Below are 57,671 nucleotides of genomic sequence, written 5' to 3'. Positions count from 1 at the left end.
TTGTTCGTCAAGAGATCGACAATGCCGGTGCTATTGAAACCCTGATGCCCGTTGTTCAACCATTTGAACTGTGGGAAGAAACAGGACGCTCTGAAAAAATGGGCCCCGAGCTACTTCGCTTTACTGACCGCCATGTTCGTCCGTTTGTACTTAGCCCAACCGCTGAGGAAGTCATCACTAGCTTGGTTCGTAATGAGGTAAGCTCTTATAAACAACTGCCTCTGAATCTGTACCAAATCCAGACTAAGTTCCGTGATGAACGTCGCCCTCGTTTTGGGGTGATGCGTGCTCGTGAATTCTGCATGATGGATGCTTACAGCTTCGATATCGACAAAGCTGGATTAGAAAAATCTTACCAAGCCATGCACCAAGCTTACTGTAAAGCTTTCGACCGCATGGGCCTTGATTACCGCCCAGTATTAGCCGATACCGGCGCTATCGGTGGTAATGGCTCACACGAATTCCACGTATTGGCAGAAAGCGGTGAAGATATTATTGCCTTCTCAACCGAGTCGGATTATGCCGCGAACATTGAAAAAGCAGAGGCAGTTGCCCCTGAGGTTGAACGTGCAGCACCAACTCAAACAATGACGCTGGTTGATACACCGAATGCAAAAACCATCGCAGAATTGGTTGAGCAACATGGCCTGCCTATCGAAAAAACCGTTAAAACGCTGTTTGTGAAAGCGTCGGATGACATTGAAGCCCCCATCATCGCGCTAATCATCCGGGGCGATCATGAACTGAACGAAATTAAAGCAGAAAATCTTCCAGAAGTGGCTTCACCGCTTGAAATGGCAAATGAAGAAGAAATCCGCGCTCTGATTGGTGCAGGCCCAGGTTCGCTTGGTCCTGTTGGCCTAAAATTACCCTTTATCGTCGATCGTAGCGTCGCGGTGATGAGCGATTTTGGCGCTGGCGCAAACATAGATGGCAAACACTACTTTGGTATCAACTGGGGGCGTGATGTTGAACTGGGCAAAGTGGAAGATTTGCGTAATGTCGTTGAAGGCGATCCTAGCCCATGTGGTAAAGGTACACTTCTACTCAAACGTGGTATTGAAGTCGGTCATATCTTCCAACTGGGTACCAACTATTCAGAGAAGATGAACTGCGGTGTGCTGGACTCAAACGGCAAGAACACCATTCTAGAAATGGGTTGTTACGGTATTGGCGTCTCTCGTGTGGTTGCCTCGGCTATCGAACAAAACAACGATAAATACGGCATCATCTGGCCTGATGCCATTGCTCCTTTCCAAGTGGCTATCGTACCGATGAACATGCACAAATCTGAGCGCGTTCAAGAAGCGGCAGAAACATTGTACAAAGAACTAACCGCAGCCGGTATCGATGTTCTATTTGACGATCGTAAAGAACGTCCAGGTGTTATGTTCTCGGATATGGAATTGATCGGTATTCCTCATACAATCATCATTGGTGATCGCAGTATGGATGAAGGGAATTTCGAATATAAACATCGCCGTAGTGGTGAGAAATCCGCCGTACCGATGGCCAACATGGTGAGCTTTATTCAAGCTCAATTGGCGTAATCCCCCTGTTGTGACTCATAAAGGCTGCTGAATCGCAGCCTTTTTATTTATCTTTAACCCATTCCCCACTTTTAGCCCATAAAAAGCCAGAAGCAGCTTATGGTTCTCATCCTTATTGAATCAAAACCTCGGTATCCAATAACCTCAACAATCATCAGCATGAGCGGTTGATTAGTTCACCTATTCCAGCCTTACTTTGCTCCAGCGCAAAGTGAGATTTTTGTGTTCCTTCTGCTCTCTGTAGTATTATCGAGAGCAGTTATCATTTATTAAGATAGGAATAAACCATGCAAGTTTACGGTTGTTGTGACTTAGTACGCGAACTCTACGCACAAATTGGCAGTGGCGATCAAGCCTATATCCCACAAGCCATTTCCTGTGCCATTCGAGCACTCAATGAAGTGGCTGCCGATACCTCTTTACCGAAAGAGACCCGCGAAAAAGCCGCATTCGCAGCGGCAAACCTACTGATTTCTGATTTTGAGGACTAAAAATGAATCTCAACAACTTTGCCAGTATGGATCCCATCATGCTAATGAGTATTATCAACATGAAATTGCGTGATGAATTTGAGGGGGATTTAGATAAGCTTGTTACTTATTTTGATCTCGACCGCACAAAACTCGAAGCGCGTTTAGCCAGTGCTGGCTTTGAATTTTTACCTGAAGTTGGACAATTTCGCTAACAAAAGAAAGGGCCTAGAAACCTAGGCCCTCATCCATTACCCTAAATATTTACGGGCATTTTGGAACATACGCATCCAAGCGCCATTTTCACCCCAGTTATCAGGATGCCATGAGTTGGCAACGGTGCGGAACACTCGTTCAGGGTGCGGCATCATGATGGTGACTCGACCATCTTGCGTGGTTAAGCCAGTAATCGCATTTGGTGAACCGTTCGGGTTATTCGGGTACTGTTGAGTCGGCTGACCTAAGTTATCGACAAAACGTACCGCAACCGTACCAGACTGTTCAATAGCGGCTAAATGCGCATCATCACGAACTTCCACACGACCTTCGCCATGAGAAACCGCAATCGGCATGCGAGAGCCCACCATATCCGCAAAGAATAATGAATCAGATTTTTGCACTTCCACTAAGCTAAAGCGAGCTTCAAACCGTTCTGATTCATTACGTACAAACCGTGGCCATAAATCTGCACCGGGAATTAACTCTTTTAAGTTAGAGAGCATCTGACAACCATTACACACACCGAGTGAGAAGGTATCTTGACGATTAAAAAACCCTTCAAACTGATCACGCGCTTGTGCATTGAACAACACCGATTTTGCCCATCCTTCACCGGCTCCTAACACGTCGCCATAAGAGAAGCCACCACAAGCCACCAGACCTTGATACTCATCCAATACCGCTTGACCTGTTAAAATATCACTCATATGTACATCGACGGCATGAAAGCCAGCGCGATCAAAGGCGGCCGCCATTTCAACATGAGAGTTAACCCCTTGCTCACGCAAAATGGCCATTTTAGGTTTTATCCCTTTCGCAATATAAGGTGCAGCAATGTCTTGGTTCACATCAAAAGGGAGTGAGACGTTCAAACCAGGGTCATTATTCTCTTGTTTAGCGAAAAATTCTTGATCAGCACAAGCAGGGTTATCACGCAGCGCTTGCATCTTATGCGTCGTTTCTGCCCAGATAGTCCGTAATTCAGTTCGAGAACGATCAATCAAGGTTTGAATACCTTGGTTAATCACAAACTTATCAGAGCATTCAACTGCACCAATCACATGTGAGCAGTCGGCTAATCCATACTCAGCCAGAACAGAAAGTACATCATTCAGTCCATCACTCTTCACTTGGATAACCGCGCCTAGCTCCTCATTGAATAACGCCGCAAGCGCATCGTCTCCCAAAGCTTCAATGTTAGCGGTGATTCCACAATGCCCAGCAAAGGCCATTTCAGCTAGCGTCACCAATAAACCGCCATCCCCTTTATCATGATAAGCGAGTAGTTGCTGGGTACGAACGAGGGTTTGCATCGCATCAAAGAATCCTTTGAGCTGCTCAGCGTTATCCACATCAGCAGGTTTATCACCAAGCTGCTTATAGACTTGTGCTAATGCCGTAGCCCCCAGACGATTTTTACCATTACCTAAATCAATCAGCAGCAAGCGACTATCACCTTGATCGGTTCTAAGCTGTGGCGTTACGGTATTGCGCACATCTTCAACACGAGCAAAAGCGGTGATGATCAATGAAAGGGGCGAGGTCACCTCTTTTTGCTCACCATTTTCTTGCCACTTGGTCTTCATCGACATGGAGTCTTTACCAACCGGAATGGTTAACCCTAGCGCAGGACACAGCTCTTCGCCTACCGCTTTAACCGCTTCATAAAGACCGGCATCTTCACCGGGGTGACCCGCTGGCGACATCCAGTTAGCCGAGAGTTTAATGTGTTTAATATCCCCGATATCGGTCGAGGCAATGTTAGTTAGCGACTCACCGACCGCTAAACGAGCCGAAGCACCAAAATCAAGCAAAGCAACAGGCGTACGCTCACCCATTGACATGGCTTCGCCATGATAAGTATCGAAACTGGCTGCGGTTACCGCGCAGTTTGCCACTGGAATTTGCCATGGTCCCACCATTTGGTCACGAGCCACCAAACCAGTCACAGAACGGTCACCAATGGTAATTAAGAACGTTTTTTCCGCTACGGCAGGTAAACGCAGTACACGATCCAGTGCTTCATTTACTTCAATGCCACGGCGGTCAAGTGCAGGACTAACGGCTTTCTGAGTCACCGCATCACGGTACATTTTCGGTGGTTTACCCAATAAAATGTCCATTGGCATATCAATCGGTGTATTGTCGAAGTGGCTGTCTTCCAGCGTCAAATGACGCGTTTCAGTGGCTTCGCCCACCACAGCATAAGGAGCACGTTCACGTCGACATATCGCATCAAACACCGGCATATTTTCAGGAGCCACCGCCATCACATAACGCTCTTGTGACTCATTACACCAGATTTCCAGCGGGCTCATGCCGGGTTCATCATTCGGTACGTCACGCAGTTGGAAAACACCACCACGATCACCATCATTGACTAATTCAGGCAGCGCATTTGAAATACCACCAGCGCCCACATCATGAATAAAGGCGATAGGGTTAGCATCACCCATTTGCCAACAGCGGTCGATCACTTCTTGACAACGACGTTCCATTTCTGGGTTTTCACGTTGAACGGAGGCAAAATCGAGATCTTCGGCTGACTGACCTGAAGCCATGGATGAGGCAGCACCACCACCAAGACCAATGTTCATCGCAGGTCCACCCAACACAATCAGTTTCGCACCGACAGGGATCTCTTTTTTCTGCACATGCTCATCACGGATATTTCCCATCCCGCCAGCGATCATGATCGGCTTGTGATAACCACGCACCTCTTCCCCTGCATGCGAAATCACTTTTTCTTCATAAGTACGGAAATATCCTAATAAGTTCGGGCGACCAAATTCGTTGTTAAATGCGGCGCCGCCTAGCGGACCTTCAATCATGATATCCAAAGCCGTAACAATTCGGCTTGGCTTGCCAAAATCACTCTCCCATGGTTGAACAAACTCAGGAATACGTAAGTTAGAAACGGTAAACCCAACCAGACCAGCTTTCGGCTTACCACCAATTCCGGTTGCGCCTTCGTCACGAATTTCACCACCAGAACCCGTTGCCGCTCCCGGCCAAGGTGAGATCGCTGTTGGGTGGTTATGGGTTTCCACCTTCATTAAGATATGCGCATCTTCATGGTGGTAAGCATACTGCCGAGAATTAGGATCAGGGAAGAAGCGACCAACCTTTGAACCCGTCATGACTGCAGCGTTATCTTTATAAGCAGAAAGCACATGATCGGGTGTGACTTCGAAAGTATTTTTAATCATCTTGAACAGAGATTTCGGCTGCTCAACCCCATCAATAGTCCAATCAGCATTGAAAATTTTGTGGCGGCAGTGTTCTGAGTTTGCCTGAGCAAACATCATCAACTCAATATCATTCGGATTACGCCCTAACTTAGTAAAGCTTTCCACCAAATAATCAATTTCATCTTCAGCTAACGCCAAGCCAAGGGAAACGTTTGCCTCTTCAAGTGCAACACGACCACCGGTTAAGATATCGACTTGAGACATAGGAGCCGGTTCAGCCACACTGAACAAAGCAGCCGCCGCATCCAGTTCAGTAAACACCGTTTCCATCATTCGATCATGGAGAAGCGATTGCAGCGCTGCCTGCTGTAATTCAGATAAAGTGCTTTCGCTTTCTACATAGTAAGCGGTTCCTCGCTCAAGGCGTTTTACTTGGGCTAAGCCACAGTTATGAGCAATATCGGTCGCTTTAGAAGACCAAGGAGAAATAGTACCCGGACGAGGAGTAACGAGAAGAAGCAAGCCTTGGGGCTGGTGTTCTTGAATAGTGGGACCGTAAGTCAAAAGCTTCTCTAGCTTACTCAGCTCAGGAGCCTCTAACTCTGCTTTTAGATCAGCAAAATGCATAAACTCAGCATAGATGCCAGTCACAGGTAGGTTTTGTTCACGACATGTTTCAAGCAGTTTTTGAACTCGAAACTCAGAAAGAGCTGGGGAGCCACGCAAAATTCTCATGTGCTTAGGTCTCTATATACAAGTGATTAAGATGGAATTGGCATAAGTTTAATAAATTACAATAAGTTAACGGTATTTTATAAAGCGTATGCCAATGTCACCTCGTCATTGCGTGGGCATTATAGAGGATTTCTTTTTGTGACGTAACACCAAAAGCAACCGTTTGCGTCATTTTTTTGCTTAAATTTGAGTTATTGCGCATTCCGCTCTCTTTAATTACGGGTCCAGCAAAGAATAAAGTCTAAACTTTGCCTTGGCGCTGGGGTTTGATATAAAGGCAGTACTTGATGTAAGAGAACTCGAATTAATGACCGTATTTCCTTTCGCGTCTTTCAGTCGCACCTTATTTCTCATTTGTTTGGCACTCTTGATGACGGGTTGTCAGATTGATTCCGAACCTCAAAGTGAGTTGGAACAAATTCGCGCTCGTGGTGTACTCCGAGTTGGAACGCTCAATAATCAGTTGTCTTACTACATTGGTCCTGAAGGCCCATCAGGGCTTGATTATGAACTCGCCCGTGAATTTGCCCGTGAATTAGGGGTTCGGTTAGAGATGAAACCCGCTTACCGCCTCTCTAGCCTTTTTCCCGCTCTAAAAAATGGCGAAATAGATATTATCGCAGCAGGGTTAAGCCAATCTGAATCTCGTTTAAAAGATTACCGCGCTGGGCCTGCTTACTACTATGTTTCTCAGCAAGTGGTGTACAAACCCGGTCAATGGCGTCCTCGAAACATTGAGCAATTACTGGCAAAACAAGAGGAATTACTGGCACAAAATGATCAGCACCCCATATTTAAGATTGTCAACGACACCCATTTCACCAGTACACTTGCAGCAATTAAAGCCTTAAATCCTGAGTTTCAATATCAGATTGATAATAATGCCGATGTCAGTGAGCTACTTAAACAGGTCTCGAAGGGGGAATTACTCTTTACGATGGCAGACTCCGTGGAAGTGTCTCTATCACAGCGTATCTATCCAGACATTGCCACTGCTTTCGAAATGACGGAGGACCAACCCATTTCTTGGTTTATGCGCCGTTCTGATGATGAAAGCCTTTATGCATTAATGATTGAATTTTTTGGTAATCTGAAACAGTCCGGCATGCTGGCTTCACTCGAAGAAAAATACATCGGTCATGTCGGTAATTTTGACTACGTTGATACCCGAGCATTTATCCGAGCTTTAGAAACTCGCTTACCGAAATGGGTCCCTCTATTTCAAAAATATTCGGAAGAATTTGACTGGCGACTGATTGCGGCAGTGGCCTATCAAGAATCACATTGGAACCCAAATGCTAAATCGCCGACGGGTGTCCGTGGAATGATGATGCTGACACTACCAACCGCCCGAAGCGTGGGGGTAACCAACCGCCTGAATGCAGAACAATCGGTACGAGGAGGCGTTGAATATTTACGCCGAATGGTAGCCCGGATTCCTGACAGTGTCCCACAACATGAAAAAATTTGGTTTGCACTTGCCTCCTATAACGTAGGCTACGGACATATGATGGATGCACGTCGTCTAACCCGTCAACAAGGGGGATCACCAGATGCATGGTCGGATGTTAAAGATCGCTTACCACTTTTACGTCAGAAAAAATTCTTTACTCAAACTCGTTATGGTTATGCTCGTGGCGATGAGGCCCGAACTTATGTAGAAAATATCCGACGTTATTACCAAAGTATTATTGGTCATATGGAGCAGCATCCTAACACCAGCTTAGAGTCTGGAACTGATGATCTCATTGTGATTACCGTTGCCGAAGAAACGACCAATAATGATAACCCAGTAGAAGAGCCAGATAGCCCTGTTCCAGATAATGAGATACATAACGAATAGAACGGCGTATGGCTCAGGGTAAATATCCACGCTTTTATAGCTGATATTTACCCGATTCTCCCCCCTTGATTTTTATTGCTAAAAATCATACATATTCAGATATAGTGTTCATTCATAGTGTGAGCACGATCGCTTGTCAAAAATAAAAAACCAGTGAAAATCAACTGCAATAAAACATTGATAAGCTTTTGTTCTTGGTTCCTTACATACATGACTTCAACCCCATTCACGATGACACAACATCATAAAGGCAGAGGTATCTGGGTAAGGTTGTTTTTATTTATCAGTAGTAGGAGGGGGTTTTATGCTACGACGTAAACGTCAATCAAAACTCTTTAATAAAGCCGTATCAGCCAACCGTCGCCGACGTATGCTGGCCAATACAAAGAAGAAAGTGTTGGCTCGTCATCGAGCATTTGTTCAGTTAGCCGACTGACATAAAAAGCAAACATCTACGCCATTAGGTGTTTGCTTACCACCTAACTTCCCTTTATTGGTTTCTGTTGCTCTTTTCTTGCTTTAATTTCTTTTCTTCGCCGTTTGAAAAAAGCCTGTAGCTGCTCTCGACACTCTTCTTCCAATAATCCTTTTTCAATACAGGCATAATGATATGCCGCTTGGCTGGCAAAAAGATCAAGTACTGTCCCAGCCGCCCCCGCTTTGAGATCCGGCGCACCATAGACGATTCGCTTCACTCTGCTATGCAGTAAGGCCCCTGCACACATAGGGCAAGGCTCTAAAGTTACATACAAAGTGGTATCGAGAAGCCGGTAATTTTGTAATACCAGCCCCGCTTGGCGAATCACTTGAATTTCTGCATGAGCGGTTGCATCATGGTGGCCAATTGAGCGGTTCCAACCTTCAGCGATCACTTCGCCATCTTTAACTAACACCGCTCCAACAGGGACTTCGCCTTCCTCTTCTGCTTTTTTAGCCAGTTGCATGGCCCGATGCATAAATGCATGATCTTGGGGAGAAAAGCTATAGTGTGAATCTGTCATAATCGCCTCTTAAATTCATTGAGCGAGAGTATACCGACAAGATTACCGTAGGTTAAGACGGTAAATGCAGTGCGAAGTGATCGACCAACAATCGAACCTTAGTGGATAAATGTCGATTTTGTGGATAAATTGCCCACACACCTTCTCGATCATCTCGATAATCAGCGAGCACTTCGATCAAACGCCCATTCGCTAAATAATCTTCCACGTAGTAATCTGGTAATTGTGCTAGCCCCATCCCTTTTAAAGCAGCATCCAGCAATACAATACCACTGCTACAACGCACTCGCCCCTTTACCCGTACTTCACGAGACTGAGACGCTTCTTTAAAACGCCAATGATCATAAGTCCCCACCAAACAATGATGCTCGATTAACTCCGATAAGCGGGTTGGGCGTTTGAATTGTGAAAAATAGGACTCACTAGCACAAACATGCAACTGGCGATGATTCAGTTTACGAGCCATAAAACTAGAGTCTTCTAGTTTGCCTAACCTCACGGCTAAATCGATGCCTTGTTCAATTAAGTCCAACTTTCGATTGGTTAAAATCAGTTCTAACTCTAATTGAGGATAAAGTAATAAAAAATCATGCAATAACGGTGCAATTTTCTGCTCTCCATACGTGACCGGAGCTGTCACTTTGATTTTACCGCTTGGAGAATGTTGCATCTGAGTCACGGCTTGCTCCGCTTGTTGTAGCCCATCAACCAACACTCTACATTGCTGGTAATAAACGCCCCCAGCTTCAGTTAAAGAAACTTTGCGAGTGGTTCTGACTAATAACTTAACGCCTAAACGTTCTTCTAGCTGCAATACTCGGCGGCTAATATTAGCAATAGAAGTCGATAGACGCTGCGCTGCGAGCGTAAAACTTCCCGCCTCAGCAACCGCCACAAATTCACTCACACCTTCCCAACTCGCCATAACCCCTCATTATTACTTATTTGTAAAAGTCATTCTCATTTTGCCCCAATTATCTCTGATAGAGAAAGAACTATACTAACAACCTGACAAATAAAACCCTGCTCTCCTAACTTATCGGTAAGGAATACACCATGTCACTAGATAAATTTATTAAATCTCGCGCCGCTGTTGCTTGGGGCCCGAATCAACCACTCAGTATTGAAGAAGTGGATGTCATGCTTCCTCGTCAAGGTGAAGTTCTAGTCCGAATTCTCGCCTCAGGCGTCTGCCATACGGATGCCTTTACGCTCTCAGGTGAAGATCCGGAAGGTGTCTTTCCGACCATTCTCGGCCATGAAGGTGGTGGTGTGGTCGAAATGGTCGGCGAAGGAGTGACTAGCGTCGAAGTCGGAGATCATGTTATTCCCCTTTACACCGCAGAATGTGGTGAATGTAAGTTCTGCTTATCGGGCAAAACCAATTTATGCCAAGCAGTACGAACCACACAAGGCAAAGGGCTAATGCCAGATGGCACCACTCGTTTCTATAAAGATGGCCAGCCAATTTATCACTATATGGGATGTTCTACTTTTTCTGAATATACCGTTCTTCCTGAAATTTCATTGGCAAAAGTGAATAAAGAAGCCCCGTTAGAAGAGGTGTGTTTACTTGGCTGCGGCGTGACCACGGGCATGGGGGCAGTAATGAATACGGCCAAGGTCAAAAAAGGCGATACAGTCGCTATTTTTGGACTCGGTGGTATCGGACTTTCCGCCATTATTGGCGCTCGTATGGTCGGTGCCAGCCGAATTATTGGTATTGATATCAATGAAAAAAAGTTTTCGTTAGCCAAACAGCTAGGAGCGACCGATTGTCTCAACCCTCAACAGTTTGATAAGCCGATTCAGGATGTAATCATCGAGATGACCGATGGTGGCGTTGATTTTTCTTTTGAATGTATCGGAAATGTCAATGTGATGCGCCAAGCACTGGAGTGTTGTCATAAAGGATGGGGAGAGTCCGTTATTATTGGTGTCGCTGGGGCCGGACAGGAAATTTCGACACGTCCCTTCCAGTTAGTGACTGGTCGAGTATGGCGAGGCAGTGCTTTTGGTGGTGTAAAAGGTCGCTCACAACTTCCTGGCATTGTTGAGCAATACTTAGCCGGCGAATTTGGCCTACAAGAGTTTATTACGCATACCATGTCACTGGATAAAATCAATGATGCGTTTGATCTCATGCATTCTGGTGACAGTATTCGTTCTGTTATTCATTTTAAATAACCGTCTCCTATTTCATATCAACGCTAGCGGGCAATAAGCCCGCTACAGGAGTAAAGAATGAGCCTTACCCTTCTTAGTCAGGCAAAAGTCTGTTCTGGCTGGCATCAACAGTATCAGCACTACTCACCATCCCTCAACTGTGACATGCGTTTTGCTATTTTTCTCCCACCGCACGCTTCCTCGCTCCGCCCCGTGCCAGTTCTCTATTGGTTATCAGGTTTAACCTGTACCGATGAAAATTTTATGCAAAAAGCGGCTGCTTTTCGCAAAGCCGCTCAACTTGGTATCGCTATTGTGGCACCCGATACTAGCCCAAGGGGGGAATCTGTCGCAGATGCACCTGATGGCGCTTATGATTTAGGGCTTGGTGCAGGCTTTTATCTCAATGCAACTCAATCCCCTTGGAAAGCCCATTATCAAATGTATAGCTACATTGTTGATGAGTTACCATCCCTGATAGAGCAACACTTTCCTGTCACCCAAGAAAGAGCCATCAGTGGGCACAGTATGGGGGGGCATGGCGCACTCACGATTGGCATAAAAAACCCGCATCGTTATAGCTCCATTTCAGCATTTAGCCCGATCTGCCATCCAATATCGGTACCTTGGGGACAAAAAGCCTTCCGTCATTATTTAGGTGAAGACACCTCAAATTGGTTATCATATGATGCGGTGGAGCTATTAAAAAGCCAGAAAACAACGCTTCCTATCTTGATTGACCAAGGTGAAGCCGATCCTTTCTTAAAGGAGCAACTTCAGCCCGATACTTTTCAGCACATTGCAAAACAGCACGCGTTGCCTGTGACACTACGAATGCACCCAGAATACGATCACAGCTACTTCTTTATTCAAAGTTTCATAGATGATCATCTAGAATTTCATGCTCATTATTTTTCGCTCTAATTCGTTGTTCACTAATTAAAAAAGCCCGTAAAAACGGGCTTTTTATAACTTTACAGTGAATAGATATACGGGGCTTGGATACCTAATGGAATGCCAAGGGCCCAATAAATCAGTAGGAAAATGGTCCAGCCAATCAACATCGCAATCGAATACGGCATCATCAATGAGGCTAACGTACCAATCCCCGTCCCTTTTACATAACGCTGACAATAAACCACGACCAGAGGGAAGAACACCATAAGGGGAGAAATGATATTTGAGACAGAGTCTCCAACACGATAAGCCGCTTGAGACAGTTCAGGCGAAATGCCAACCGCCATCAACATAGGAACCAAAATAGGGCCAATGAGTGCCCATTTTGCTGAAGCAGAGCCCACCAATAGGTTAACCATCGCCGTTAATAAGATCATGCCAACAATGGTCGCTTGCCCCGGTAAATTGAGTGCTTTCAACCCTTCTGCACCATATAAAGCCAGCATTGTGCCTATATTTGAATGACTAAATGCAGACAAAAACTGAGCACAGAAGAAAGACATTACAATATAGGCTCCCATGGTCGACATGGTCGAAGACATGGCTTTGATAACATCATTACTATTACGGAAATTCCCCGTTACACGGCCATAAACAATACCGGGGATAATAAAAAGCACAAAGATAAGCGGCACAATCGATTTCATAATGGGGGCTGAAAATGCCGTAAGTTCGCCTTCCGGTGAACGTAATGCCGATGTTTCAGGCCATAAAGCGGCAACCAACAGTGCAATCCCAAGTAACATAGCTCCGCCTGCATAGCGAAAAGCTTTTGACTCAGCAGCAGAAAATGACCCGAGATCCGGGGCTGTTTCTGCATCGTCATCCACTGGAATTTGACTTAACCGTGGTTCGATCACTTTTTCTGTCACATACCAGCCGATAGCCACAATGATAATTGAGGAAAGACCCGTAAAGAAAATATTGGCTAAAGGGTTAACTTGATAAGCTTGATCCAAAACTTGAGCCGAGGTTTGAGTAAACCCCGCTAAAAGAGGGTCAATTCCCGATGGAATAAAGTTAGCAGAAAAGCCCCCCGATACCCCAGCAAAAGCCGCAGCAATACCAGCAAGAGGATGACGCCCAGCCGCATGGAAAATAATCCCCCCAAGAGGGATAACTAATACATATCCGGCATCGGCAGCAGTATGAGAGACGATCGCAACTAAGATCAACATCGGTGTCAGCAATCGAGCTGGAGTAAAGTTAAGCATTTTTTTCAATCCAGTCGTAATAAAACCAGATGAATCAGCTACGCCAACCCCAAGCATCGCAACCAGAACAATCCCTAATGGAGCAAAACTGGTAAACGTTGTGACCATATTAGCTAAAAAGTTTGCCAGTGCCGTCCCCGTTAATAGGTTTGTCACCTGTAGTGCCTCCCCCGTTCTAGGGTTCACTAAATCAAATGTCACATGAGAAAGTAATGCAGAAGAAAGCCAAACAATGACAAGAGCCCAAAAGAATAGAATAGCAGGATCAGGAATCTTATTTCCGACCCGTTCAATTACGTTTAAAAAACCATCAATACGGCTAGGTTTACCTGATGGTGATAAATTTACGGCTTGGTTACTCATAAGTAACTCCTAATTAGATGTTGTTGCTGTAGGCCTTGTTATAACTATCCTGACGGCCTTGAATTATTGATGTCTCTTCCTTGTCTATTGCTGAGACTTTTTTATAGCAGATTGAGTTATTCAGATATTCTATAAAATAACCAATAAACAAGCATAATGTTTCAATTCACTAGAAACATCCAGAGACACATTTCAAATCAATGAGATAATATAGCAACAAAGGTAATGCAACTCACCCTCAAATCAAGAACAAACCGATAACTAAACCACAAAATGGGCATGGTTTTGTGGGGTAAAAATGGGCGACAGACATCAATAAGATAAAAAACCAATACATTGAGGAAAAATCAATCAAACTCACTATATTGAGATATCATCGTTTTAAATTCAATGTGTTGTTTTTTTCCGTGGCGATCAGACCAAGAAGCGGTTATCAAGACCGTCTTCAATGCACCTGATAATTCAATCGAAGGGATCTCCCATTGCAAGGTATAAATAGGGTGGCTTGTATCTTCGCCCGCCACGAGGTCATCAGTATAGTCCGCAACCGGAGATGTTGATACCGCGCTTGATGCACCACGTGTACGAAACCACTCCAGTTTTTGCTCTGCGAGGTTCAGTGCCTGAATACTATGCATTGCAAAATCGGCTCTTTGCTCAATATAAGCTTGTAGTTTGACAAGCCCCAACGCGCCAACGCCGATCAAAACAAATGAAATCATTACTTCAATTAAGCTAAATCCAGACTGTTTATTGCGCATACCATGATCCCTGCTGCCATTTGAACTTACGAATTTTACGCAATGGAATATCAATGGCATCTCGATTAAACAAAAAATCCATCGCAGAGGTAAATACAGCATAGGTTTCGGGAGCATCCATCACATACCCTCCCGTTGGATAAAAAGCGCCATTTTGGAAGTATGCGGTATTGTCGACAGAGACATTCGGCAAGGGTAAGCTTTCATGATCAACCGTCCCTTTTAATTGATCCGCTTGGTCTGTATTTAAACTGTTCCATAATGCCGTACTAGGGGTAAATTCCGGCGTTCCATCCGAGGCGTTAGAAATAAAGTGATAAATCATCCCTTTAAAGGTTAAGGCGCCTTTCGTCGAGAACAGGCCATTATGCACCATCAAAATAACCCCATCTAATCCGCTCGCTGAGCTAATTGCCTGACCAATATCGGTTAAATCGCTCTCCCCCAGATGGCAACTACCATAGATCCAAATGAGGTCTTGGCCCGCTTGTATTTGGTTCACGATTTTGCTACCACAATGAGAAACCACCGCTGGTGGGGGTAAGTTGTGCTGGTTAAATAACATCTTTCCATTGTTATCAACCAAGTTACTTGCCGAGATTTTACTAAACTGACTATCGGACATGATTTTGAACCAATCTTGACGATTTTCACCAAATAAGTCTTCAAACGGTGTCTGATCAACATCCTGAATAAAATCCTTCTTCAAAGTACTTGGCATCGCATAATTCACACTCGTATTGGTCACATAATCTGAATCACAAGATTGACCACTAGGAAATCCGGCATAAGGCGGATGAGTATCACTCAACCCCTTATTTTGGATCGTTCCGTTGGCTAAAAAATCTTGACTGTAGCGCAACATGGTACAAGCCCACTGATTATCACCCAAGTTGTGCCCAGGGTCGGCTAACATCGATAACCCCCCAGAAAAATATAAATTTGAAGTAGCTCTGAGCACACCTGAAGCTGCTGCCGGATACGTAATGGTTTTCTGAACTCGACTAAAACCATATTGTGCCGTCACATTGCGTTGATTTCGTGTTGGCTGTGTATAGTGATAAGTAATAAGGCCCAGTGGATTACATTCGGCATAATGGCTTTCTTCTGGTAAGGTTTTCGTGGCTTTCGTTAAGCTAAAAACACACTCAAGCCCACCTTCTGCAACCCAATATTGTTGACGAGCTTTCACTTCATTCTGGGCTCGCTTAATTTGATAAAACAACGTTTTATATGACCCAAGTGTGATGACCAAAGCGACTGAAAGTAACACAGAGGTAATCAGTAATGTTGCAACACCTTGTTGATGCTTCATTGCCAGTTCCTTTGCATAAGACGTAAGTTCATATTCTGAGATACAGAGGGAGTCTTAACTAAAGCGGCCGACAAATAAATCGAGATCACGCCACTTTGTACGCTCTCACCGGATACCGATTCATGCTGGACGGAAAACCGAGTGACTTTGATCTGCTTTGGATCAAAAAGATTAAAACACTTAGTTTCAGCTGAAGTCGTTGATAATGGTTGAAAACTATTATTTTGGCAGTATTTAAGGCTACTGTTATCTAAGCGATAAACCGTATTGCTCACACTGGCACTCACAGCCATCGGGTTTTGGTACACATAACCTATCTGCTCAGGTTCAACAAAAAGAAGGTGAGTAGCCCCAGAGAGTTTGATCGAGTGATTATCCAAATAATTATAGCCAGCACGCAACACATCACTTTTCATTTGGTGTAACACCACACTCATTTGTTGGAGTAACATAATCTCTTTACTACGTTGGAGTGAAGCTTTCTGATTGGATAAAAACAGACTGCCAATCATTCCTAGAGCAATCGCTCCAACCAAACTGGCAATCATAAATTCAATCAAACTACTGCCTAATTGCTTATTTTTAGCACCCAGCAAAACCATAGCTTTCCCCAGAGATTCCACAAACTTTAATGCGACCGGCTCGATTATGGATAATCACTTTAATGCCATCGCTATCTTGAAAATGCTTCTTCAGCGTAAGGCTTCCTGCCTGAGCCGGATTTCCCATGACATGATCAAATTTCACCGAGTTAATTGAATCGGTATGGTCTATAAACAAATTTCGATAACGTTCACCAGACAATACTGCAATGATCTCCGGTGAATTCGCTGCTGGCAAAGCCGAGGAAGAAGATAACATCAACCGCCACTCTCCGGTTGTCGATGGCATTCCTTCAATATGTACCCATAAATTTTGACTACGAAACACCGATTCAGACTTAGCTTGAATAAAAAAACCTTGCAGCTCATTCGCCAGTGAGATCATCTTCGTCTGCTGGTTCATTTGCGTGAAATTCGGCGCAGCAAAAGCAAGCATTACGGCCAGAACACTGACGGTTATAAGAAGTTCTAATAAGGTAAAGCCGCGAGCCATTTCCCAAAATCCTTTGCAAACAGTGAGATAAAACTGAATCAACTTGCTTTGATGCTAACAGCTACTAACAATAGGAAAAGACAGGTTAACGGAACGAATGGACATGATTCGAACAAATAGGTGCAACAAATCGACCAAATTCTCTCAGGGTATGACGTTGATCGAATTAATGATCGCCGTAGTCATCATTGGAGTCCTTTCGGGTATGGCTTACCCAGCCTACACCCAATACGTCAAAGAAGCTCATCGCAACCAAGCAATGGCGGATATGGCAAAAATACAACTCTATTTAGAAGAACATTATGATTTAGGCTACTCAATCAATGGCATTATTTCTGGGTCTCGCTGTCTATTGTGTGATTCTGACCCAAATCGCTACACCCTAGCAGTAGAAGTCAGTAGTGCAAGTTACACCATTTCAGCCACTCCCATCGCAAATAAAGGCCAAAGCACGGATGAATGTCGAGGCCACCGTTATACCAAGCTTGAACTAAAAAGTACTGGAGAGAGAACCCCGACTTCGTGTTGGTAGCTTTTGGTAGAAACAGAAAGCCCCAACCTTAGGTGAAGCTAAGATTGGGGCTTATATATTTGAGCGCTAATAGATTAGCTAGTTAAATCATCAAAAAACTTCTTCACACCATTGAAGAAACCTTCAGACTTTGGCTTGTGCTTATTGGCTGCCTCACCACCACATGACTCTTCCAACTCACGCAGTAGCTCTTTTTGTCGAGCACTCAGTTTTACTGGTGTTTCAACAACCAACTTGACGATCAAGTCACCGACAGCACCACCACGAACACTTTTGACCCCTTTACCACGCATACGGAACATACGCCCAGTCTGTGTTTCTTCAGGCACTTTCAGGTTAACTCGGCCATCAAGCGTAGGAACTTCAACTTCCCCACCTAATGCCGCCATCGCAAAGCTCACCGGAACTTCACAGTACAGATTATTACCGTCACGCTCAAAGATATGGTGCTCTTTTACATGCACTTGTACATATAAATCACCGGCTGGAGCTCCCATTTCCCCCGCTTCACCTTCATTGGCTAGACGAATACGATCCCCAGTATCGACACCCGCAGGGATTTTGACATTCAGGGTTTTGCTCTTCTGCTTACGGCCTTGCCCATGACAAACATTGCATGGGTCTTTAATGATCTTACCTTTACCATGACAAGTTGGACAGGTTTGCTGAACCGCGAAGAAACCTTGTCGCATCTGAACCTGACCATGACCATGACAGGTCGGACACGTTTCAGGAGTAGTGCCTTTTTTCGCACCAGAGCCGTCACAACTGTCACAATGCACCAGTGTTGGGACTTCAATTTCTTTGCTACAACCTCGAACAGCCTCTTCAAGGGTAAGTTCCATATTGTAACGTAAGTCAGAGCCACGTTGAGGGCGAGGTGAGCCGCCGCCACGGCGTCCTCCTCCAAAAATATCACCGAAGACATCACCAAAGATATCGCCAAAATCAGCCCCGCCGCCACTAAAGCCGCCACCGCCAAAACCACCCGCCCCTTGCTCAAAGGCTCGGTGACCATATTGATCATAAGCGGCTTTTTTCTGCGGATCGGTCAGAATTTCATACGCTTCTTTTACTTCTTTAAACTTATCCGCAGCACTGGCATCACCCGGATTACGGTCTGGGTGGAATTTCATCGCTAGGCGCTTATAGGCCTTTTTAATATCGCGCTCTGAGGCATCACGGCTAACGCCTAATACTTCGTAAAAATCACGTTTTGACATGTTTTAAGTCACCAATTGTTACTGCAAACGGACTGACCGCTTGGTGGTTGTATCGATATAGATAAAGGCTTTAGGCTTGTCCTTTATCTTTATAGACACAAGAATAATGACAAACTTACGGGCGTAAGAGTTACCCCAAACGCCCGCAAGCAAGACAATCTAGACTCCCGTTAGCCACGAGGGCTAACGGGGCTAAAAACGATTATTTTTTATCGTCTTTGACTTCTTCAAACTCAGCATCCACCACATCGTCTTGTGCTGATTGCTGTTCAGCATTCGCACCTTGTGCTTGAGCTTGTTGTTGAGCGATTTCCATCAATTTTTGTGCGGCCGTCATTAGAGCTTGAACTTTAGCGTCGATTTCGGCTTTATCTTCACCTTTCTTCGCTGTTTCTAATTCACTAATCGCAGCTTCAATTTTCTCTTTCTCATCAGCAGGCAGTGCATCACCCGCTTCTTCTATCTGTTTACGCGTTGCGTGAATCATTTGGTCCGCTTGGTTACGTACGGTCGCTAACTCTTCGAACTTTTTGTCCGCTTCTTTGTTTGCTTCCGCTTCTTGAACCATTTTTTCGATTTCTTCATCACTCAAACCACCAGAAGCTTGGATAGTGATGTTTTGTTCTTTACCCGTTTGTTTATCTTTAGCGGACACATGCAAGATACCATCGGCATCCAAGTCAAATGTCACTTCGATTTGAGGCATACCACGTGGAGCAGCATTAATGCCTTCAAGGTTAAATTGACCAAGAGACTTGTTATACATCGCTTGCTTACGTTCACCTTGTAAAACATGGATGGTTACCGCGCTTTGGTTATCTTCTGCTGTTGAGAACACTTGATTTGCTTTGGTTGGAATCGTAGTGTTTTTCTCAATCAGTTTAGTCATTACGCCGCCCATGGTCTCAATACCTAGAGACAGTGGCGTTACGTCAAGTAGTAGAACGTCTTTCACATCACCCGCTAGAACGCCACCTTGAACAGCAGCCCCTACGGCAACTGCTTCATCAGGGTTTACATCTTTACGTGCTTCTTTACCAAAGAACTCTGCCACTTTCTTTTGAACCAGAGGCATACGAGTTTGGCCACCAACAAGAATAACGTCTGTAATGTCATTAACGGACAAATCAGCATCGGCTAGCGCCACTTTCAATGGATCTAGAGAACGTTGTACTAAATCTTCAACCAACGACTCTAACTTAGCACGAGTCACTTTAATGTTCATGTGCTTAGGACCCGTTGCATCTGCCGTAATGTAAGGCAGGTTTACATCGGTTTGCTGTGCTGAAGAAAGCTCGATTTTCGCTTTCTCTGCCGCTTCTTTTAGGCGTTGCATAGCAAGTGGGTCATTTTTCAGGTTGATCCCTTGCTCTTTATTAAATTCGTCAACCAAGTAGTTGATCATGCGGTTGTCAAAGTCTTCACCACCCAAGTGAGTGTCACCATTGGTAGCCAGAACTTCAAACGTTTTTTCGCCTTCAACTTCATCAATTTCGATGATAGAAATATCAAACGTACCACCACCGAGGTCATAAACCGCGATAACGCGATCGCCGCCTTGTTTATCAAGACCATAAGCCAGAGCAGCTGCCGTTGGTTCGTTGATAATACGTTTAACTTCAAGACCAGCGATACGGCCAGCATCTTTAGTTGCTTGACGCTGAGCATCGTTAAAGTAAGCAGGAACAGTAATAACAGCACCTGTTACTTTTTCACCAAGGTAATCTTCTGCTGTTTTCTTCATTTTTTTCAAAATTTCAGCAGAAACTTGAGGTGCGGCCATTTTTTGACCTTTCGCTTCAACCCAAGCATCACCGTTGTCTGCACGAACGATTTTGTACGGCATGATTTCAATATCACGCTGAACTTCTTCGTCTTCAAAACGACGACCAATCAAACGTTTAATGGCAAATAATGTATTTTCAGGGTTGGTTACAGCTTGACGTTTTGCTGGTTGACCAACGAGTGTTTCACCATCTGTATAAGCAATAACAGAAGGGGTGGTGCGCTCACCCTCAGCATTTTCAATAACGCGAGGTTTGTCACCGTCTAGTACGGCTACACATGAGTTAGTAGTACCTAAGTCAATACCAATGATTTTACCCATCAGGCTATCTCCGAAATAATTCTATATGTTCGTTTTGCTGTATATCCCTAATGTGGGGATGGAGAACTGGGTTTCAACCCCATTCACAAACAAAAACGTGGATGTTTGTTTCTCGTATGCCCCTTAGATAGGGGCAAAGAACCTCTTTTCAAGGGGAAAGTAAAAAAATTTTTGAATTTTATAATAAAAAGCGAAGCCTTAATTGACCTCGCTTCTTTTTAATAAATAGCCCCCTCTCACGATGAAGGCTTATTTAGCCACCATCACCATCGCAGGACGAACCACACGACCATTCAGTTCATACCCTTTTTGCATGACGAACATCACTGTATTCGATTCGTGATCTGGGCTTTCTTGAATGGACATCGCCTGATGATATTCAGGGTTAAAGGTTTCACCTTCAGGGTTAATTACGCTTACCCCAAATTTTGCTACGGCATCAACAAAGGTTTTATGGGTCAGCTCAACCCCTTCTAAAAAGGGTTTAATCACTTCGTTTTCATTATCAGCCGCTTGGATAGCACGCTCTAAGTTATCCAACACTGGCAATAATTCTTCAACGAAACGTCCTAAGGCGTATTTACGAGCTTTATCAATTTCTTGCTCAGAACGGCGACGCATATTCTCGACATCAGCACGAGCACGAAGCACGCCTTCTTGCTGTTCTTTAATCCGAGCTTCACTAGCCAGCAAAGCCGCTTCTAATTGAGCAATCTTACTTTCTTGCTCATCTAACTCTTCTGGTTCAACGTCTTGATTCCAATCGATATCTTCATCACTGCCGACGACATCCGCTTCCACTTCTACCGCTTCTTGCTGCAGATCTTCCTCTTTGATTTTATTTTCTTCGTTGCTCATGATATCTCCAGAATTCTCATCACAATTGTGTTTAAGAATCAAATTCTCTTCGTTTCCTGACACAAAAATTCGCATAAAAGCGTAACTTGCCTTTATTATGGGGATGAAGAATTCTGATTCAAGCCTAATTCGGTTGGAAAGCGTATGAAAAATCCATTTGACGTGATCGCTATCATTGGGAAACCAAGAGATCAACAAGCTATTCAAACACATAAGGAGATTTATCTCTGGCTTACTGCGATCGGAAAGTCTGTTTTTATTGATGATCGTTTACGTGAAATTCTAACCGATATCCCTCAAGAACATTTTGCTAGCCTCATTGAATTAGGGAATAAAGCCGATTTGGCCATTGTCGTAGGTGGTGATGGGAATATGTTGGGGGCTGCACGTGTACTTTCCCGTTTCGATATCTCCGTCATCGGTGTTAATCGCGGTAACTTAGGCTTTTTAACCGACCTCAACCCTGACAACTTCCAAAACGAGTTAGGCAGTGTACTGGATGGGCATTATTTGCAAGAAACCCGTTTTTTGCTTGAAGCTGAAATCCATCGTCACGGACAAATCAAAAGTCATAATTCAGCCCTGAATGAAGCTGTTTTACACCCGGGTAAAATCGCTCATATGATTGAATTTGAAGTCTACATTGATAACAATTTTGCTTTTTCTCAACGTTCAGATGGCTTAATTATTTCCACCCCGACGGGTTCGACGGCATACTCCCTATCAGGAGGAGGACCAATTTTATCCCCCAGCTTAAATGCAATCACCTTGGTTCCTATGTTTCCTCACACCCTCTCTTCTCGACCTATCGTGGTCGATAGCGAACGTCGCATAAAATTAGTGGTGTCGCCCGATAACCGAGGAACACAAGAAGTCAGCTGTGATGGGCAAGTCTCTTTACCGGTTTCACCGGGTGATGAAGTTCATATTTACCAAAGTACTAATGTGTTAAAGCTGATCCACCCACAAGACTACAGTTATTACCATGTTCTGCGTAATAAGCTCGGGTGGTCCAGCAAGTTGTTTTGAAAAACCTCACACTCCATCATACAGCGTAAAAATTTTCACCTAGATAACTTTACTGTATAAAGAAACAGTATATACTGTTTCTTTATACAGTATTGTTAAATTGTACAGGTGCTAAAATGCTGGCTCATTTAAGTGTAAATAACTTTGCGATTGTCAAATCTCTTCAACTTGAACTCTCAAAAGGAATGACGACCATTACCGGCGAAACTGGAGCGGGTAAATCCATCGCTATTGATGCTCTTAGCTTGTGTCTTGGTGGCCGAGCCGAAGCCAGTATGGTTCGCCAAAATGAAGAGAAAACCGAAGTGAGTGCCGCTTTTCTGCTTGATAATAACCTGCACGCCACTCGCTGGTTAGAAGATAATGATTTACTTGATGGGCAAGAATGTATTTTGCGTCGCATAATCAATAAAGATGGACGATCCAGAGCGTTTATTAATGGCAGCCCCGTCCCTCTTTCCCAATTAAAATCACTCGGACAACGACTTATTAATATTCATGGGCAGCACGCTCATCAGCAATTAATGAAACCTGAACAACAACTGGCCATGCTGGACCAATATGCAGGCCACCATGACCTTTTAAAACAAACGCGCCTCGCTTATCAACATTGGCGTCAAGCTCATAACCGCTTAAAACAATTACAAGAAAATAGCCAACAAAATCAAGCTCAGCTCCAATTGCTGGAATATCAAATTAAAGAGCTGAATGAATTGGCGATCGGTGAAGATGAATTTCTCGAATTAGAACAAGAGCATAAACGTTTAGCCAACAGCGGCGATCTCGCCATCAGTTGCCAAAAAGCCATCAACTTGCTTTATGAAGGTGAGGAAGTCAACGTACTCAACTTACTTCAATCCATCAGCCAAACGGTGATTGAACTAGCCGAAATGGATAGTCAATTAGCTAGCATTCCCACCATGCTGAGTGATGCTGTAATTCAGCTAGAAGAAGCCAATAATGAACTACGTACTTACCTTGATAATATTGATGTTGATCCAGAACGAATGGCCTATGTAGAAGAGCGCTATTCACGAGTACTTTCATTAGCACGTAAGCATCATGTACTTCCTGAAGATCTTTATGCACATCATCAAACTTTATTACAACACATTGCTCAACTCGATAGCTCAGAAGAAAAAATACAAGAGCAAGAAGAAGCGGTAACTCATTACTATCAAACATTCTTAAGCTGTGCAGAAAAGTTGCATAAATCTCGCTGCCGCTATGCGAAAGAATTGAATAAATTGATTAGCTTGAGCATGCATGAGCTCAGTATGGAAAAAGCCCAATTTAAAATTAATGTAAATCAGCAAAATGGTCAGCCATCCCCACTGGGATTTGATGATGTCACTTTCTTCGTTTCAACAAACCCAGGCCAGCCCTTACAACCCATTGCCAAAGTTGCTTCCGGTGGAGAACTCTCACGGATTTCCCTTGCCATTCAAGTTATTACTGCGCAGAAAGTAGAAACACCTAGCCTAATCTTTGATGAAGTCGATGTAGGTATTTCGGGACCAACAGCCGCTGTTGTGGGAAAAATGCTACGAAAATTAGGGGAATCCACTCAGGTACTCTGCGTCACCCACCTCCCTCAAGTTGCGGGCTGCGGACATCATCAACTTTTTGTGGCAAAACAAACCAAAGCCGGTAAGACAGAAACACAAATGATAAAATTAGATATCGACCAACGAATCACAGAACTGGCTCGCTTGCTCGGTGGCAGCCAAATAACAGAATCAACACTCGCTAACGCAAAAGAGTTACTGGTTGCTGCTTAAAAATTCATCGTTTAAAAGAATCTTTGCAACCTAATTCAAAATTCGTAGTCTTAATAGGCTCTGAGCTGAGTGAAGTTTTTACATCTGCTCAGAGCTTGTTTATTATCAACCTAGTTTTAACTCTTACTGGCAGTAGAATTTTAATATGCAGTTAACCAAGTGGCTTGTTGCCATCCCCCTCGCAGTCACATTGTTATCTGGCTGCTCTGTACTTGAACGATTGGTATACCGAATTGATATAAATCAAGGCAATTATGTTGAACAACAAGCCGTAGAACAATTGAAATTTGGCATGACCAAAGAACAAGTCCGTTTCGTTCTTGGTTCACCAATGCTCATTGAAAATGGTTACCCGAATACTTGGTATTACATCTACCACCATACACCAGGGCATAACCCATCCATTCAGAAGAATTTGATCGTTGATTTCAATGATTCCGGAACATTAGTAACCATTTCGGGAGATTTTCAACAAAGTGATGCATTCTTTGAAGGTCTAAACTAAAGAGCGTTCATTTATCTAGGCTCGAGTAGAGCCTAATCAGCATTTGAATTGACTACTGCCTATAAAAGAGAACTCGTCACTTACCATATTTAATCATCTAAACCTTCCCCGATCATGCCTGTTTATCATCATCGGGGATCGCGTATTCATCACTTTGTTGTATGATTTTTCTCGGCTTTGGCTTGCTCTGCACGCTTGCGGCGAATCTCTTTCGGGTCAGCTAATAAAGGGCGATAGATTTCAATTCGATCATGATCTCGCACCGTAGCATCAAGTTTTACATTACGACTAAAAATACCCACTTTATTTTTAGCCAAATCAATCTCTGGAAATGCTTGTAAAATGCCTGACTCTCGAATGATCTCTTCCACGGTCATAGACGAATTCACCACTAAAGTAATCACACGCTGATCATGAGGTAACGCATACACTACCTCAACGTGTATCATTTCTGATTCAATACTCATAACGTATATACCTGCTTGGCTCGCTTAGTGAAAGCATTCACCATATTACTCGTCAATTCATTGAAAACTTTTCCAAAGGCAAGCTCAATCATTTTACTGGAAAATTCAAACTCCAGTTTCAATTCAACCTTACACGCTTGTTCATCCAACGGAGTAAAATACCATCCACCTCGTAAAGTCTGAAATGGACCATCAACTAAATTCATAATAATTGATTGACCGTGATTCAGATGGTTTTCCGTTGTAAAAGTTTTACTGATTCCCGCTTTCGCAACATCGACAGAAGCTACCATTTTATCAGGAGCGGATTCCAGCACTCGCGTTCCAGAACAGCCGGGCAAAAAATCTGGATAACTTTCTACATCATTAACTAAATGAAACATTTGCTCTGCACTAAAAGCAACTAGAGCAGAACGACTCACTTGCTTCATTGTTATCCCCTTTATAAACCCTAAACCACGCTTGCGGCTGATTGTACGTTTATCCCTAGTACACCTCAAGTTGAGAACCGCTATCATAGTGTAATTAAGAGTAAGCAGTGAACAGCTTGAAGTTATCGAACGATATCCTTATGCTACATCAAGAAAAACATTCCCTTACTTTTGACCAATCCGTATAATGCACCCACTATGGTAAAGAAAAAATCAACGAAAAAAGCGGGTAGCAACACTATCGCGCTCAATAAAAAAGCTCGCCATGAATACTTTATTGAAGATGAAGTAGAAACAGGGTTGGAGCTTCAAGGCTGGGAAGTAAAATCCCTTCGCCAAGGAAAAGCCAATATTGCAGAAAGCTATGTTTTCTTGCGAGACGGAGAGGCTTTTGTTTCTGGCATGAGCATTACACCATTGCAGCAAGCCTCAACCCATGTCGTGGCAAACCCAACTCGTGTTAGAAAGTTACTGCTGTCACGCCGTGAGTTAGATAACTTATTTGGCCGTATTAACCGTGAAGGAATGACGCTTGTCGCCCTCTCTTTATATTGGTCGCGCTCTTGGGTCAAACTTAAAATCGGTGTAGCTAAAGGTAAAAAACTGCACGATAAGCGAGATGATCTAAAAGATAAAGATTGGCAGCGCCAAAAAGCGCGTGTTATGAAAAGTGCGTTGCGTTAATTGTAACCACTTAACCAATTGATGCTAGACAGAATCTTCGATTCTGGTACTATGCACCAACTACCTCTGGGGCTGATTCTGGATTCGACGGGAATTTTGAAGTCTGAGGTGCATGCCGAGGTGCGGTAGGCCTCGTTAACAAACCGCAAAAAAATAGTCGCAAACGACGAAAACTACGCACTAGCAGCTTAATACCCTGCTGAGAGCCTCTCTGCCCTAGCTTCCGCACGTAAGACGGGGAATAACAGAGAGTCAAAACCAAACGCGCTAGCCCGGATTTTCCCACCTGAGAGATGAACGGCGAATTATAATTCAGGTTAGTCATTCATTAGCGTGTCGGTTCGCAGGTGGATGGTGAAATTAAAGATCGACTAAGCATGTAGTACCAATGATGAATGATTTTCGGACGCGGGTTCAAATCCCGCCAGCTCCACCAACTCATAGTTTAAAGACGTCTCAGGACGTCTTTTTTCTTGCCTGCTACAACCAAAAATCAATAACTTAGCGTCTTATAGCATCTCAAGACGTTTCACTACATCTTTGACTTTTAGTAACCATTGTAGGAACCTTAGTATTATGTTCCTTACTTTTGGTTCCTAACATGCCTAGACAAACGAAGCCGCTCACTGCAACAGAAGTCAAAAACGCGAAGCCCAAGGAAAAAGAATACAGCCTTGTTGACGGCCAAGGTCTAAAGTTGCGAGTTTTGCCAAGTGGCTCTAAACAATGGCAACTCAATTACTACAGACCAACAAATGGCAAACGAGCAAATCTCAACTTAGGACGCTATCCAGATGTTTCTCTCGTACAAGCACGAAAAAGTGCTCTAGAAGCAAGAGAGTTGATCGCACAAAGAATTGATCCTCAGGAATATAAAGAGCAAAAGTTACAGGAACACAAAGCGATTCATGAACATACATTTTTAAATGTTTCTAAAGAATGGTTTGAAATCAAAAAGCACGATATCACTCCTGACTATGCCGTTGATATTTGGCGTTCTCTTGATTTGCACATTTTCCCCTCCCTTGCTGATACACCGGTTAAACAAATTACTGCACCACAAGTCATAGACCTTCTTAAGCCAATAGAGGCCAAGGGTAGTCTAGAAACGGTTAAGCGCTTAGTTCAAAGACTGAATGAAGTAATGAACTATTCTGCCAACTGTGGCCTCATCCAAGCCAACCCGTTGACCGGTATTCGTGCGGCTTTCAAAAAGCCCAAAAAAGAAAATATGGCAGCATTGGCACCGACAGAACTCCCTGAGCTCATGGGAGCCATCGCCAATGCCAGTATAAAGCGTACTACTCGTTGTTTAATTGAGTGGCAACTTCACACCATGACACGACCTTCTGAAGCCGCAGGCGCTAGATGGGATGAGATTGAGTGGGAAGAAAAGATATGGACCATTCCAGCCGAGAAAATGAAAAAAAGAAGAGAGCACCGCATCCCGCTCACAGAGCAGATGCTGGCGCTATTAGAAGTAATGAAGCCGATAAGCGGCCATCGTGAATTTATCTTTCCTTCAGATCGTGATCCGAAGAAACCATGCAATAGCCAAACGGCAAATATGGCTCTGAAACGTATGGGGTTTGCAGGTCGACTTGTTAGCCACGGTCTACGCTCGCTAGCGAGCACCACTCTCAATGAACAAGGCTTTGACCGTGACTTAATCGAGGCATCACTAGCCCACGTTGATGATAACCAAGTACGTAGTGCTTATAACCGTACTGACTACCTTGAACGCCGCCGCCCAATGATGAGCTGGTGGAGCGGACATATAGAAGAGGCAGCCAAAGGAAGCCTCTCTGTGACAGGGACTAAGCAACTAAAAGTCATTAGTTAACCTTCTGAAACTTAGGTTCATGAATCGGAGGAGACTTAATTAGATGAATGCAACACTATACCCAAAACTGGTGATACAAATTCAAGTTGGCAAACAACTGCCGGAGGCTGTCTATCTTCATAGAGATGCCTTCAGTGCTATCCCACCAGAATTAGCTAAGTTTATTTCTGATGTTGCTAAAGCCCTTAAACTGCCAGATGAACAATGGAACCTCGTAAAAATATTTAAACGAGAGTTTCGACTCTCTCTACTACATTACCCTTATTTTTATCGTGATTCTTACCCTGCCCTTAAACAAAGCCTAAACGTCGACCTTACCAAATTGAGTCACAAGCTAACTTGCTACGATGATTCTGATAACCCTCCCATCTTGCATCGAAAAGAAACCATGGTATTGCCCACCAGCGAATACTATTCACATTTTGTTTCCCTAACCCGTGAGGGAGAAAATGCAGGCTTGTATGAAAACACTCGAATCATTGGATTTAAACGCTCTTGGGAAAATGTGATCGCTCGGCATGGTTACGAGCTTGTTGATGGCCGTTTATTTCGCTCCTCTACATTTCATGTTGAAACGAAAACGGATATCGATCGCTATAAAACTGCCCTCGTCCGTCACGAACTCTCCGCACCAATGAAAAACCTAGCAAAACACGGTTACTTCGAAGGCGCTTACTCCATTTTTGATTATGGCTGCGGGCGTGGTGATGATTTACGAGAACTAGAAGCGCACGGGTTAGATGCACTTGGGTGGGACCCAAACTTTCAGCCAGACAATGACAAAGTGAGTTCAGACATCGTCAACCTAGGTTTTGTGCTCAACGTGATTGAAGATCAAGACGAACGTTTAGAAGCATTATTAGGAGCCTGGGAGCTCGCGAATCAGGTTCTCGTCGTTTCCGTCATGCTCGCCAATGAAAGTTATATCGCTCAATTCAAACCCTATAAAGATGGCGTGATTACCTCTCGCAACACCTTCCAAAAGTATTACACTCAGCCAGAGATAAAGGCTTACATTGAACGCAGTTTGCAAGAGGATGCCATTACCGTTGCGCCCGGCATTTTTTACATCTTCAAAGATAAACTTGAAGAGCAGCAGTACTTACAACGCAAATACAAACGCCACCATAAATGGCAACAGCTCACCTCTCCTGAACCTGTCGAAGCAAAAGACAAAGCAAAGCTCCTGATCACCCAAAACCAAGTTCTGTTCGATGCATTTTGGAATTCATGTTTAGAGCTTGGGCGCATACCTGCCAATGAAGAGTTTGAACAATCAGATAAAATCCGAGCACTTATAGGCTCACACAAGAAAGTGTTTGGCCTACTGAGAGAAATGTTTGATACCCATGAGTTCGAAAAAGCGGAAAAACGCCGCAAAGAAGACCTGCTGATCTACTTTGCTATGGGGCTATTTGAAAAGCGAAAACCTTACACGCAGCAACCGGAATCACTCAAACGAGATATCAAAGCTCTGTTTGATGATTACAGAACCGCAATTAACCTAGCGACAGAGCTACTTTTTGCGATTGCCGATGCGGACCTCATCAACACACAATGTAAAAAGGCCCACCAACATTTACCTGCAAGCTTATTGAATGAAGGACACTCACTCATTCTGCATCGTGATTACATCGATGAATTACCACTCTTGCTGCGTGCATACGTCGGCGCTGGCTTACAAATGTATGGAGAGCTGAATGACGAGATCGACCTTATCAAAATCCATATCACATCAGGCAAGCTCACATTAACCGCTTACGACGATTTCGAGAAGTCGGTGCCCTTTTTAGTCGAGCGCATCAAAATCAAAATGGCAGAGCAAGACATAGACTTCTTTGATTATGTGGATGAAAAACGCAGACCGCCTTTATTAAACAAGCATCTTTACCTGCTAAGTGAGCACAAAGACTACAAAAAGCAGCTGAGCTTTGACAAACGAGTAGCCAAGTTGATGGAATTTGAACCAACTGAAGAAACTCAGATGACGCGAGCGGAATTTGAGGTGCTTTTGGGTAAACAGCATAAGGAAATCAGAGGGTTTACAGTAAGCACGACGGCATCCTACTAAACCTTCAGAAAAAACCGGTCCTGCAATAGAAATCTCACCAGTATCCTTGTAGAATGTCACACTTATTTTGGCATACCTATGTAAGAATTAGCATAGACAACACCAATACATAACAAAACCCAAGATTGGTTTGTTAAAATTTGACATACTACAATAAGTTGACTTAGCTAAATCCTATGGACTTTGTCATAAAACAACAAACTCAAAGGTATCGTATGCACAATCAAGATTCAGGCTACTGCTACTCATTCCCTGCAGTTAGAGGAATTCAAGCAGGACGCCCATTTTACATAGCGACTTGCCCTCTAAGAATTATTCCTAAGATCTTTAGCTATAACGAAGATGATGTTCCACCTGAACTGCGAGCACAGCGTACACTGAACAAAACTCGTATTCCAGAGATGGTTAAGTACTTGCTTGATAATCCAAAAGACTACGTTTTTTCGGCGTTAACCGCTTCAGTTGGTATTGATATCACATTCGAAGATCATGAAGGCGCACCAAATCTTGGCATTTTGAAAATACCAATGGATGCTCAAATTCTGATTAATGATGGTCAACACAGGCGTAAGGCAATCGAAGAGGCTCTCCGTGAAAATCCAGACTTAGGGCAAGACAACATCCCAGTGCTGTTTTTTGTTGATGAAGGCTTACTACGCAGTCAACAAATGTTTGCCGATCTCAACAAGTATGCAGTGAAACCAAGTCCTTCCTTAGGCGTCTTATACGATCTTAGAGATGAAAGCTCTGAACTTGCTAGAAGGTTAGCGACAAAGTGCACGCCTTTTGTGGGTTTAACTGAAATGGAAAAATCAAACATTAGCCCTAAGTCAAATAAGCTGTTCACTTTGAGTAGTATCAAACAATCGACTAGAGCTCTTCTTGGTAAAGGGGCTAAAGATGGCTTCAGTGATGATGAGAAAGCACTTGCCGAATCCTTTTGGCAAATCGTTGCAGAAAACATGCCTGACTGGCAGATGGTGATATCTAAACAAGTTTCGCCCGCGCAACTTAGACAAGAATATATTCACGCGCACGGGGTCGGTTTGCACGCGATCGGCGTCATGGGAAATTGTCTACTTTGTGAAGCTCCTGAACAATGGGCAGAAAAGCTCAAAAAGCTACGAGAAATAAATTGGTTAAAAACCAATCCGGAATGGATAAGACGTAGCATGAATCTTGGAAAAGTGAGTAAATCGACATTGAATATTCAACTCACCGCCAACTACTTAAAAATTTGCCTTGGGCTACCACTTACCCCTGAAGAAAAAGCTCTAGAGAAGCAGTTACCATGATAAACGAGCTAAAATTGGCGGAAGATCTTGCGGATTACGCAGACTTCATCAATACAGAAGAATTTGCCAACAACAAACTGAGTCACTACATAGCAGACGTTCAACGCGTCTATTGTGCTGACAAACGTCCTTGGGTTATTGGCTATAGCGGTGGTAAAGACTCATCTGCCGTTATGTCACTAGTCTATATGGCATTACTTGGACTAAAACCAGAGGATCGCCACAAACCCATTTTTGTGGTCTCTTCAGATACACTTGTTGAAACACCAGTGGTAGTAAACCACATTAAAGACTCGTTAATCGCTATTGAAAAAGGCGCAAAGCGCGATCAACTACCTATAACGTGTCATAAAGTGGTTCCTGAAAGTAACCAAACTTTTTGGGCTAACCTTTTAGGAAAGGGCTACCCAGCCCCCACACGTTCTTTCCGTTGGTGCACGGAGCGTATGAAAATTGATCCGGTCAGCGACTTTATTAAATCCAAAGTGTCCCAATACGATGAAGTGATCGTTGTACTAGGCTCTCGTAGTCAAGAAAGTGCATCACGTGCACAAGTCATTGCAAAACATAAGATTGACGGCTCACGGCTGGCACGCCACACAACATTATCAAATGCTTTTATCTATACGCCGATTGACACATGGGGTGTTGATGATGTTTGGAAAATACTACGCCTTTGTCATTTAGAAACTGAAGAAACCTCTTACGGTACTAAAAATATCTGGAGCGATAAGTATGACCTAGAGTGGGAAAATCCATGGGGAGGAAAAAACCTAGTCCTTTGGAATTTATATAAAGACTCTTCTGGTCAGGGCGAATGTCCTATGGTCATTGATGAGACAACACCATCTTGCGGTAACTCTCGCTTTGGTTGCTGGACTTGTACCGTTGTGACCAAAGACCGCGCTATGGAAAGCCTTATCCAAAATGGCGAAGAGTGGATGTCACCACTACTTGAGTTTCGCAACAAGTTGTCCATGACGACAGAACCGGCGAATAAAGAAGAATTTAGAAACTACAAACGCCGTACCGGAAAAGTGAGCTATCAATACGCCAAAGAGGGAGAAGATATTGCGTCTGAGCGCAAGCATGTTCCAGGTCCCTATTGGCTTAAATACCGCCAGCAATGGCTGAGAGAGCTACTTGAACTAGACAAAAAATTCAAAAGTGAAGGCCGCGAGATCGAATTAATTACCGCTCCTGAACTGCACGCAATTCGTCAGGAATGGATTCACGATCCAAATGAACCTGATTGGGATGATTCTCTACCCACAATCTTTAGGGAAGTTTACGGTTACGATCTCGATTGGGTCTATGACGATAACGCGAGTTTCGGAAAAGGTGACGCTCAGCTTATCCATGAGCTATGTCAGGACTTCGACGTCGAACCTGAAATGATCATGAAGCTTATTGAGCTTGAAATTTCTACAGAAGGTTTGAGTAGACGAAACGGCATCTCCAATAAAATCGCCTCATTACTAAAACAAGATTGGGGAAGCTTAGAAGAGATCAAACAAAAGCATGCATCACTACAAAGCAAAGCTGAATTTGATGTTCATCAGCAAGAGATTGAACGTTACAACCAGCAGCTTGCCGATCTCGATAAACAGCTTCAAAAAGAGTTTTAACAACCAATATGTTGATTACAAAGTTAACTTTAAATAATTTCCGAGTGTTTCGCGGTGTACATGAGATTGACTTACGCCCGGCACCAGCGCGCCTAAGCAAAAGTGGGCCAGTAGTAGGTACAGAGAGACCTATAATTCTCTTTGGTGGCCTGAATGGCGCTGGTAAAACATCTATTCTTACTGCGATTCGCCTAGCTCTATTTGGCCGCCTGTCATTCAGTCAAAATCTTACCCGAAACGATTATGTGGAAGCGCTAGCCGAGCTTATCCATAAAGGTGTTGGTCTCGGAGGCTTACAAAATAGTGCATCCATAGAATTAGAATTCAAGTACAGCCAAAATGGTGAAGAGAGTGCTTATAAGGTTTTAAGAGGTTGGCAACGAGGCAAAAAAGACTACCTTCAGCTTGAAAAAGATGGAATTCCTCTTTCAGAGCTTAACTACGATCAGTGTCAGGGCTTCCTCAATGAGCTCATTCCAACAGGCATTGCTGATTTGTTCTTCTTTGACGGTGAAAAAATTGCGGAACTCGCAGAAGATGAGTCCGGGCTCGTCCTAAAAACTGCCGTGCGCCGATTGTTGGGATTAGATGTTATTGCCAAACTGAAAAGTGACCTCAATATTTTCCTCAAAAAGCAAGGCTCACAAGCACTCAGCCAATCCTTGAAAGAGGAAATGGAAAGTCTCGATAAACTGCGCATAAAACATGAAAGGAACGCTGAAAAACTGAGAGGTGAAGCAGATATTGTGGATACCCAAATCGTGCTGGTTTCACGCGATATTCTTAATTTAGAAAATAAACTGTCTCAAAGCGGTGGAGCTTGGGCTAAGACAAGAGAAGATGAGCAACAAAAAGTAGATGCTTTACTCAAAGAGAAAGTGGAACTTGAGAAACAAATTCGCATGGAAATGGAGACAAGTCTTCCATTCGCACTAGCCCCCAACGCGATGCAGCGTCTGCAAACTCAGATCAAGCAAGAACAAGAGATTAAGAAGAAGCAGAGCTTTGGCAATGAGCTCGATTCATTCTTAGAAACTTTGCGCTCAAAGTATCCAAGCTTTGATACAGAAATGGCTCAACATGCGATTGCTGATAGCTTTAAAGCACACGTGGGTGACTTTGATTCGGCCAAGCTGCTTTTAGATATCTCCGACCGTCAAGCAAATACTATTGACTATCAACTAACTAAGCTATCTCAAGAGTCTTTTGTACGATTCGATGAAGCGAGAAAACGGCTACAAGTGGTAGAAGAAGATATCGATAATGCTTCAAACAACATCGCACGAGCTCCAGAGCAAGAACTGGTACAAGGGCTTTTTTCTGACGTCAGAAAGCTCGATAAGAAGAAAGAGAAGCTGATTATCGAATACCATGAGCTACTGGAAAATGCGAAGCGAGAGCTGAAACTGGCATTGGAAACTGCTCGCCAGATTCAAAGACTTCACGACAAGCATAAAGATGAATCAAATAAAGATCTGAGTGTAACCAATGCACAAAGCGCCATTCTTCTACTCGATAAATTTGCCGAACAACTGACTAAAGCACGGGTAAAACAGTTAGAAAACGAATTTGTTTTGTCATACAAAAAGCTGGCACGTAAAGAAGATGTGCAGCTCACCGCTGCCATCAATCCGCTCACTTTTGATGTTGAGTTGATGGATGAGTACGGGATAAAAATCAATCGTAAAGCCATGTCTGCTGGAGAAAAGCAAATCTACGCTATCTCCATATTGGAAGCGCTTGGCCGTACATCAGGCCGTAAGCTGCCGATTATTATTGATACACCACTTGGCCGATTAGACTCTCATCACCGCGACAAGTTGGTTGAAAACTATTTCCCTACCGCGAGTCATCAAGTGGTTATTCTATCGACAGATACCGAAATCGACAGGAATTACACCAACCTTATCCAAGACGATATCGCCAGAACTTATGAGATTTGTTTTGATGGAAAAACGAAATCTTCAACGATTAAAGAAGGCTACTTCTGGAGAGAAGCAAATAAGGAGGCTGTGTAATGCTACCTAATCGTATGAACCTGACTCGCACTACTGAAGAGCAGCTTAAAAAGTTGAAGGGCTATACTGGTATCACTCCAAACGTATCGGCACGTATTGCTTTCTTCCGTTCAATAGAAAGTGAATTTCGCTATAGCGGTCAAGAAGCGAAGTTAGACGGCTCGCTTGTGTTGGATAAGTATACTTGGCTTGGTGAAACCAGTGACATCACAGAGTTAGTTTTGAAAATATACTACCCTGAGCTAGATACCAAAAGGTATCAACAAGCTTGGGCAGCACATATTGAGGATGGAATTGCTTCAATTAGGAATCATAAGTCACTGCTCGACTTCAGCTTAAAAGTTCAATGAAAGTAAAATTAAGGGGTCACTCGTCGATTAGGTCTGAATTAATACAGATTAGGAAAATGTACGTTTCGTTGAGCTTCGTACCCCTATATTGCATCCATCGATAGAATGAGTTCAGCCATAGTATGATTAACAAAAAATTTCCCATTATCATTTCAATCATTATTGGTAGTGCATCAGCGATAACACCTCCTATACTATTAACCTACGGGATGGGACAGTTCAACATAATTCGAATCGTTGGCCAAGATCAATCTACCTGGTGGTTTTCTATGACTTTAGGCATTGTGAGCCTAAGTCTTATTTTTCTAAACCCATTAGCAGGTTACATTTTTGATAAAAGCCGATTATCATTTATTTCAAGGCCACTATGGATCCTAATCAGTAGCTTATTTGGATTTATTTCTATGGTATCCTTGTCATATACAAACAATATGATATTACTAATTTTTTTCTGGGTCACATCCAATATCTCATACAGCCTAGTTTCATTGGTTTATTTTGTTTTAATTCCCGAGATATTTAAAAAAAATAATTTAGGGGAAATATCTGGATTTACTGGCAGTTTAATACCAATTGTTGTTATGGTAATTAGTATTACTGTAATGGGTATATTTTCACCTTTATCTGTAAGTAACAAAATTATTCTAACAGCATCAATACAGCTAATATTAAACATAGCAATTATTTATTTCATTGATATTCCATCAAAAGAGCTATCACCTAATCCTAAAAAAGATAATAATCGTATAGCCAAGCATAATATTTATCCTAGCTTTAAATATTATCCTGATTTTACCTGGACCCTTCTAAGCCGATTGTGTATACATTTAGTCAGCTCTGGGCTAACGATGATGCCACTATTTTACATAGCTCGCTTTAGCCTTTCTGAAGAAAAAATATTTAAACTTCAGGCCATAAATTCTACCGGTGTTTTATTAATGGTCCTATTTGGAATAATATCAGGGTATCTATCCGATAAGTATAATACTAAGAAACCATTTGTTATATTTTCATCACTAGCCATGGGAATATGCATGTATTTATATTCTATTTCAGATTCAGTGCTATTCGCGATTGTTATATCCTTTATTTATCAATGCTGCTTTGGGGTTTTTAACTCTGTAGATCTGGCGTTAGTAAATCATGTCTTACCATCTAAAGACAATTATGCCAAAGATATCGCTATAATGAACACGACAAATAATATAGCCAAGTCCATAATTAGTTTTATAACTCCGACTCTATTAATATGGGGAATCACATGGATGGATGATGATGGTTATACCTTATTCTTTATCGTACTTGCTCTCTTTTCGTTTTTATCTTTTTTATTTGTCACTCAAGTAAAAGCAAAATAACAATTAATTCTTATTATTGCTACGATACTCTCGAGGAGAAATACCTAGCTTTGATTTAAAAAACCGAGAAAAAGCAGAATGTGATGAAAATGCCAGCCAATCACTAATCTCTTGAATAGATAAATTTGTTTCCAACAATAACTTTATAGATACATTAATCTTAGCATTTAAAAATAAAATAGTATAATTAACATTTTCACTGTTAAGACGACGGTTTAATGTCCACCGACTAATTTTCAGCAGTTCGCACAATATTTTAAGAACTTCATTCTGCTCTGATACCTTATTTGAATAGATAACATTGAATATAATTTCCGAAACTGAAGATGAAAAACTCTCCTTCCCTAATATAGATTTTTTTAAACCATCAACTTGATTGCTTTGCAATACGTTAAGGATATTATTATATTCTTTATATTCTTCTTCAAGACTTTTATTTTTTAAAATTATTGAATTTTCATTTTGATTAATGAGACATTTATGATTAAACCTATCATCAAAAAGTTGTTTTCTATTTAATCTACTAGCTGTCAAACTGACCATTAACTCTACATTGTGAGAATAAATATTAATAATATCTGATAGTAGAATAATATTCGATATTGAGTTTATTTTTTGTATATAACTCGGTCCAGAAGATATGTAAGATATTTTGGTAAAGTAATCATTTTTATCAACTCTGAATGTATCACAATTACCAATAATACAAGAATAGTCAATAAATTTACAGATGGCTTCTTGAGCATTCTTTTGGTTAATACAAAATCCAATCAGCTCAGGGAATAAATTATAAGCAGTTTGTAGTGAGTGCTGTAAAACATACTCACTCAAAAAGTCATCGTCTTCTGGCTTATTATTTAATAACGATTGTAATGCATGATGTTTATCTTCTGTTATTCTACCGCCTTTCCTTTCTATTTCATATTGAGTTATATCACATAAATAAAATATCTTTTTATTTTCAGAATTTATATTTTTAAAAATATTTTGATAGATAACATTTGAAACACTTTTTCTCTTCATTCTTAGCCTGATAAAAATAATTTAAAATCAATATAAATTAGTAAACTACCACTATTTATTCATTTTATCTATTAAGTAATGTGATGATGATCTAAATTTATATACTTACCCCAAAATGTACAGCTCATGCTCCACACTGGATAGCTTTTATCTAAGGTATCCGTATACTGGATAATAGCTCACCCCGACTATTTTTTTACAATTAACCAATTGATTTATATATCAATTATCCAGTCAGATTGAAATGTATCTTCTGTAGGGACTTATTCATGAAAAACAAAAAAACAATTTTGGCGAGTATTATTCCGCTTCTAATACTGTTCGGTTGTAACAGCGAAACAAAAGAGAACAGCGAAGTGATAAACTCGTTCAAAGCGCAAGCTGAATTTCTTGTAGCAAAGATGACGCCTTATGAACAAATGAACATGCTGGTAGGCCCAGGCTATGCTATGCAGCCCGACTACTCATTTGGTACCAATTATGATGCATTAACCAACATCAAGAATGATGTTCCAGGAACGGTGGGTTATATCAATGGTGTTTACAATGAAAAAACCGGGTTAGATATTGCAGCCGTAAAACTGGCCGATGGTGCTGCAGGGGTAAGGATTGATCCGATCCGCGAGGGTGATAGCAATACCTACTATGGTACTGCCTTCCCCGTCAGCACCTTACTTGCATCAACCTGGAACCCAGATTTATTAAAGAATGTTGGCAAAGCAATAGCAAATGAAGTCAAAGAGTACGGCTTAGACTTTTGGCTTGCTCCTGGGTTAAACATTCAACGTAACCCACTTAATGGCAGGAACTTCGAGTATTTTTCTGAAGATCCCCTCATTTCAGGGATCATGGCATCCGCCGAAGTCATAGGTGCTCAGTCTCAAGGAATTGGCACAACGATTAAGCATTTTGTTGCCAACAATGCCGAAACTTCACGTAACATAGTGAATAACGTAATTTCGCCAAGAGCTTTACGTGAGATTTACATGAGAGGATTTGAGTATGCGGTTGATAACGCCCATCCTTGGGCTGTTATGACCGCGATGAACCAAGTCAATGGTCACTTTACTGGCCAATGGGCCGATCTCAATACCAAAGTGCTGAGAAATGAATGGGGGTTTGACGGCCTAGTGATGAGTGACTGGTGGTCAGGTGATGGCAATTACCCTGAAATGATTCAGTCTGGTAACGATCTGATTGAATCAGGCGGTGTTGCTTTGGCTTATCGATACGGAGAAGTCGATGCCCGTCAACAGCTGGAAAATGCTTATGAAGCGGGTGAGTTAAGTGCAGAAACCATCAAAACAAGTGCCATTCGTGTCTTAACACAAGCGTTAAAAACCCCATCAAATCAAAACTATGTCTTTAGTAATGCTCCTGATATGGATGCACATGCTCAATTATCAAGAGTTGTTGCTAGCGAGGGGGTTGTTCTACTCAAAAATAACGACAATACATTACCTATTGCTTCTTCGACAGCAATCGCTTCTTTTGGTATTAACCAAGTCAATACGTTAAAAGGTGGCTATGGTAGTGGTGATGTTCACTCTGCTTACACCGTAAACATTATTGATGGGCTTAACGCGCAATTCAACATTGATTCCGATTTAAAAGCATTTTATGAAAATTTCTTCTCCACCAATAAAACAGAAACCGATTTTAATGGACTTTCAACAATTATTGAATGCGAAGAACCCCCTCTTTCTACAAGTGAGATTGACACCTATATCACCAATAATGATATTGCCGTGATCAGCATCGGCCGCTACTCAATGCAGGGTCACGATAGAACCAATACCACAGGCGATTATCAGCTATCTAATGAAGAACGGACTCTGATTGATAACGTAGCAACAGCAGCTCATGCCCAAGGCAAAAAGGTCATTGTCGTATTAAACGTTGCTGGAATCATTGAAATGCACTCATGGCAAGACAATGTCGATGCGGTAGTGCTGGCTTATATGCCAGGTCAGGAGGCAGGAAATGTGGTAGCGGATATTTTGTCTGGTCAAGTCAATCCAAGTGGGAAACTGACCCAAACTATCCCGGTTGCTTATACGGACTTCCCTAATGCCACAAATTTCCCTGGTGTAGACACTGATAGCAACGGGAGTATCGATACACACTATTACAATGAAGGTATATATGTCGGTTATCGTTATTTTTCAACTTTCGGTAAACCGGTTAGCTACCCATTTGGTCACGGACTGTCTTACACAAAATTTGAGTATGACTCACCGCTAGTTATAAGTAATACTCTCAATACTCAGCAATCGTTAGGCAAAGTTACCTTCTCTGTAAACGTAACCAATACAGGAGAAGTTGCAGGGAAAGAAGTTGCGCAACTTTACATCTCTGCACCATCAGGTGACTTAGAAAAACCAGCGATAGAGCTGAAAGCATTTGCGAAAACTGCGCTACTTGCACCGGGAGAAACACAAAAGCTTGATTTTGGAGTTTCGGCTAAATGGTTATCTAGTTTTGATACCGATAATGATCAATGGGTTATTGAGCCAGGACAGTACAAAGCTTACATCAGTAAATCATCGGATGTGAATGGTGTTTACCCTGTAACTTTTACTGTGAGTAGTGAGATAGTAACTGCACAGGCAACAGCGGGAGTGTTAGCATTACCTAATGACTTAATTCCGGCGGATTTCGAAACCTCATTTCAATAATGAGAGGGCAGTAGCTCGTCAAAGAAAATCGTTAATTTTTCTCTGATGATATATTGGCAACCAACGTATAATAAATGCCAGCGAGTCAATTACTGGCATTTATTGTATTTATATATCAATTACCTAAATAATATAACTTAAATAAATCAAAGAGATTTTTCTTACAATCAGCAACAGGGTTAATGATATCATAGATCTTATGTACTTCAGTCTATAAACCCGTTGAAATAGGAATCGGCTGGACGGAAGCGGAATGTAAATTGCCACCTTCGAAAGAAGGTGGCTTTGTGTGATACTTGCTATTAACTAATATGACTCAACTTCAGTAAACGAAGGGAAATACCTATAATTTTCTTTGAACAATTTCACATCCTTTGAATTGAAAACTTTCAAGCATACTTTCCTCTGAGGAATCCCCTAATGATTTTGATAAAAATCATTAAGTTAAGGTAGATACACATCTTGTCATATGATCAAATGGTTTCGCCAAAAATCAATAATCAGACAACAAGATGTGCGAACTCGATATTTTACACGACTCTCTTTACCAATTCTGCCCTGAATTACACTTAAAACGACTCAACAGCTTAACGTTGGCTTGCCACGCATTACTTGACTGTAAAACTCTCACTCTTACCGAACTTGGCCGTAACCTGCCAACCAAAGCGAGAACAAAACATAACATCAAATGAATCGACCGATTGTTAGGTAATCGTCACCTCCACAAAGAGCGACTCGCTGTATACCGTTGGCATGCTAGCTTTATCTGTTCGGGTAATACGATGCCCATTGTACTTGTTAACTGGTCTGATATTCGTGAGCAAAAACGGCTTATGGTATTGCGAGCTTCAGTCGCACTACACGGTCGTTCTGTTACTCTTTATGAGAAAGCGTTCCCGCTTTCAGAGCAATGTTCAAAGAAAGCTCATGACCAATTTCTAGCCGACCTTGCAAGCATTCTACCGAGTAACACCACACCGCTCATTGTCAGTGATGCTGGCTTTAAAGTGCCATGGTATAAATCCGTTGAGAAGCTGGGTTGGTACTGGTTAAGTCGAGTAAGAGGAAAGTACAATATGCAGACCTAGGAGCGGAAAACTGGCTACCTATCAGCAACTTACACCATATATCATCAAGTCACTCAAAGACTTTGGGCTATAAGAGGTTGACTAAAAGCAATCCAATCTCATGCCAAATTCTATTGTATAAATCTCGCCCTAAAGGCCGAAAAAATCAGCACTCGACACGGACTAATTGTCACCACCCGTCACCTAAAATCTACTCTGCGTCGGCAAAGGAGCCATGGGTTCTAGCCACTAACTTACCTGTTGAAATTCGAACACCCAAACAACTTGTTAATATCTATTCGAAGCGAATGCAGATTGAAGAGACCTTCCGAGACTTGAAAAGTCCTGCCTACGGTCTGGGCCTGCGTCATAGCCGAACGAGCAGCTCAGAGCGCTTTGATATCATGCTGCTAATCGCCCTGATGCTTCAACTAACATGTTGGCTTGCGGGCGTTCATGCTCAGAAACAAGGTTGGGACAAGCACTTCCAAGCTAACACAGTCAGAAATCGAAACGTACTCTCAACAGTGCGCTTAGGCATGGAAGTTTTGCGGCATTCTGGCTACACAATAACAAGGGAAGACTTACTCGTGGCTGCAACCCTGCTTGCTCAAAATCTATTCAAACATGGCTACGCTTTGGGGAAATTATGAGGGGATCTCTCAGTACTTTCCTCTCATCCTACATTTACACACCAAAACTATTTAAGCGTGATGACATTGAAGAAACCTTCACTTTCTTCACACTCATTTTCAGCTGACCTTTTTCAAGATGATAGCCGACTGATAAACACTGTCCCTTTGACAGCTCACCAAGTTGCTTTTCCCAATCAGCTTGCTTTGTGCCCGGCATGCTCAACTCTAGGATTTTGGCGTAAGTCTTTGTCTCTGTTTTCGCAGGAGCGAAAAATAGCTTATGAGATGCTTGAAACAGCCGGTCTTGCTCATCTTTGCGCAGCATACTCAGTGTTTGAGTGGCAAGGATTAGGGAAACACCAAACTTACGCCCTTCTGTTAGCATTTTGCCTAACGGGCTCTCAAGGCGATGATCAAGGTTTTGTACTTCGTCCAATACAATAGGTAGTGGTTTTTCCTTGCTACCATAGCTACACGCATAGGAATAAAGATCCCATAGCAAAAACTCAGTACAAAGCATTGATATATCGTGATTAAGTGAAGCAAGCTGCATGATTGTCGAGCCGTTTTTTTGACTCTCAAATACCTCACTCCAACTTTTATCACTGTTCGATGAGAACAAGTTAGATTTAACTAAGGGAGCCAGTTTAGTTGCCAGCGCAGGCCCGGCGCTCTCTTCTTCATTTAAATCATCCAGCATATTTTGCAAGCTGTAAGCACTGCCATACCGCTGGACGCCAGACTCAATAACTTCATTGAGTACCGCAATTTGGCGCTCACCTATGGTCGAATATACTTTGTTAAAAACAGAGGCAACCCTTCCTGCCACCATATGAGGCTTCTCTTCGATGAAAATCCCACCAAAATCTTGTTTTTGGGCCCTAAATGGCGACATACCAAATGGCTCATTACAAAGTATGTTGGACTTGGGATTAACTCTTTCAATAAACTCTGTTTCAAGGTGATTCGGTAAAAAACCGTTTGTATAGTCAATCACTAGTGATCTTATTTGAGCATCAGCCAAGCTCATCAGCAAACCTTGGATACAGTAAGTTTTGCCTTGTCCTGAGCTGCCAAAAATGATCAGGTGACGGTTTGCTAGATCCTTGTGCCCGTACTCCCAGAAGACTTTCTCTCCGGTAAGCGTATTCTGGCCAATCTCCAATCGGCATTCGCTCGCAAAATCTGGGGTTGGCTCTACAGTTGACTTTGACGGCTCCTCAGTTTGGAGGTTCTGCTTTAAATCCTCAGGCTTGTCGACTACAACTTCTAATGGGACGAGTGGCTCTCCTTTTTTCAAAGCAGTCTGCCCCACCAACATATACTGCGCTGGTACATGGCAGATCTGCACGATGTCTTTCTCATTCATTAGCACTTGAAGAGAGTTTTGCACCAGCGAAGGCAGCAAAGACATTGGAAGATCAACCTTCAGCACGCCATCTTGCATGTTGTAGACAGGTTCGAAACAGCTTCCACTTTCAAGGTGGCTAACAACAAGACCTGCCGGATAGTTTTCAAGCTCGGCGATTGCGTAGTTGCCACGTAGCCACTCTTCTTTCTCTGCCAGCAAGGCTTCGAAGTAGTCATTGCTAAATACGTTGTAGAGGCGATATTTATCAATTTGCATCAAAACTTGGCGAATAAATAAGCCCCGATAAAGCTTCGATGCCAATGTCAAGCCGCTCAATAGTTCAGTGAGGTAGAGACGAAGCTCATTCGCTTGCTGCACCGCTTTTTTGTAATCTGGCGTGGAGCCAGCTTTCACCTCGACAGGAAGCAAGTAGAGGTTGCCCTCTTTAAAGCCCACCAGCAGTACATCATCTGAAATCGCGCCTTTTTTGTAACCCTGTACATTGCGTGAAAAGTCGCTGTCAGTCATTTTTAGGCCGATGTTGCCTGACACGCGGATCATCTCACCTACCGATAGTGGCACCCAGGTTATGTCAGATTTATGCACAAGACAGGTCGCAAACTTATAGGCACCAATAATGCCAGTACGTTCTTTGCGAATAGTATCGTTGCAAGTCATCATCTTCAGCAGCCAATCACCATTGAATGCATTGAACTCGTTAATTTGACCACCGCCACTTTGCGCAACCACTCTTTCGAACAATCCACGCTGTGCGGTCACGGTAATCGCATCGTAACTGGCTGAGCTGGTGTACTGGTCTGAATAATGAATAAGCACAATACCTTGATTGGCGTGGAAGAAGTCCAACGTCACTTTAGGGTCGATGATAGTGGTCCAAATCGAGCTGTCATAGGAGCGCTCTAATAACGATTTAAAGTCTTCACTGACTGCAAGTGCTGGAGCATTGGCACCAGTGTATTGCGTACTTGGCTTTAATGCAGGCTCCATTAGCGAACCGACATACTTCGCCATTTTCAAGTGCGGCTGGTTATTATATTGAACATTTTGCAAACCAAATGCAGTGAAGTATGAACCTTCATCACTCTTAGATGCATCGCCAGTCAACAGACCATCACACGCAATTCCGCTAGGCATGTCGTCAACGCTTAGGGTTGTTAGCTTCACGTTGTGGTTGTTTCTGAAAAATGATAGGTGCGAATAAGCTTGCCCTTCACGCTCGCTATGGGCATTAGTGAACTTACTGTAAGTCAGACGGGTACGAAGAATGTCGATAATAGTGTCTGCATTTTCACGCACTTTTCCACAGTCCAGCTCAAGCCAAGACTTTAACTCTTCGTAGTTAGACGTTTCTGCAAACTGATCAAATGCGTTGAAAACCAGCTCATCATCGTAGAGGTTGACATGAATTGATGCCGCTTTATCCAAATTGTCTTTTACATAATCAACCAAACCGAGGAATAGCTCCTCTGCACGATCTTGATTCACGGCATTCACCAGCACACTCTTCTCTGAGCCAGTAAACAAGTGGTAAAACGCCTTTTGGAACTCGTTGATCTTCTCTTTAACCAGCTTGCGAACGAACTTCAGACAACTTTTCTGGTGAGGGACGCTTTTAACCCAAAATCCGTTTTCAGTCACTTGCTGGTTGTAAGCAAACTCATGCTTTGGATGATAAACATACGGAAGCAGTCCACTTGGCCCCAAACGATTGAATGTGACAGCTGGCAAGTCAGCAAAGCTGTCATCTTTTTGCATTTCATTGCAAAGGTTTAAGTAGTAAGCCATCACCATTGGGTGGAATGGCGAGTAGTATTCTTCGCCATTCTCGCGAACTAAACCGATTTGCATTACAAGCTTTTGCTCTTTGGTAAGCATGCCGCCAGTTGGGATCTCGTTGAAATAATCAAGGAAGGCATCAACGGTCGCTTTTACAAGTGCAGTAAATTGTGGTCCCCAAGAAACCAGAGAAATTGTTGTCCGGCGGCTCGCTAAATAGTCAAGCAGAGCTCGGTATGCCGAGTGAAGACCATAATCAATAGACTTCAACTGTTCCAACGCCATGCTGTTGGATTCCGCCAGGTAGACTTGCTTTTGTTGAACGAAACGCTCTTCCCAACGAAGTAAGCTAATGCGAGGCTCCATGACGCGAAATTCGCTATTGTCAATCGCGACAACATCTTTACTCGGGTAAAGCTCGCCAAACACGTCATCATCAAACAATTTGTGGAAGCGAGATTGGTTAAGCAGCAATGGAAAGGACAGGCTGCTTTCTACCTGCTCACCCTCAATACGAAATGCCAGGGAATTATCACCTGATTTCACCACAAAGCCGATCTCTTCTGACTCATTGGCCAGAGATTCAAAATCAACGACGCCAGTTTCTGCGCGATCAACTTCTTCGCCGACATCGTCTAGGTGGCGAATTGTAGCGAGAGCGGGATTGATAACTAGGCGATTATCTGCCGTCATCAGGGTAAGACGCTGTTTCGCAGGTTCAATCACGAAGATATTTTTAATCTCGTCGAGAGAAAACTCGCCTTTTCTGACCACTAAACAGCGAAAATTGTGATTTTCTGAGCTGTTTTCACGCTTCAGAGCGAGATTAAAAAATAGAGGCTCGTTGCCGTATCTGGCAGCCAGTGTGGCATTCGCACCTTTGCTAGTAAGACGCGTCGTGATCACTTCCTGCTTGCCAAAGGCATTTACTGGAGTGATCTTAAATTGCTCTTTGCTAAGATCACCTGTGCCAGAAAAACTCAGTTTGAGTTCAAACTCGCTTTGGCCTTCATCCAACTCAATGATGAGGTGACGATCGCGAAGACCTGCTTTGCTTTCTTTCGGGTAGCGGCCAATCACCTCTGCGCCATTGAGCTCCTCTTCACTCTCATGCTTTAGATGCTGAGTTTTGTTCTTTTTGATTTCTTCTCTATAGGTTTCAAACTCCACATCTTTCCAGCCATCATCGGAAAAATGCGCTTTGATAAATTTGCTACTGAAACCTTTGAGTCGTTCTTCGAGTTGCTGGCCAAAGTTTTCCACTTCAAACGACAGCTCTTGATAAAGGGCACGGTTTTCCTGCAAACGCTGTTTGATCTGCTTTTTGTTACCAGATAACTCCACGACAAAAGGATCGTCGAACATGCCCAGCTCTCTGAAACACAGCTCGCCATCTTCAACCGCCTTGTATAATGACTCAAAACCAAACATGGTCGCGCCATCTTCCACAATCGCGTCAAATTGGTCATCCAAAAGACAAAGTGAAACGTCTCGAGACTTGTCAGTTTGCTCAATCAAACCGCTGAGTGCGACTTTGATTTTCTCTGGGCTCCATACCTGACCAGGCTGACCGAGATCTTCCGCAGAGTTGATAAGTGTATCAAGGCGACTGTTATGAATCACCACCAGCGCACAGCCCTTCAACGGGCCTTCTTGGCTCGCGATTTCATCACGAAGATGTGAGATGTAATTTTCTGTAAACCCGGTGTCACACTCTTCTTCGCTATGAAGCACTGGTACCACTTTGCAATCTTCTAGGCTCAGATAACTCAGCATCACACCATTGCGAGCTTGTATATCACCATCTTTGCGCACGACAAGCGCATCAAACAAGCGCTGACTGTTGCGATGATCGGGAGAATTAAACTGGTAGCGATAACCTGCGCGGATGTTTCCTTTCGCGTGCAGTAAAAACTGCGAAACCAGAAACGATTCAAATTGTTTTGCGCACATATACTGCATCTCCACTGTCACTCATGCGTTCAACGTTACCAATTCGCTCATAAAACTTGATAAGCTCTTGCTCCGTTTGCTTATCAACAAAAATCCCCCTTCCCTGAAAGCCAAGTATCAGCTCATGGAAGCGAAGCTTTTCTGCTTTACCCACCACTAGGTTAGTCAGCAAAATGATGTGATCCTGAGTAAGCACTAACACTCGACCAGAGCGACCACGGACCTGAACAAAATCCTTTGCCATGTTTTTCTCGACCTCCGACATATACTTTTTGATAATGCTTGGACGGTCGGTTTTAGGGTCTCTAAACTGTTCTTCAGCAAGCTTAAGAGCATACTCAAGCCAGTCGATGGCGGTTGTTGCATTCTCAGGTATTGCGGTATCCAAGTTGCGATTGGCTCTGAACATCAGCGAATAGTTTTTCATTTTTTCAGTAAGATCTTCCCTACTAGATCTTTCGATATCTCTCGCCAAATGCCACAACGGCTTTTTTGATTCCTCTGCGTTTGGTTGAAGGTTCTCCAACATAGAGAGAAACGGAAACAGTTTGAACGAAGATTCACTAAAGAGCTTATAGCCGTGCTTTTTAATATGGATGCGTTCACCACTGGCCCGTTCATGATCCATGATGAAATACAGCGGTTTCGCGGTTGGGGCTTCGCAGGTTTTCCAATCCGACAACGATAGGCTCAGTTGTGCGGTATAAGCAAATCCATAAAATGCCAAGAATTTCTCGAACTCATCTAGCAGGTACTTCGGATAGTGGGTGAGAAACTCTAGGTCACGTTTAAACGCTTCTGCGATATACGGTAAATAAGGCAACTCATCAGCACGTAATAATTTGTCATTATCTGGCTTGGCTTTCGAACGCAGTGTTTGCAAAAACTCTTGCTCGATGAAATTCAAGTTGGCGTCAAACTGCTCAATTTGTCGGCCATTTAACAGGTTGATGAATAGAGACGCAACGCGAAAGTCCCCCGCTTTGCACTCACTTTTCTGGCTCTTAAACAACAGAAATTCAGGGCTTACCGAAAAGATATCCTGATTCGTGAAATACATATCCTCAAGTATGTCCCAAAAACCTTCTTCACCGAGTTTGTTTTGCAAGTTGGCTTTGCAATCGGCGATAAACTCTTGATAGCTGTATTTCTCAATCTTTTTGCGGAGCAAACCACGCAGTACTAAACCTACAACGGATGACCAGTCAAAATCATTGCCCTTGGTACGAATGGGAATATAGCTGTTAAGGATATTCTTGTTTTGGAACTTGTCCGCCGCCGTTTGCGGCAAGCCGGATTTTATGGGTAATGCGAAGTTATCTGTCGTCATTAGTGCATACCACTCACTTCGAAATAGTCACTTTCTTCTCTTACAATTTTGTAGCGTTTGTCAGCTTTCAGAATAAACAGGGTATCTTTTCGATTCGCGACCGCCAACATCTGCTCCAACGCTTCATCAAGTAAGAGGATGGCATTTTTGTCATGCTTGTTTGGCCGATATCCCTGACCAATCTTCACCAACAGTTCAAGTAGCTTGACACTAATTGGCATTGGCTTAAGCGATTGCTCATCGACTTTTAAGTAAGCGTTGAATGTACCGATTTTCTGTAAGGCACTATTTTGTATCGCCGTAAAATCAGGTTTGACTTCAAGAGAAACTGCCGTTTTGTAACCGTTTAGCTCTGAAACCAAATATTCATCTTTATCTAGTGTTGGGGCATGACGATTACAGTAGCGATGGAGAGCAGCAATTAATGTCTCTTTATAGAAGCTACTGAGTGCTTTGCGCATTTTTCCAGAACCATCGAAGTCACGGTGCAAAAGCCAAGCGGATGCATAGGCATCAACCAGATTGTTCGTAAACTCGGTTTGTATGTTTAAAACAAAGTCATTACAGAGCTCCTCATCGCCACTGAGTACGTAGAAAAGGCGAAGGAATGACGTCGCTTCAATTACCTCAAAAAATCCCAACGAGTTGATCTTGGCTTTAAACTCGGCAAAGCCTTCATGTTCGATGCCCAAGCTATGCTGAAGAACAAACTCGTCAACCGTGCGGGTGTGTAGATTACTTGGGTCAAAACTTTGAATCCGAGATAACAGCTCGTTATCACTGTCCGAAAATAAGTTATCAAACATATAACCATCGGCTGCCAGCAGTTGGAAAATGAAGTCCAGTAAAGCTCGAGCCGTGAGAAACTGATCTTTGATAAGGCGAGCTTTTAGCAGTAAACCGATCAGAGACCTTTGTACTGCCGGGCGACTCAATAATGCAAAGTTTGCTGTGAGTCGTGTGTGCCCTTGAGACTTTAGCTCTTTGTCGTAAAGCACATAAAACGGGTTATCAAGCGTCTGAGCTGTCAGTTTTTTTAGAAACTGCTCCGCAAAGTCATATGCACTACCCTCGCTATTAAACCTAAACTTCGGATAGTCTTCAAAATCCAAAAACACATACTGCTCTGGAATGTCAGAGCGATTGCGAGCGAGAAAACGCCGAGCTGCATTCTTAACATCGATATGCTCGTCTGCCCCCTCTTCCGCATAATTGCCAAGCATACCCACGTTGATGCCGACCACGAGGGGTTTATTGCTTTGTTTGAACTCGGAGAATCGTTGATCGAGAGCATGAATAGCCGTTTGATTCGGGGAAAAACTGTGTGTTGCATCCAAGTGGAAATCATGAGTCGCTTTGTGCTTTTGACTATACTGCGTCAAGATTTCTGATTTGCCATCGCCACTACTTCCACATAGGAAGATGATTTGATTGGGCTTGGCAGATAGGAGTGCCTTTTTGAAATCCGCTTCTATATCTGTCTGGATGTAGATGTAGCGCTTGAATTCAACGAGGTGATCTTGATTCTGCTCTCTCTCTGTACTGACCGCAAAAGGGGAGGACTTAGATAGAATACTGAGTGCTTGTTTGAAGTCCAAAATTTCATACTCAACATGTTTCAATTTGATATCGAAATAATACCGCATTTTTTATACATACTTCATTGATGTTGTCATGTTTCATAAGCAATTGGTGACTCAATACTCAAAAAGCACAGCTAATATCTAACTCTCCCTATCAGAAAATATGATTTACTTGCGACTATTCACCTATTTTTAAGCAACTCTTGCATCCACTCATCAACTTCACTTTCCACCCAAGCCACCGCTCGCTCACCCAAACTCACCGATTCTGGGAACTCCCCGTCATTCATCTTGCGGTAAATCGCTGAACGGCTTAGTGCTGTCTTTTCCATTACTTCTTTTAGCTTTAGAAATCTCATGGGACGTTCTCCTATGTCTGTGGTCCTCATGGGATAAAGCGCTGGCGTAAAAAAAGACGGTGATGTGTTAAGCCTTGATGCGACAAGGCTTAATCAAAAAATTATCAGGTATATGTCATTAACGTGTATCCCGTTAATGAACCTCACTCGGAGCCTGATATGACCGATTACACAAAAGAGCAGCGCTATCAAGAAAACCTAATTCTTGAACATGCCGCTGAGATACTTGCTCACCGTTACGTGCGCGGTGACGCGCTCACCAATCCAGATGCCACTAAGGAGTACATTCGCTGCAAACTGGGGGCCTATGAGCGTGAGGTGTTTGCCTTATTGCTATTGGATAACCAAAACCGATTGATTGAGTTTAAAGAGCTGTTCCGCGGCACCATTGATGCGGCCAGTGTCTATCCGCGTGAAGTGGTGAAAGTGGTGTTAGAAGTCAATGCCGCGGCCGTAATATTGGCCCATAACCACCCTTCAGGGGATGCAACACCGTCACAAGCCGACAGACGCATTACCGAAAGGTTGAAAGACGCTTTAGCGCTGGTGGATGTACGAGTGCTGGACCACATAGTGGTGGGGAAAGACAGTGTCTCTTTTGCTGAAAGGGGCTGGTTATGATTGAGCAACGTTATGGCGACATTGAACTCGATGGAGACCTTCACCGATCACTAGAGCAGTTGATTGAACGATACTCCATTTCAGAGTCTGCTGAGCGCATCGTACTGAACTGCCGCCAAAAAAGTTATTACTTACACCGACAAGGATTACACCCGATTGAAGTGCAGTTTAAACGTGAGTCACCATCCAGTGATTGGCAGGTAGTGTGCTTTGCCAGCTTTTCCTATCCCAATGAAAGCAGTATCGCGGTTGAACCTGAGCTCTATTTCCATCTCGCCAATCGTTGGTGCTATCAACCCGATTCGGGGGCCGCCGATTTATCTCACCCAGATGTGCTTGAACTACTCACTGTGTGGATGAAAGCCTTCGCTCGCCACCTTTCACGCAACGTGTTTGATGAGGTGCAGTTAACCATGGTCCGTGAGTTTTAGCGCCGCGCCTGTTTTCTCTTTATTTCCTTTTTCTTTTTCGACTTCATCCTGACCTAAGGAGGTCTTGCTATGTCTTCATTAACCTTCACATCTTCCCTCTTACCGATTTCAGACAAACTGCATGCCCTACTGAGTGAGCAACTCACCAAGCAGTTAGTTAATGACAGCAGTGGCATACTCGCCGCCAGTCGTTATCTGGTGTTCAACTTTCGCGATAAGCGCTACAGCGCGGATGAAGGCGGTTTTCATCCGGTTGAGATGGGCATTTGTCACACCTCCAGCGGCGATTGGAGCATCGAGTACATCACCGATTTTGCCTACATCGGAAATTACTACCCCGAACTTGAACGAAGCTTAGATTTTGATTTTCGTGTCGGTGAGTTCTTTGTTGCTCATCGAGGTTGGTTGCCCATGCAAAGCCGCCCTGATGCCAAAGAGCTGTACCAGTTATGGGAAAGTAACTTTCTGGCTTACGTCGATATGGACGCCTTTGATGAGATAAACATCACCGCTCAATAATCAAAAGGGACTCCATGGACAAGCATCCCCCATCACTACGCCGAGTGCTGTCTGTGCTCTTGCTGCAAGTCATCACAAAAGGTGGTCGCTATCTTCACGCTCAATACCAAAAGGCTCGCGATGAAGTGAAAGAACACAGTGACCATGATTTGTTTGAGCTCGTCCGCTCTTGCTCATCGACGCAAGCTCTGCGCTGGGCCGCCGTGCGTGAACTGCTCGAGCGCGGTTATCTACTCAAAGAAATCCGTCAAGAAATGCAGTAATGCGCCGCAAAATGCCAACTCAATCACAGATATGCAACCTCTCCTCTAAGCGAGACAGGATATGTCTCGCTCATCCATACCCTAGCCTCATTGCAATAAGGACCCGTTAAGACTGTGTGGCCACCAGTCTTCGTTTACCCCCTATCCGTGACATTCACTGAAGCACTGCGCTCAGTGCATGTGGCTGGGTAGACGAAAGTTGGTGATGCCATGCAACCCTCAGACTACACACTCTCAACCGATGAGCACTTTAAGCTCATCTTTGAAATCTATTCACACATTCCGCGATTGCGAGAAATCTCGGCTGAAGAGCTGCGAGTTCGCTTATCCGAGCTGGGCGTCAATCGTACTAAGCGCACCATTCAGCGCTACCTCAACGTCATCATGTACTACCCCGACTATTTCCAAGTCGAACGGTTTGAACGTGCACGTAACAGCTACACCTACAAGCGTAAATACCACAACAAAGTCTCGTCTGCTTCATGGGAAACCATGCTGCTCGGGCTGTGCTTTTCATCGGTGAAAGGCCTGCTGCCAGCTCACTTTGAGCAAGGCATTTGCGAGGCCTTTATGCCACTGCAAATTGGCGATGTGATGGAGCCTGCCAAAATTGAGGTGCGTCTCGCGCTACCCAAGCAAGACGATTACGACTTTGATGTATTCGAGCGGCTCAGCCAAGCCATTAATGCTAAGCGTCAGGTTCGCTTAACACTCATTGATGACACCCAGACAGACTACCTCACCCCACTCGGCCTGATTTGGGAAAAAGGCATGCTCTACCTTGTGTACGAACACAAACACGAGCGTGACGTACTCGCCTTCTCCGACATTATTCAGGCGGACATATCCACCTTCACTTTTGAGTACCCGAGTGACTTCTCACTCTCCGATACGGTTATTCCCACTCAGCGATAAGTTCGCTGAGTTACTCCTATTTTTCATCATTCAAGGACACCATTATGCAATCATTCACATTGAATACGGTGCTAGTAGCATTGGTCACTGCCAGCTTAACCGCATGCGGAGGCGGCAGTAGCGACAGCAATAATGCAGTAGGTAGCCAAGCCGACCTCACTGGCGTAGCTATTGACGGCTATGTCGAAGGAGCTACCGCCTTCGTCGACTACAATCTTAATGGTCAGTTAGACGACAACGAACCTTCGGCACTGACCGACCAAAATGGTCAGTTTGAATTTTCAGGTGTAGACGGTGTTTGCGCCGATTACGCGCCAATTGTTATTAATGTTCCTGTCGGCGCTTACGATTCCGACTATGGTGTGGTCAGTGAAGCCTACCAGCTCACCTTTCCACCGAAATTTTCATCAAGCTACAGCAATGACATTTTGAACACGACGCCATTTACCACCGTGATTTGGAATGCGATAAAAACTGAGCTCGGTGAACTTGGGGCAGACGGCTGCCAAGCACTGGCCGCCAATTCATCTTTGCAAGGAAAAATCAAACAGCGCGTTGCCAAGCAAGAGTACCGTTTAGCAAACCGCTATAACATTGCAGTCAGTGACTTATATGGGGACTTCATTAAACAAGGTAATACCGCTCAGCATCAATTGGCTCAATCGCTCACCGTAGGACTGGCGAAAGCGTATGAAGAAACTCGCGCCTTTGAAACCCTTTACCCCGATGCTCATGTTGCGTATGTAGAGTATTGGCTAGGTAATCCGGCCTCCGATGACATCAGTGTGGCGGATACTTGGTATCGCAAAGAGTATGTCGGTCACCCTGAATACGCGCAAGAAACCGTGTATCAGGTCAGCGATGATTTAGACACCGTTGTCACCATGACTCATTACCTGAAAACCAATACCACACTTGGTCAATACAATGACAGTGAGACATTTGTGGTGATGGATGAAGATAAATGGGACAGCTACCCAAGTTCAACCTATCACTGCACTAAGCAACTGCGAGCCAATCAAAAAGGCAATACGGCTGAGCAAGTCTATTATGAGTTTGCGATAAACGCGCAAGGAGGTGTCAATGATGCGGCAGAATGTGAAGCACTCGATATCGATGCCAATCGTTCAGGCACGCCGCTTACAGCGATGACAAAAGACCAATACGGTCGTTACATCACTTACGCTCAGTTTGATTTTGAGCCGGGAGATAACGCCAATGTCGATGGTTTGAACTACGCACTGACCAATCAACTGATTGATGCGCCGACCGCCTTTGATGGCGTCAGCACTATCAGTCCAGAGATTGATTTAACCGAAGGATATGGCGCGCTCAGTTGGATACGTACGGCTTGGGAATATCTAAACGATGGCAGCATGATTTACACCGAGCATCGCTCGACTGGGCTATGGATAATAACCAACACTGCCGCGAATGGCACCTATATCGTGTCGTGTGGTTTGGATAAAACCAACCTCACTGTAATGGACATGTCTAGCTGTTTAAATCTAGTCGGTCATTAATCACCACTTGCCAACGACCAAGGTGGGACATCTCCCACCTTTTTTTGTGATATCTTTCACAAGTCCCACCCGACACACTCCTCCCAGAAAAAGCAAGACACGATATGTCTCACTCATCCGTAAGCTGGTGGCAACCCCATAGCTAATACAACGGAGCATCCCTATGCCGCAATCCCTTAGTGAAGTCGACGTACTCCAACGCGCCCTAGCCTATAGTCCTGAAGAAGTCCTTCCTATTCTGGAATACCTTAAAATCAGCGAGAATGAATGCAAGTTTAAACCCGATACCTTACGGCAAGATGCTCAGCGTATTGCTTGGCACCTACGTAAAGCAGGCAGTAATACCCTTGCCACCACGACAAGAATGGCAAAGAACAAACTTAAAGAAGCCTTAGGAAAAGACACGGACGACGATGTCGCCGGTTATCGAGCAGTCGTGCTCGATGTAGCCCAAAAAATTGGTGTAAAGCCAAAAATCGAACTTGATGATTTGTTTCCAGATGAAGGCAAACCGAGCTTTATGGGCAGTGAAAGGGGATTTGAACGATTCAAACGTGACCATCCTGATGAATGGCAAACTTACACATTCGTCAAAACGGATGAGGTCATGCAGCGTATCAGCGACACACCATCCACACTGAAAGAATACACCACTGAGGAACTTGAGCAGAAAATCATAGAAAAGCTCTTCACGGATGCTTTTGAGCACATGAGTGACGCTGAGAAAAAAGCCTGCATAGAGAGCTTAGGGTTATCACATGCCGAAGTACCGATTGGAGGCCCCGCTCTACTGCTCATTCAAGCACTACTTAAAAAGTATGGCGGATTTGCCGTCTATAAATATTCCATCATCGTCGCGCACTGGCTCAGCAAAGCCATTATTGGTAAAGGGCTTCCTTTTGCCGCAAGTCCAATGATAGCAAGAGCTGTATCATCTTTTTTAGGTCCTGTTGGATGGACAGCGAGTGGAGTATGGGCAGCTAGCGCTCTCGCAGGTCCAGCCTATCGCAAAACCATTCCAGCAGTGGTTCACATTGCAGTCTTAAGGCAGATCGTCCTAAACAGAATTAGTATTGGCGTAGTCGGTGATGGTTCTGTTGGGAAAGATGCCTTCTTTAATGCCGTATTTGGGTTAGATACACAAAATGTTGATCCGATTGCTGGCGCGACCAGTGAAGCCGAGCTCTATCCACTTGATGAAGATTACGCGATTAACTTAATCAACTTTCCGGGCTTCAATGATATTAACCCGTCGGTCAACAGCCTGACTCACGAGCATCTGCACAACGTCGATATCTTTGTCATGGTCATAGATCTTGCCAGAGGCGTTTCTGATATTGATGTACAAATCTTAAATAAGCTTACCCGCTTAAACAAACCGATTGTCGTTTGTTTAAACAAGGTCGATATGGTGCGCCCACGAGATTTGGAAAAATTGCGCGAAACGGCCAAGCAAAGATTGGCAGGCGTGACATTGATAGAAACCGCGTTTGACCCCGATGACCGTATCCATACAGATGGTCCGGTTGGCACACTGGAAGTCTTTAACTGGCTTAAAGCACAGCTCGAAACCCAAGGTAAAGATACCCAAAACTTCGCCACATTTAGCCCCGAGCACAGAGAGTAACTCCAATACAGTCAACAGATGGGGGAGCCGATCCCCCTTATTCAAGCAAAGCGCTTAGGTCGTTCCTTATGCATAACAAAATCATTAAATAACAACAACTTAAAGCAACACCCATTTACAAAAACCACTCTTATCCCTGCTGATTTATCCATGAGAAATCGGCTCTGGGCTCAAAAGTCCAATCGAGATCACAAAAGCACATCAATCAATTTCAGTGAGACAACCTATGTCTCACTCATTCGTATTCTAACGTCAACCCACTATCATGCTTTCAGACGAGAGCGCTAAGGACAAATTATGAGTAAAGGCAATGTATTACACCACCTTGACGAAGCCGCTCTGAAAGAGCACATCTCTCGTCGAGAATCATTCACGCTCACCAACGTGAAAAACTTCTCTCAAACCGTGAAGAAAATTGAAGACCTTATAGAACGTCAGGGACTGAAATGTCGTGTGTATACCGCTGGACGTTCCGCGACTATGGTCGCCGCATTAGCATCCGGTCCTGCGGCCATTTTTGGACTGGCTTCAGCCGCCTCAATCGCTGCACACAAGTTGGCAACCTTGAACCCTGACTATGAAATTGCCAAGTATCCCTTGGCTGATAAACTGGAAATTAACTATAAAAAGTAACACCATCGAGAAATAGGCCACCAGCCTTATCGGTGAGCCTATCTCTTCAATTTTTAAAGTTAATGAGCTTCTTCTTCTAATTCCTCTTTTGCCAATCTATAGGCTAAATCTAATTCTGGAGACGAGCGCAGTTTGCGAACATCAACGAACTTTTTGCTACGCTCTTCGTCCACTAACTGCCAAAGCTGACGGTAGGCCACTGGCTTCTTATCCGACTTACGCCAACCTCTTCTCTTCCAATCATCTAGCCATTCGTTATAACCACGCACACAAAAGTCACTAGTGCTATAAATGACATCGTCA

General features: G+C 43.5%; 48 protein-coding genes, 1 other RNA gene and 1 pseudogene (2 of these 50 only partly in view). 31 read left to right on the top strand and 19 right to left on the bottom strand.

Features of this window, described 5'->3' with window-relative positions; all coding sequences use genetic code 11:
* The 3 genes from EXA13_RS07615 to EXA13_RS07605 form a co-directional block, all read left to right on the top strand.
* A protein-coding gene (locus EXA13_RS07615) for a proline--tRNA ligase (RefSeq protein WP_238132636.1) crosses the window boundary here: on the top strand, positions 1–1,550 show its 3' portion. Its footprint begins 166 nt before the window's first position; the window shows 1,550 of its 1,716 coding nt (coding positions 167–1,716); the start codon falls outside the window, past its left edge; the stop codon is at positions 1,548–1,550.
* Positions 1,551–1,837: 287 nt separating this feature from the next.
* Positions 1,838–2,041, top strand: coding sequence for a YaeP family protein (locus EXA13_RS07610; RefSeq protein WP_078927210.1), 204 nt, complete (start codon positions 1,838–1,840; stop codon positions 2,039–2,041).
* A gap of 2 nt (positions 2,042–2,043) precedes the next feature.
* Positions 2,044–2,235, top strand: a complete 192-nt coding sequence (locus EXA13_RS07605; RefSeq protein ID WP_238132635.1) for a DUF4250 domain-containing protein — start codon at positions 2,044–2,046, stop codon at positions 2,233–2,235.
* A 36-nt stretch (positions 2,236–2,271) separates the two neighbouring features.
* On the opposite strand, the gene purL is transcribed toward EXA13_RS07605, so the two are convergent.
* Positions 2,272–6,165, bottom strand: coding sequence for a phosphoribosylformylglycinamidine synthase (gene purL, locus EXA13_RS07600; protein ID WP_238132634.1), 3,894 nt, complete (start codon positions 6,163–6,165; stop codon positions 2,272–2,274).
* Between the two features lie 307 nt (positions 6,166–6,472).
* Between purL and mltF the strand changes: the two genes are divergently transcribed.
* Both mltF and EXA13_RS16815 read left to right on the top strand, forming a co-directional pair.
* Positions 6,473–8,008 (top strand): membrane-bound lytic murein transglycosylase MltF, encoded by a 1,536-nt coding sequence (mltF, locus tag EXA13_RS07595; RefSeq protein WP_269136892.1) that lies wholly within the window; start codon positions 6,473–6,475, stop codon positions 8,006–8,008.
* A 304-nt stretch (positions 8,009–8,312) separates the two neighbouring features.
* On the top strand, positions 8,313–8,444 hold the full coding sequence (locus EXA13_RS16815) for a hypothetical protein (protein WP_269136891.1): 132 nt from the start codon (positions 8,313–8,315) through the stop codon (positions 8,442–8,444).
* 43 nt (positions 8,445–8,487) lie between these two features.
* On the opposite strand, the gene tadA is transcribed toward EXA13_RS16815, so the two are convergent.
* Both tadA and EXA13_RS07585 read right to left on the bottom strand, forming a co-directional pair.
* Complete coding sequence (gene tadA / locus EXA13_RS07590) at positions 8,488–9,009, bottom strand: tRNA adenosine(34) deaminase TadA (protein ID WP_238132633.1); 522 nt, start codon at positions 9,007–9,009, stop codon at positions 8,488–8,490.
* Positions 9,010–9,061: 52 nt separating this feature from the next.
* Positions 9,062–9,934 (bottom strand): LysR family transcriptional regulator, encoded by an 873-nt coding sequence (locus tag EXA13_RS07585; protein ID WP_238132632.1) that lies wholly within the window; start codon positions 9,932–9,934, stop codon positions 9,062–9,064.
* 131 nt (positions 9,935–10,065) lie between these two features.
* Here EXA13_RS07585 and EXA13_RS07580 point away from each other — a divergent pair, with 131 nt between their 5' ends.
* Positions 10,066–11,196: an S-(hydroxymethyl)glutathione dehydrogenase/class III alcohol dehydrogenase gene (locus tag EXA13_RS07580; RefSeq protein ID WP_238132631.1), complete on the top strand. Its 1,131-nt coding sequence runs from the start codon at positions 10,066–10,068 to the stop codon at positions 11,194–11,196.
* A 57-nt stretch (positions 11,197–11,253) separates the two neighbouring features.
* Positions 11,254–12,099: an S-formylglutathione hydrolase gene (gene fghA / locus EXA13_RS07575; RefSeq protein WP_238104878.1), complete on the top strand. Its 846-nt coding sequence runs from the start codon at positions 11,254–11,256 to the stop codon at positions 12,097–12,099.
* Between the two features lie 50 nt (positions 12,100–12,149).
* Here the strand turns inward: fghA and EXA13_RS07570 are convergent, their stop codons facing one another.
* The 5 genes from EXA13_RS07570 to EXA13_RS07550 form a co-directional block, all read right to left on the bottom strand.
* Entirely contained in the window at positions 12,150–13,709 is a 1,560-nt protein-coding gene (locus EXA13_RS07570; RefSeq protein ID WP_238132630.1) for an AbgT family transporter, read from the bottom strand.
* A gap of 347 nt (positions 13,710–14,056) precedes the next feature.
* Positions 14,057–14,470, bottom strand: coding sequence for a type IV pilus modification PilV family protein (locus EXA13_RS07565; RefSeq protein WP_238132629.1), 414 nt, complete (start codon positions 14,468–14,470; stop codon positions 14,057–14,059).
* Positions 14,460–15,785: a hypothetical protein gene (locus EXA13_RS07560; protein WP_238132628.1), complete on the bottom strand. Its 1,326-nt coding sequence runs from the start codon at positions 15,783–15,785 to the stop codon at positions 14,460–14,462. Before EXA13_RS07560 ends, EXA13_RS07565 begins: the two co-directional genes overlap by 11 nt.
* Complete coding sequence (locus EXA13_RS07555) at positions 15,782–16,387, bottom strand: pilus assembly protein PilW (RefSeq protein ID WP_238132627.1); 606 nt, start codon at positions 16,385–16,387, stop codon at positions 15,782–15,784. The genes EXA13_RS07560 and EXA13_RS07555 overlap by 4 nt, the downstream gene beginning before the upstream one ends.
* Positions 16,368–16,880: a pilus assembly FimT family protein gene (locus tag EXA13_RS07550; protein ID WP_238132626.1), complete on the bottom strand. Its 513-nt coding sequence runs from the start codon at positions 16,878–16,880 to the stop codon at positions 16,368–16,370. The genes EXA13_RS07555 and EXA13_RS07550 overlap by 20 nt, the downstream gene beginning before the upstream one ends.
* A 97-nt stretch (positions 16,881–16,977) precedes the next feature.
* On the opposite strand from EXA13_RS07550, the gene EXA13_RS07545 reads away from it, so the two are divergent.
* Positions 16,978–17,412 carry a type IV pilin protein gene (locus EXA13_RS07545; protein WP_430794475.1) on the top strand — a complete coding sequence of 145 codons (435 nt, stop codon included), beginning with the start codon at positions 16,978–16,980 and terminating at the stop codon, positions 17,410–17,412.
* Between the two features lie 74 nt (positions 17,413–17,486).
* On the opposite strand, the gene dnaJ is transcribed toward EXA13_RS07545, so the two are convergent.
* The 3 genes from dnaJ to grpE form a co-directional block, all read right to left on the bottom strand.
* Positions 17,487–18,635, bottom strand: a complete 1,149-nt coding sequence (gene dnaJ / locus EXA13_RS07540) for a molecular chaperone DnaJ (RefSeq protein ID WP_238132624.1) — start codon at positions 18,633–18,635, stop codon at positions 17,487–17,489.
* Positions 18,636–18,837: 202 nt separating this feature from the next.
* Positions 18,838–20,742 carry a molecular chaperone DnaK gene (gene dnaK, locus EXA13_RS07535; protein ID WP_238132623.1) on the bottom strand — a complete coding sequence of 635 codons (1,905 nt, stop codon included), beginning with the start codon at positions 20,740–20,742 and terminating at the stop codon, positions 18,838–18,840.
* A gap of 249 nt (positions 20,743–20,991) precedes the next feature.
* The gene (grpE, locus tag EXA13_RS07530; RefSeq protein WP_238132622.1) at positions 20,992–21,600 is read right to left on the bottom strand and encodes a nucleotide exchange factor GrpE; all 609 of its coding nucleotides are present in this window, start codon (positions 21,598–21,600) and stop codon (positions 20,992–20,994) included.
* Between the two features lie 144 nt (positions 21,601–21,744).
* Between grpE and nadK the strand changes: the two genes are divergently transcribed.
* The 3 genes from nadK to bamE all read left to right on the top strand — a co-directional run bounded on the left by nadK (position 21,745) and on the right by bamE (position 24,915).
* A complete protein-coding gene (gene nadK / locus EXA13_RS07525) occupies positions 21,745–22,629 on the top strand; it encodes an NAD(+) kinase (protein WP_238132621.1) in 885 nt (294 codons plus the stop codon).
* A 116-nt stretch (positions 22,630–22,745) separates the two neighbouring features.
* A complete protein-coding gene (gene recN / locus EXA13_RS07520) occupies positions 22,746–24,410 on the top strand; it encodes a DNA repair protein RecN (RefSeq protein WP_238132620.1) in 1,665 nt (554 codons plus the stop codon).
* A 145-nt stretch (positions 24,411–24,555) separates the two neighbouring features.
* The gene (gene bamE / locus EXA13_RS07515) at positions 24,556–24,915 is read left to right on the top strand and encodes an outer membrane protein assembly factor BamE (RefSeq protein WP_238132619.1); all 360 of its coding nucleotides are present in this window, start codon (positions 24,556–24,558) and stop codon (positions 24,913–24,915) included.
* A 149-nt stretch (positions 24,916–25,064) separates the two neighbouring features.
* Here bamE and EXA13_RS07510 read toward each other — a convergent pair whose 3' ends face one another.
* Both EXA13_RS07510 and EXA13_RS07505 read right to left on the bottom strand, forming a co-directional pair.
* Entirely contained in the window at positions 25,065–25,382 is a 318-nt protein-coding gene (locus tag EXA13_RS07510) for an RnfH family protein (protein ID WP_238132618.1), read from the bottom strand.
* On the bottom strand, positions 25,379–25,813 hold the full coding sequence (locus EXA13_RS07505) for an SRPBCC family protein (RefSeq protein WP_238132617.1): 435 nt from the start codon (positions 25,811–25,813) through the stop codon (positions 25,379–25,381). Before EXA13_RS07505 ends, EXA13_RS07510 begins: the two co-directional genes overlap by 4 nt.
* Before the next feature lie 198 nt (positions 25,814–26,011).
* Between EXA13_RS07505 and smpB the strand changes: the two genes are divergently transcribed.
* The 10 genes from smpB to EXA13_RS07460 all read left to right on the top strand — a co-directional run bounded on the left by smpB (position 26,012) and on the right by EXA13_RS07460 (position 37,060).
* A complete protein-coding gene (smpB, locus tag EXA13_RS07500; RefSeq protein WP_238132616.1) occupies positions 26,012–26,497 on the top strand; it encodes an SsrA-binding protein SmpB in 486 nt (161 codons plus the stop codon).
* A gap of 68 nt (positions 26,498–26,565) precedes the next feature.
* Positions 26,566–26,933: a transfer-messenger RNA gene (ssrA, locus tag EXA13_RS07495) on the top strand.
* A 165-nt stretch (positions 26,934–27,098) separates the two neighbouring features.
* On the top strand, positions 27,099–28,340 hold the full coding sequence (locus tag EXA13_RS07490; protein ID WP_238132615.1) for an integrase domain-containing protein: 1,242 nt from the start codon (positions 27,099–27,101) through the stop codon (positions 28,338–28,340).
* Between the two features lie 57 nt (positions 28,341–28,397).
* Positions 28,398–28,463: an LPXTG cell wall anchor domain-containing protein gene (locus EXA13_RS16970; protein WP_430794479.1), complete on the top strand. Its 66-nt coding sequence runs from the start codon at positions 28,398–28,400 to the stop codon at positions 28,461–28,463.
* Positions 28,438–30,411, top strand: a complete 1,974-nt coding sequence (locus EXA13_RS07485; protein WP_430794478.1) for a DNA phosphorothioation-associated putative methyltransferase — start codon at positions 28,438–28,440, stop codon at positions 30,409–30,411. The genes EXA13_RS16970 and EXA13_RS07485 overlap by 26 nt, the downstream gene beginning before the upstream one ends.
* 215 nt (positions 30,412–30,626) lie before the next feature.
* Positions 30,627–31,706: a DNA sulfur modification protein DndB gene (dndB, locus tag EXA13_RS07480; protein ID WP_032471449.1), complete on the top strand. Its 1,080-nt coding sequence runs from the start codon at positions 30,627–30,629 to the stop codon at positions 31,704–31,706.
* Positions 31,703–33,334 carry a DNA phosphorothioation system sulfurtransferase DndC gene (locus EXA13_RS07475; RefSeq protein ID WP_238132613.1) on the top strand — a complete coding sequence of 544 codons (1,632 nt, stop codon included), beginning with the start codon at positions 31,703–31,705 and terminating at the stop codon, positions 33,332–33,334. The genes dndB and EXA13_RS07475 overlap by 4 nt, the downstream gene beginning before the upstream one ends.
* Positions 33,335–33,342: 8 nt before the next feature.
* Positions 33,343–35,352, top strand: a complete 2,010-nt coding sequence (gene dndD, locus EXA13_RS07470) for a DNA sulfur modification protein DndD (protein ID WP_238132612.1) — start codon at positions 33,343–33,345, stop codon at positions 35,350–35,352.
* A complete protein-coding gene (dndE, locus tag EXA13_RS07465) occupies positions 35,352–35,702 on the top strand; it encodes a DNA sulfur modification protein DndE (RefSeq protein ID WP_238132611.1) in 351 nt (116 codons plus the stop codon). The genes dndD and dndE overlap by 1 nt, the downstream gene beginning before the upstream one ends.
* Before the next feature lie 122 nt (positions 35,703–35,824).
* Entirely contained in the window at positions 35,825–37,060 is a 1,236-nt protein-coding gene (locus tag EXA13_RS07460) for an MFS transporter (RefSeq protein ID WP_238132610.1), read from the top strand.
* Between the two features lie 3 nt (positions 37,061–37,063).
* Here EXA13_RS07460 and EXA13_RS07455 read toward each other — a convergent pair whose 3' ends face one another.
* A complete protein-coding gene (locus tag EXA13_RS07455; RefSeq protein WP_238132609.1) occupies positions 37,064–38,083 on the bottom strand; it encodes a helix-turn-helix domain-containing protein in 1,020 nt (339 codons plus the stop codon).
* 269 nt (positions 38,084–38,352) lie between these two features.
* On the opposite strand from EXA13_RS07455, the gene EXA13_RS07450 reads away from it, so the two are divergent.
* Together EXA13_RS07450 and EXA13_RS07445 are read left to right on the top strand one after the other, a co-directional pair.
* A complete protein-coding gene (locus EXA13_RS07450) occupies positions 38,353–40,761 on the top strand; it encodes a beta-glucosidase (protein ID WP_238132608.1) in 2,409 nt (802 codons plus the stop codon).
* Positions 40,762–41,273: 512 nt separating this feature from the next.
* A pseudogene (locus EXA13_RS07445) lies at positions 41,274–42,481 on the top strand (IS4 family transposase).
* A 34-nt stretch (positions 42,482–42,515) separates the two neighbouring features.
* On the opposite strand, the gene dptH reads toward EXA13_RS07445, so the two are convergent.
* The 4 genes from dptH to EXA13_RS07425 form a co-directional block, all read right to left on the bottom strand.
* A complete protein-coding gene (dptH, locus tag EXA13_RS07440; protein ID WP_238132607.1) occupies positions 42,516–47,564 on the bottom strand; it encodes a DNA phosphorothioation-dependent restriction protein DptH in 5,049 nt (1,682 codons plus the stop codon).
* Entirely contained in the window at positions 47,545–48,894 is a 1,350-nt protein-coding gene (gene dptG / locus EXA13_RS07435; RefSeq protein WP_238132606.1) for a DNA phosphorothioation-dependent restriction protein DptG, read from the bottom strand. The genes dptH and dptG overlap by 20 nt, the downstream gene beginning before the upstream one ends.
* The gene (gene dptF / locus EXA13_RS07430; RefSeq protein ID WP_238132605.1) at positions 48,894–50,492 is read right to left on the bottom strand and encodes a DNA phosphorothioation-dependent restriction protein DptF; all 1,599 of its coding nucleotides are present in this window, start codon (positions 50,490–50,492) and stop codon (positions 48,894–48,896) included. Before dptF ends, dptG begins: the two co-directional genes overlap by 1 nt.
* Positions 50,493–50,659: 167 nt before the next feature.
* Positions 50,660–50,836 (bottom strand): AlpA family transcriptional regulator, encoded by a 177-nt coding sequence (locus tag EXA13_RS07425; protein ID WP_222746577.1) that lies wholly within the window; start codon positions 50,834–50,836, stop codon positions 50,660–50,662.
* 159 nt (positions 50,837–50,995) lie between these two features.
* Here EXA13_RS07425 and radC point away from each other — a divergent pair, with 159 nt between their 5' ends.
* The 8 genes from radC to EXA13_RS07385 all read left to right on the top strand — a co-directional run bounded on the left by radC (position 50,996) and on the right by EXA13_RS07385 (position 57,368).
* Positions 50,996–51,457: a RadC family protein gene (gene radC / locus EXA13_RS07420; protein WP_238132604.1), complete on the top strand. Its 462-nt coding sequence runs from the start codon at positions 50,996–50,998 to the stop codon at positions 51,455–51,457.
* Positions 51,454–51,888 carry a DUF2787 domain-containing protein gene (locus EXA13_RS07415; RefSeq protein ID WP_238132603.1) on the top strand — a complete coding sequence of 145 codons (435 nt, stop codon included), beginning with the start codon at positions 51,454–51,456 and terminating at the stop codon, positions 51,886–51,888. Before radC ends, EXA13_RS07415 begins: the two co-directional genes overlap by 4 nt.
* 69 nt (positions 51,889–51,957) lie before the next feature.
* Positions 51,958–52,407 carry a DUF2787 domain-containing protein gene (locus EXA13_RS07410; protein WP_238132602.1) on the top strand — a complete coding sequence of 150 codons (450 nt, stop codon included), beginning with the start codon at positions 51,958–51,960 and terminating at the stop codon, positions 52,405–52,407.
* A gap of 14 nt (positions 52,408–52,421) precedes the next feature.
* Positions 52,422–52,670, top strand: coding sequence for a hypothetical protein (locus tag EXA13_RS07405; RefSeq protein ID WP_238132601.1), 249 nt, complete (start codon positions 52,422–52,424; stop codon positions 52,668–52,670).
* A 210-nt stretch (positions 52,671–52,880) separates the two neighbouring features.
* Positions 52,881–53,585 carry a WYL domain-containing protein gene (locus EXA13_RS07400; RefSeq protein WP_238132600.1) on the top strand — a complete coding sequence of 235 codons (705 nt, stop codon included), beginning with the start codon at positions 52,881–52,883 and terminating at the stop codon, positions 53,583–53,585.
* 44 nt (positions 53,586–53,629) lie between these two features.
* Positions 53,630–55,108: a hypothetical protein gene (locus EXA13_RS07395; protein WP_238132599.1), complete on the top strand. Its 1,479-nt coding sequence runs from the start codon at positions 53,630–53,632 to the stop codon at positions 55,106–55,108.
* A gap of 163 nt (positions 55,109–55,271) precedes the next feature.
* A complete protein-coding gene (locus tag EXA13_RS07390) occupies positions 55,272–56,735 on the top strand; it encodes a GTPase (RefSeq protein WP_148518045.1) in 1,464 nt (487 codons plus the stop codon).
* Between the two features lie 297 nt (positions 56,736–57,032).
* Positions 57,033–57,368, top strand: coding sequence for a hypothetical protein (locus EXA13_RS07385; RefSeq protein ID WP_000033623.1), 336 nt, complete (start codon positions 57,033–57,035; stop codon positions 57,366–57,368).
* Between the two features lie 59 nt (positions 57,369–57,427).
* Here the strand turns inward: EXA13_RS07385 and EXA13_RS07380 are convergent, their stop codons facing one another.
* A protein-coding gene (locus EXA13_RS07380) for an RNase H family protein (RefSeq protein WP_238132598.1) crosses the window boundary here: on the bottom strand, positions 57,428–57,671 show its 3' portion. The gene runs 194 nt beyond the window's last position; 244 of the gene's 438 nt are visible here — the last part of the coding sequence; its start codon lies beyond the right edge, outside the window; the stop codon is at positions 57,428–57,430.

The sequence above is a fragment of the Vibrio cincinnatiensis genome (genome assembly GCF_022113815.1).
GTDB classification, from domain to species: domain Bacteria; phylum Pseudomonadota; class Gammaproteobacteria; order Enterobacterales; family Vibrionaceae; genus Vibrio; species Vibrio cincinnatiensis_A.
This window is presented reverse-complemented; position numbering and strand designations above follow the sequence as displayed.

Excerpts from the sequence above, each read along its gene's own strand:
- EXA13_RS07610 (WP_078927210.1), top strand. The coding sequence starts at position 1,838 with ATGCAAGTTTACGGTTGTTGTGACTTAGTACGCGAACTCTACGCACAA.
- EXA13_RS07605 (WP_238132635.1), top strand. The coding sequence starts at position 2,044 with ATGAATCTCAACAACTTTGCCAGTATGGATCCCATCATGCTAATGAGT.
- purL (WP_238132634.1), bottom strand. The coding sequence starts at position 6,165 with ATGAGAATTTTGCGTGGCTCCCCAGCTCTTTCTGAGTTTCGAGTTCAA.
- mltF (WP_269136892.1), top strand. The coding sequence starts at position 6,473 with ATGACCGTATTTCCTTTCGCGTCTTTCAGTCGCACCTTATTTCTCATT.
- EXA13_RS16815 (WP_269136891.1), top strand. The coding sequence starts at position 8,313 with ATGCTACGACGTAAACGTCAATCAAAACTCTTTAATAAAGCCGTATCA.
- tadA (WP_238132633.1), bottom strand. The coding sequence starts at position 9,009 with ATGACAGATTCACACTATAGCTTTTCTCCCCAAGATCATGCATTTATG.
- EXA13_RS07585 (WP_238132632.1), bottom strand. The coding sequence starts at position 9,934 with ATGGCGAGTTGGGAAGGTGTGAGTGAATTTGTGGCGGTTGCTGAGGCG.
- EXA13_RS07580 (WP_238132631.1), top strand. The coding sequence starts at position 10,066 with ATGTCACTAGATAAATTTATTAAATCTCGCGCCGCTGTTGCTTGGGGC.
- fghA (WP_238104878.1), top strand. The coding sequence starts at position 11,254 with ATGAGCCTTACCCTTCTTAGTCAGGCAAAAGTCTGTTCTGGCTGGCAT.
- EXA13_RS07570 (WP_238132630.1), bottom strand. The coding sequence starts at position 13,709 with ATGAGTAACCAAGCCGTAAATTTATCACCATCAGGTAAACCTAGCCGT.
- EXA13_RS07565 (WP_238132629.1), bottom strand. The coding sequence starts at position 14,470 with ATGCGCAATAAACAGTCTGGATTTAGCTTAATTGAAGTAATGATTTCA.
- EXA13_RS07560 (WP_238132628.1), bottom strand. The coding sequence starts at position 15,785 with ATGAAGCATCAACAAGGTGTTGCAACATTACTGATTACCTCTGTGTTA.
- EXA13_RS07555 (WP_238132627.1), bottom strand. The coding sequence starts at position 16,387 with ATGGTTTTGCTGGGTGCTAAAAATAAGCAATTAGGCAGTAGTTTGATT.
- EXA13_RS07550 (WP_238132626.1), bottom strand. The coding sequence starts at position 16,880 with ATGGCTCGCGGCTTTACCTTATTAGAACTTCTTATAACCGTCAGTGTT.
- EXA13_RS07545 (WP_430794475.1), top strand. The coding sequence starts at position 16,978 with ATGGACATGATTCGAACAAATAGGTGCAACAAATCGACCAAATTCTCT.
- dnaJ (WP_238132624.1), bottom strand. The coding sequence starts at position 18,635 with ATGTCAAAACGTGATTTTTACGAAGTATTAGGCGTTAGCCGTGATGCC.
- dnaK (WP_238132623.1), bottom strand. The coding sequence starts at position 20,742 with ATGGGTAAAATCATTGGTATTGACTTAGGTACTACTAACTCATGTGTA.
- grpE (WP_238132622.1), bottom strand. The coding sequence starts at position 21,600 with ATGAGCAACGAAGAAAATAAAATCAAAGAGGAAGATCTGCAGCAAGAA.
- nadK (WP_238132621.1), top strand. The coding sequence starts at position 21,745 with ATGAAAAATCCATTTGACGTGATCGCTATCATTGGGAAACCAAGAGAT.
- recN (WP_238132620.1), top strand. The coding sequence starts at position 22,746 with ATGCTGGCTCATTTAAGTGTAAATAACTTTGCGATTGTCAAATCTCTT.
- bamE (WP_238132619.1), top strand. The coding sequence starts at position 24,556 with ATGCAGTTAACCAAGTGGCTTGTTGCCATCCCCCTCGCAGTCACATTG.
- EXA13_RS07510 (WP_238132618.1), bottom strand. The coding sequence starts at position 25,382 with ATGAGTATTGAATCAGAAATGATACACGTTGAGGTAGTGTATGCGTTA.
- EXA13_RS07505 (WP_238132617.1), bottom strand. The coding sequence starts at position 25,813 with ATGAAGCAAGTGAGTCGTTCTGCTCTAGTTGCTTTTAGTGCAGAGCAA.
- smpB (WP_238132616.1), top strand. The coding sequence starts at position 26,012 with ATGGTAAAGAAAAAATCAACGAAAAAAGCGGGTAGCAACACTATCGCG.
- EXA13_RS07490 (WP_238132615.1), top strand. The coding sequence starts at position 27,099 with ATGCCTAGACAAACGAAGCCGCTCACTGCAACAGAAGTCAAAAACGCG.
- dndB (WP_032471449.1), top strand. The coding sequence starts at position 30,627 with ATGCACAATCAAGATTCAGGCTACTGCTACTCATTCCCTGCAGTTAGA.
- EXA13_RS07475 (WP_238132613.1), top strand. The coding sequence starts at position 31,703 with ATGATAAACGAGCTAAAATTGGCGGAAGATCTTGCGGATTACGCAGAC.
- dndD (WP_238132612.1), top strand. The coding sequence starts at position 33,343 with ATGTTGATTACAAAGTTAACTTTAAATAATTTCCGAGTGTTTCGCGGT.
- dndE (WP_238132611.1), top strand. The coding sequence starts at position 35,352 with ATGCTACCTAATCGTATGAACCTGACTCGCACTACTGAAGAGCAGCTT.
- EXA13_RS07460 (WP_238132610.1), top strand. The coding sequence starts at position 35,825 with ATGATTAACAAAAAATTTCCCATTATCATTTCAATCATTATTGGTAGT.
- EXA13_RS07455 (WP_238132609.1), bottom strand. The coding sequence starts at position 38,083 with ATGAAGAGAAAAAGTGTTTCAAATGTTATCTATCAAAATATTTTTAAA.
- EXA13_RS07450 (WP_238132608.1), top strand. The coding sequence starts at position 38,353 with ATGAAAAACAAAAAAACAATTTTGGCGAGTATTATTCCGCTTCTAATA.
- dptH (WP_238132607.1), bottom strand. The coding sequence starts at position 47,564 with ATGTGCGCAAAACAATTTGAATCGTTTCTGGTTTCGCAGTTTTTACTG.
- dptG (WP_238132606.1), bottom strand. The coding sequence starts at position 48,894 with ATGACGACAGATAACTTCGCATTACCCATAAAATCCGGCTTGCCGCAA.
- EXA13_RS07425 (WP_222746577.1), bottom strand. The coding sequence starts at position 50,836 with ATGAGATTTCTAAAGCTAAAAGAAGTAATGGAAAAGACAGCACTAAGC.
- radC (WP_238132604.1), top strand. The coding sequence starts at position 50,996 with ATGACCGATTACACAAAAGAGCAGCGCTATCAAGAAAACCTAATTCTT.
- EXA13_RS07415 (WP_238132603.1), top strand. The coding sequence starts at position 51,454 with ATGATTGAGCAACGTTATGGCGACATTGAACTCGATGGAGACCTTCAC.
- EXA13_RS07410 (WP_238132602.1), top strand. The coding sequence starts at position 51,958 with ATGTCTTCATTAACCTTCACATCTTCCCTCTTACCGATTTCAGACAAA.
- EXA13_RS07405 (WP_238132601.1), top strand. The coding sequence starts at position 52,422 with ATGGACAAGCATCCCCCATCACTACGCCGAGTGCTGTCTGTGCTCTTG.
- EXA13_RS07400 (WP_238132600.1), top strand. The coding sequence starts at position 52,881 with ATGCAACCCTCAGACTACACACTCTCAACCGATGAGCACTTTAAGCTC.
- EXA13_RS07395 (WP_238132599.1), top strand. The coding sequence starts at position 53,630 with ATGCAATCATTCACATTGAATACGGTGCTAGTAGCATTGGTCACTGCC.
- EXA13_RS07390 (WP_148518045.1), top strand. The coding sequence starts at position 55,272 with ATGCCGCAATCCCTTAGTGAAGTCGACGTACTCCAACGCGCCCTAGCC.
- EXA13_RS07385 (WP_000033623.1), top strand. The coding sequence starts at position 57,033 with ATGAGTAAAGGCAATGTATTACACCACCTTGACGAAGCCGCTCTGAAA.